The organism is Microbacterium jepli (genome assembly GCF_047237905.1).
Taxonomy (GTDB): domain Bacteria; phylum Actinomycetota; class Actinomycetes; order Actinomycetales; family Microbacteriaceae; genus Microbacterium.
Genome location: NZ_JBDFLW010000003.1, coordinates 57672 through 112571 on the forward strand (window position 1 = coordinate 57672; position 54900 = coordinate 112571).

54 protein-coding genes and 3 tRNA genes (2 of these 57 running past the window's edge) are annotated in these 54900 nt (G+C 71.0%); 24 read left to right on the top strand and 33 right to left on the bottom strand.

Going from position 1 to position 54900, the window contains the following annotated elements:
* The 5 genes from gyrA to ABC304_RS00920 form a co-directional block, all read left to right on the top strand.
* Nucleotides 1-2153: the 3' portion of a DNA gyrase subunit A gene (gene gyrA, locus ABC304_RS00900; protein ID WP_412928446.1), read on the top strand. Its footprint begins 448 nt before the window's first position; 2153 of the gene's 2601 nt are visible here — the last part of the coding sequence; the start codon falls outside the window, past its left edge; it ends in the stop codon at nt 2151-2153.
* Nucleotides 2150-2554, top strand: a complete 405-nt coding sequence (locus ABC304_RS00905) for a DUF3566 domain-containing protein (protein WP_412928447.1) — start codon at nt 2150-2152, stop codon at nt 2552-2554. Before gyrA ends, ABC304_RS00905 begins: the two co-directional genes overlap by 4 nt.
* Before the next feature lie 83 nt (nt 2555-2637).
* Nucleotides 2638-2711: transfer RNA gene (locus tag ABC304_RS00910), tRNA-Ile, on the top strand.
* A gap of 15 nt (nt 2712-2726) precedes the next feature.
* Nucleotides 2727-2799: transfer RNA gene (locus ABC304_RS00915), tRNA-Ala, on the top strand.
* A gap of 109 nt (nt 2800-2908) precedes the next feature.
* Nucleotides 2909-3343, top strand: coding sequence for an NUDIX hydrolase (locus ABC304_RS00920; protein WP_412928448.1), 435 nt, complete (start codon nt 2909-2911; stop codon nt 3341-3343).
* Between the two features lie 3 nt (nt 3344-3346).
* Here the strand turns inward: ABC304_RS00920 and ABC304_RS00925 are convergent, their stop codons facing one another.
* The gene (locus tag ABC304_RS00925) at nt 3347-3766 is read right to left on the bottom strand and encodes an aminoacyl-tRNA deacylase (RefSeq protein ID WP_412929027.1); all 420 of its coding nucleotides are present in this window, start codon (nt 3764-3766) and stop codon (nt 3347-3349) included.
* A 53-nt stretch (nt 3767-3819) separates the two neighbouring features.
* Nucleotides 3820-4404, bottom strand: a complete 585-nt coding sequence (locus ABC304_RS00930; RefSeq protein WP_412928449.1) for a DNA helicase — start codon at nt 4402-4404, stop codon at nt 3820-3822.
* A gap of 93 nt (nt 4405-4497) precedes the next feature.
* On the opposite strand from ABC304_RS00930, the gene ABC304_RS00935 reads away from it, so the two are divergent.
* Nucleotides 4498-5055 (top strand): peptidylprolyl isomerase, encoded by a 558-nt coding sequence (locus tag ABC304_RS00935; protein ID WP_412928450.1) that lies wholly within the window; start codon nt 4498-4500, stop codon nt 5053-5055.
* An 18-nt stretch (nt 5056-5073) separates the two neighbouring features.
* A complete protein-coding gene (locus ABC304_RS00940; RefSeq protein WP_412928451.1) occupies nt 5074-5985 on the top strand; it encodes a rhomboid family intramembrane serine protease in 912 nt (303 codons plus the stop codon).
* 87 nt (nt 5986-6072) lie between these two features.
* Here the strand turns inward: ABC304_RS00940 and ABC304_RS00945 are convergent, their stop codons facing one another.
* Nucleotides 6073-6309: a cell division protein CrgA gene (locus ABC304_RS00945; RefSeq protein ID WP_412928452.1), complete on the bottom strand. Its 237-nt coding sequence runs from the start codon at nt 6307-6309 to the stop codon at nt 6073-6075.
* Nucleotides 6310-6371: 62 nt separating this feature from the next.
* On the opposite strand from ABC304_RS00945, the gene ABC304_RS00950 reads away from it, so the two are divergent.
* From ABC304_RS00950 to ABC304_RS00960, 3 genes are read left to right on the top strand one after another with little or no spacing between them, the layout of a single operon-like run.
* On the top strand, nt 6372-7160 hold the full coding sequence (locus tag ABC304_RS00950) for a class E sortase (protein ID WP_412928453.1): 789 nt from the start codon (nt 6372-6374) through the stop codon (nt 7158-7160).
* Nucleotides 7160-7315 carry a hypothetical protein gene (locus ABC304_RS00955; RefSeq protein ID WP_412928454.1) on the top strand — a complete coding sequence of 52 codons (156 nt, stop codon included), beginning with the start codon at nt 7160-7162 and terminating at the stop codon, nt 7313-7315. Before ABC304_RS00950 ends, ABC304_RS00955 begins: the two co-directional genes overlap by 1 nt.
* A complete protein-coding gene (locus tag ABC304_RS00960) occupies nt 7312-7953 on the top strand; it encodes an anthranilate synthase component II (RefSeq protein WP_412928455.1) in 642 nt (213 codons plus the stop codon). Before ABC304_RS00955 ends, ABC304_RS00960 begins: the two co-directional genes overlap by 4 nt.
* A gap of 15 nt (nt 7954-7968) precedes the next feature.
* Here ABC304_RS00960 and pknB read toward each other — a convergent pair whose 3' ends face one another.
* The 7 genes from pknB to ABC304_RS00995 all read right to left on the bottom strand — a co-directional run bounded on the left by pknB (nt 7969) and on the right by ABC304_RS00995 (nt 16870).
* A complete protein-coding gene (gene pknB / locus ABC304_RS00965; protein ID WP_412928456.1) occupies nt 7969-9687 on the bottom strand; it encodes a Stk1 family PASTA domain-containing Ser/Thr kinase in 1719 nt (572 codons plus the stop codon).
* A 62-nt stretch (nt 9688-9749) separates the two neighbouring features.
* Nucleotides 9750-11498: a serine/threonine-protein kinase gene (locus ABC304_RS00970; RefSeq protein WP_412928457.1), complete on the bottom strand. Its 1749-nt coding sequence runs from the start codon at nt 11496-11498 to the stop codon at nt 9750-9752.
* Complete coding sequence (locus ABC304_RS00975) at nt 11495-12949, bottom strand: peptidoglycan D,D-transpeptidase FtsI family protein (RefSeq protein ID WP_412928458.1); 1455 nt, start codon at nt 12947-12949, stop codon at nt 11495-11497. Before ABC304_RS00975 ends, ABC304_RS00970 begins: the two co-directional genes overlap by 4 nt.
* A 1-nt stretch (nt 12950) precedes the next feature.
* Nucleotides 12951-14336, bottom strand: coding sequence for an FtsW/RodA/SpoVE family cell cycle protein (locus ABC304_RS00980; protein WP_412928459.1), 1386 nt, complete (start codon nt 14334-14336; stop codon nt 12951-12953).
* The gene (locus ABC304_RS00985; protein ID WP_412928460.1) at nt 14336-15574 is read right to left on the bottom strand and encodes a PP2C family protein-serine/threonine phosphatase; all 1239 of its coding nucleotides are present in this window, start codon (nt 15572-15574) and stop codon (nt 14336-14338) included. Before ABC304_RS00985 ends, ABC304_RS00980 begins: the two co-directional genes overlap by 1 nt.
* 16 nt (nt 15575-15590) lie before the next feature.
* Nucleotides 15591-16133, bottom strand: a complete 543-nt coding sequence (locus ABC304_RS00990) for an FHA domain-containing protein FhaB/FipA (RefSeq protein WP_412928461.1) — start codon at nt 16131-16133, stop codon at nt 15591-15593.
* Nucleotides 16130-16870, bottom strand: coding sequence for an FHA domain-containing protein (locus ABC304_RS00995; protein WP_412928462.1), 741 nt, complete (start codon nt 16868-16870; stop codon nt 16130-16132). The genes ABC304_RS00990 and ABC304_RS00995 overlap by 4 nt, the downstream gene beginning before the upstream one ends.
* Before the next feature lie 264 nt (nt 16871-17134).
* On the opposite strand from ABC304_RS00995, the gene ABC304_RS01000 reads away from it, so the two are divergent.
* A tRNA-Leu gene (locus ABC304_RS01000) sits at nt 17135-17221 on the top strand.
* 62 nt (nt 17222-17283) lie between these two features.
* Here ABC304_RS01000 and ABC304_RS01005 read toward each other — a convergent pair.
* From ABC304_RS01005 to pdxH, 3 genes are all read right to left on the bottom strand, one after another.
* Nucleotides 17284-17946, bottom strand: coding sequence for a pentapeptide repeat-containing protein (locus ABC304_RS01005; protein WP_412928463.1), 663 nt, complete (start codon nt 17944-17946; stop codon nt 17284-17286).
* A 16-nt stretch (nt 17947-17962) separates the two neighbouring features.
* Entirely contained in the window at nt 17963-19696 is a 1734-nt protein-coding gene (gene poxB, locus ABC304_RS01010; RefSeq protein ID WP_412928464.1) for a ubiquinone-dependent pyruvate dehydrogenase, read from the bottom strand.
* A gap of 67 nt (nt 19697-19763) precedes the next feature.
* A complete protein-coding gene (gene pdxH / locus ABC304_RS01015) occupies nt 19764-20423 on the bottom strand; it encodes a pyridoxamine 5'-phosphate oxidase (RefSeq protein WP_412928465.1) in 660 nt (219 codons plus the stop codon).
* Nucleotides 20424-20511: 88 nt separating this feature from the next.
* On the opposite strand from pdxH, the gene ABC304_RS01020 reads away from it, so the two are divergent.
* A complete protein-coding gene (locus tag ABC304_RS01020; RefSeq protein WP_412928466.1) occupies nt 20512-21078 on the top strand; it encodes a dihydrofolate reductase family protein in 567 nt (188 codons plus the stop codon).
* 42 nt (nt 21079-21120) lie between these two features.
* Entirely contained in the window at nt 21121-22497 is a 1377-nt protein-coding gene (locus ABC304_RS01025; protein ID WP_412929029.1) for a hypothetical protein, read from the top strand.
* A 386-nt stretch (nt 22498-22883) separates the two neighbouring features.
* On the opposite strand, the gene ABC304_RS01030 is transcribed toward ABC304_RS01025, so the two are convergent.
* The 4 genes from ABC304_RS01030 to ABC304_RS01045 all read right to left on the bottom strand — a co-directional run bounded on the left by ABC304_RS01030 (nt 22884) and on the right by ABC304_RS01045 (nt 25433).
* Entirely contained in the window at nt 22884-23426 is a 543-nt protein-coding gene (locus tag ABC304_RS01030; RefSeq protein WP_412928467.1) for a hypothetical protein, read from the bottom strand.
* Nucleotides 23423-24151 (bottom strand): hypothetical protein, encoded by a 729-nt coding sequence (locus ABC304_RS01035; protein WP_412928468.1) that lies wholly within the window; start codon nt 24149-24151, stop codon nt 23423-23425. Before ABC304_RS01035 ends, ABC304_RS01030 begins: the two co-directional genes overlap by 4 nt.
* Nucleotides 24152-24219: 68 nt before the next feature.
* The gene (locus ABC304_RS01040; RefSeq protein ID WP_412928469.1) at nt 24220-24711 is read right to left on the bottom strand and encodes a GNAT family N-acetyltransferase; all 492 of its coding nucleotides are present in this window, start codon (nt 24709-24711) and stop codon (nt 24220-24222) included.
* A 59-nt stretch (nt 24712-24770) separates the two neighbouring features.
* Entirely contained in the window at nt 24771-25433 is a 663-nt protein-coding gene (locus tag ABC304_RS01045) for a GntR family transcriptional regulator (RefSeq protein WP_412928470.1), read from the bottom strand.
* Nucleotides 25434-25744: 311 nt separating this feature from the next.
* Here ABC304_RS01045 and ABC304_RS01050 point away from each other — a divergent pair, with 311 nt between their 5' ends.
* On the top strand, nt 25745-25951 hold the full coding sequence (locus ABC304_RS01050; protein ID WP_412928471.1) for a cold-shock protein: 207 nt from the start codon (nt 25745-25747) through the stop codon (nt 25949-25951).
* Nucleotides 25952-26058: 107 nt separating this feature from the next.
* Here the strand turns inward: ABC304_RS01050 and ABC304_RS01055 are convergent, their stop codons facing one another.
* The 5 genes from ABC304_RS01055 to ABC304_RS01075 are packed head-to-tail and all read right to left on the bottom strand — an operon-like array spanning nt 26059 to nt 32122.
* Entirely contained in the window at nt 26059-28128 is a 2070-nt protein-coding gene (locus ABC304_RS01055; RefSeq protein ID WP_412928472.1) for a bifunctional lysylphosphatidylglycerol flippase/synthetase MprF, read from the bottom strand.
* A gap of 50 nt (nt 28129-28178) precedes the next feature.
* Nucleotides 28179-29441, bottom strand: a complete 1263-nt coding sequence (locus ABC304_RS01060) for a hypothetical protein (RefSeq protein ID WP_412928473.1) — start codon at nt 29439-29441, stop codon at nt 28179-28181.
* Nucleotides 29434-30117, bottom strand: a complete 684-nt coding sequence (locus tag ABC304_RS01065; protein ID WP_412928474.1) for an HAD hydrolase-like protein — start codon at nt 30115-30117, stop codon at nt 29434-29436. Before ABC304_RS01065 ends, ABC304_RS01060 begins: the two co-directional genes overlap by 8 nt.
* Before the next feature lie 21 nt (nt 30118-30138).
* Nucleotides 30139-30834 (bottom strand): endonuclease NucS, encoded by a 696-nt coding sequence (gene nucS / locus ABC304_RS01070; RefSeq protein WP_412928475.1) that lies wholly within the window; start codon nt 30832-30834, stop codon nt 30139-30141.
* Nucleotides 30835-30892: 58 nt separating this feature from the next.
* Nucleotides 30893-32122 carry an MFS transporter gene (locus ABC304_RS01075; protein ID WP_412928476.1) on the bottom strand — a complete coding sequence of 410 codons (1230 nt, stop codon included), beginning with the start codon at nt 32120-32122 and terminating at the stop codon, nt 30893-30895.
* 58 nt (nt 32123-32180) lie between these two features.
* Here ABC304_RS01075 and ABC304_RS01080 point away from each other — a divergent pair, with 58 nt between their 5' ends.
* From ABC304_RS01080 to ABC304_RS01115, 8 genes are all read left to right on the top strand, one after another.
* Entirely contained in the window at nt 32181-33239 is a 1059-nt protein-coding gene (locus ABC304_RS01080; protein WP_412928477.1) for a LacI family DNA-binding transcriptional regulator, read from the top strand.
* 132 nt (nt 33240-33371) lie between these two features.
* Nucleotides 33372-36293, top strand: a complete 2922-nt coding sequence (locus tag ABC304_RS01085; protein ID WP_412928478.1) for a Na+/H+ antiporter subunit A — start codon at nt 33372-33374, stop codon at nt 36291-36293.
* On the top strand, nt 36293-36838 hold the full coding sequence (locus ABC304_RS01090; RefSeq protein WP_412928479.1) for a Na(+)/H(+) antiporter subunit C: 546 nt from the start codon (nt 36293-36295) through the stop codon (nt 36836-36838). Before ABC304_RS01085 ends, ABC304_RS01090 begins: the two co-directional genes overlap by 1 nt.
* A 2-nt stretch (nt 36839-36840) precedes the next feature.
* Nucleotides 36841-38397, top strand: a complete 1557-nt coding sequence (locus ABC304_RS01095; RefSeq protein WP_412929031.1) for a Na+/H+ antiporter subunit D — start codon at nt 36841-36843, stop codon at nt 38395-38397.
* On the top strand, nt 38394-38972 hold the full coding sequence (locus ABC304_RS01100) for a Na+/H+ antiporter subunit E (protein ID WP_412928480.1): 579 nt from the start codon (nt 38394-38396) through the stop codon (nt 38970-38972). Before ABC304_RS01095 ends, ABC304_RS01100 begins: the two co-directional genes overlap by 4 nt.
* Nucleotides 38969-39238 (top strand): MrpF/PhaF family protein, encoded by a 270-nt coding sequence (locus ABC304_RS01105; protein WP_412928481.1) that lies wholly within the window; start codon nt 38969-38971, stop codon nt 39236-39238. The genes ABC304_RS01100 and ABC304_RS01105 overlap by 4 nt, the downstream gene beginning before the upstream one ends.
* Nucleotides 39235-39639: a monovalent cation/H(+) antiporter subunit G gene (mnhG, locus tag ABC304_RS01110; RefSeq protein WP_412928482.1), complete on the top strand. Its 405-nt coding sequence runs from the start codon at nt 39235-39237 to the stop codon at nt 39637-39639. The genes ABC304_RS01105 and mnhG overlap by 4 nt, the downstream gene beginning before the upstream one ends.
* Nucleotides 39640-39929: 290 nt before the next feature.
* Nucleotides 39930-40679, top strand: a complete 750-nt coding sequence (locus ABC304_RS01115; RefSeq protein WP_412928483.1) for an aggregation-promoting factor C-terminal-like domain-containing protein — start codon at nt 39930-39932, stop codon at nt 40677-40679.
* Between the two features lie 66 nt (nt 40680-40745).
* On the opposite strand, the gene ABC304_RS01120 is transcribed toward ABC304_RS01115, so the two are convergent.
* The 11 genes from ABC304_RS01120 to ABC304_RS01170 form a co-directional block, all read right to left on the bottom strand.
* Nucleotides 40746-42683, bottom strand: coding sequence for a YhgE/Pip family protein (locus ABC304_RS01120; protein ID WP_412928484.1), 1938 nt, complete (start codon nt 42681-42683; stop codon nt 40746-40748).
* Nucleotides 42680-43480: a hypothetical protein gene (locus ABC304_RS01125; protein WP_412928485.1), complete on the bottom strand. Its 801-nt coding sequence runs from the start codon at nt 43478-43480 to the stop codon at nt 42680-42682. Before ABC304_RS01125 ends, ABC304_RS01120 begins: the two co-directional genes overlap by 4 nt.
* Entirely contained in the window at nt 43480-44130 is a 651-nt protein-coding gene (locus ABC304_RS01130) for a TetR/AcrR family transcriptional regulator (RefSeq protein ID WP_412928486.1), read from the bottom strand. The genes ABC304_RS01125 and ABC304_RS01130 overlap by 1 nt, the downstream gene beginning before the upstream one ends.
* Nucleotides 44131-44354: 224 nt before the next feature.
* On the bottom strand, nt 44355-45797 hold the full coding sequence (gene argG / locus ABC304_RS01135; RefSeq protein WP_412928487.1) for an argininosuccinate synthase: 1443 nt from the start codon (nt 45795-45797) through the stop codon (nt 44355-44357).
* 178 nt (nt 45798-45975) lie between these two features.
* Entirely contained in the window at nt 45976-46746 is a 771-nt protein-coding gene (locus tag ABC304_RS01140; protein ID WP_412928488.1) for an ABC transporter ATP-binding protein, read from the bottom strand.
* Nucleotides 46743-47609, bottom strand: coding sequence for an ABC transporter ATP-binding protein (locus ABC304_RS01145; protein WP_412928489.1), 867 nt, complete (start codon nt 47607-47609; stop codon nt 46743-46745). The genes ABC304_RS01140 and ABC304_RS01145 overlap by 4 nt, the downstream gene beginning before the upstream one ends.
* On the bottom strand, nt 47606-48478 hold the full coding sequence (locus tag ABC304_RS01150) for an ABC transporter permease (protein WP_412928490.1): 873 nt from the start codon (nt 48476-48478) through the stop codon (nt 47606-47608). Before ABC304_RS01150 ends, ABC304_RS01145 begins: the two co-directional genes overlap by 4 nt.
* On the bottom strand, nt 48475-49437 hold the full coding sequence (locus tag ABC304_RS01155; RefSeq protein WP_412928491.1) for an ABC transporter permease: 963 nt from the start codon (nt 49435-49437) through the stop codon (nt 48475-48477). Before ABC304_RS01155 ends, ABC304_RS01150 begins: the two co-directional genes overlap by 4 nt.
* 59 nt (nt 49438-49496) lie before the next feature.
* Entirely contained in the window at nt 49497-50999 is a 1503-nt protein-coding gene (locus ABC304_RS01160) for an ABC transporter substrate-binding protein (protein ID WP_412928492.1), read from the bottom strand.
* Nucleotides 51000-51055: 56 nt separating this feature from the next.
* On the bottom strand, nt 51056-51766 hold the full coding sequence (locus ABC304_RS01165; RefSeq protein WP_412928493.1) for a DUF1684 domain-containing protein: 711 nt from the start codon (nt 51764-51766) through the stop codon (nt 51056-51058).
* A gap of 127 nt (nt 51767-51893) precedes the next feature.
* Nucleotides 51894-52625, bottom strand: coding sequence for a Pr6Pr family membrane protein (locus ABC304_RS01170; RefSeq protein ID WP_412928494.1), 732 nt, complete (start codon nt 52623-52625; stop codon nt 51894-51896).
* A gap of 73 nt (nt 52626-52698) precedes the next feature.
* Here ABC304_RS01170 and ABC304_RS01175 point away from each other — a divergent pair, with 73 nt between their 5' ends.
* The gene (locus ABC304_RS01175) at nt 52699-53985 is read left to right on the top strand and encodes an adenylosuccinate synthase (RefSeq protein ID WP_412928495.1); all 1287 of its coding nucleotides are present in this window, start codon (nt 52699-52701) and stop codon (nt 53983-53985) included.
* A protein-coding gene (locus ABC304_RS01180; RefSeq protein ID WP_412928496.1) for a lactonase family protein crosses the window boundary here: on the top strand, nt 53985-54900 show its 5' portion. It continues 374 nt past the right edge of the window; the window shows 916 of its 1290 coding nt (coding positions 1-916); the start codon lies at nt 53985-53987; its stop codon lies beyond the right edge, outside the window. The genes ABC304_RS01175 and ABC304_RS01180 overlap by 1 nt, the downstream gene beginning before the upstream one ends.

Here is a 54900-nt window from a genome sequence, read left to right on the forward strand (position 1 = left end):
ACACGGTCGACTTCCAGGACAACTACGACGGGCAGACGCAGGAGCCCACCGTCCTCCCGGCCCGCTTCCCGAACCTGCTGGTCAACGGATCCGTCGGCATCGCGGTCGGCATGGCCACCAACATCCCGCCGCACAACCTCCGCGAGGTGTCCGCCGGCGCCATGTGGGCGCTCGAGAACCCCGACGCCTCCCGCGAGGAGCTGCTCGAGGCACTGATGGAGCGGATCCCGGGCCCCGACTTCCCGACGGCCGCCCAGATCCTCGGCACCCGGGGCATCAAGGATGCGTATCGCACCGGTCGCGGCTCCATCACGATGCGCGCGGTCGTCAACGTCGAAGAGGTGCAGGGACGCACCTGCCTCGTCATCACCGAGCTGCCGTACCAGGTGAACCCCGACAACGTCGCGGTGAAGATCAGCGACCTCGCGCGCGAGGGCAAGATCACCGGCATCGCCGACATCCGCGACGAGTCGTCGGGTCGCACCGGCCAGCGCCTCGTCGTCGTGCTCAAGCGCGACGCCGTCGCCAAGGTGGTGCTGAACAACCTGTACAAGCACACGCAGCTGCAGGAGAACTTCGGCGCCAACATGCTGGCGATCGTCGACGGCGTGCCGCGCACGCTGCCGCTCGACGGCTTCGTGTCGCACTGGATCGATCACCAGATGAACGTGATCGTCCGCCGCACCCGGTTCCGCCTCGCGCGCGCCGAGCGCCGCATGCACATCCTGCGCGCGTACCTGAAGGCGCTCGACGCCCTCGACGAGGTCATCGCGCTCATCCGCCGGTCGCCCTCGGCCGAGGAGGCCCGCGAGGGCCTGAAGGCCCTGCTCGAGATCGACGACGACCAGGCCCTGGCGATCCTCGACCTGCAGCTGCGCCGCCTCGCGGCCCTCGAGCGCCAGAAGATCATGGACGAGGCGACCGAGCTCGAGGCTCAGATCGCCGAGTTCAAGGCGATCCTGGCCGACCCGTCGCGTCAGCGCACGATCATCCGCGACGAGCTCTCGACGATCGTCGACCGCTTCGGCGACGACCGCCGCACCGAGATCCTCTACGGATACGAAGGCGGCATGACCAACGAAGACCTCATCCCCGAGGAGGAGATGGTCATCACCGTCACGCGCGACGGCTACATCAAGCGCACCCGCAGCGACAACTACCGCCAGCAGCACCGCGGCGGCCGCGGGGTCAAGGGAGCGCAGCTGCGCGCCGACGACGTGGTCGAGCACTTCTTCGTCACCACGACGCACCACTGGCTCCTCTTCTTCACCGACAAGGGCCGCGTCTACCGCTCGAAGGCGTACGAGGTGCCCGAGGCCGGTCGTGACGCGAAGGGCCAGCACGTGGCGAACCTCCTCGCCCTGCAGCCCGACGAGGAGATCGCGCAGATCCTCGACATCCGCGACTACTCCGTGGCCACCTACCTGGTGCTGGCCACCCGCCGCGGGCTCGTGAAGAAGACCCGTCTTCTCGAGTACGACACCAACCGGCAGGGTGGCGTCATCGCCATCAAGCTGCGCCCCGAAGCGGGCGAGGGCGACGACGACGGTGCGGGCGAGGCATCCGATGAGCTCGTCAGCGCGCTGCTCGTCGACGAGGGCGACGACATCCTGCTCATCAGCCGTCAGGGTATGTCGCTGCGGTTCTCGGCGACCGATGAGGCCCTGCGCCCCATGGGCCGGTCGACCTCCGGTGTGCGGGGCATGTCGTTCCGCGAGGACGACAGCCTGCTGTCGGCATCGGTCGCCGCGGACGACGCCTACGTGTTCGTCGTGACCGAGGGCGGCTACGCCAAGCGCACCGCCGTCGACCAGTACCGGGTGCAGGGCCGAGGCGGTCTGGGCATCAAGGTGGCCAAGCTGAACGAGGATCGCGGCGTGCTCGCGGGCGGTCTGATCGTCAGCGAGGACGACGAGGTCTTGGTGGTTCTTGCCAGCGGCAAGGTGGTACGCTCTGCCGTGGCCGAGGTGCCCGCCAAGGGTCGCGACACGATGGGTGTCGTGTTCGCCCGAGCCGGAGGCGATGACAGGATCATCGCGATCGCGCGCAACGGCGAGCGTGGCCTGACCGAGGAGACGGAGGCCGCCGCCGAAGACGCGCAGGCAGCCCCCGACGGCTCCGCAGACAGCCCCGAAGGAAGTACGCACGCATGAGCACGGTAGCCGACAAGCTGGCGAAGAAGTCGTCGCACAAGACCAGCTCCAAGCAGGTCCGACTGCGCCTGGTGTACGTGGACTTCTGGTCCGCCGTGAAGCTGTCGTTCCTGGCGGCCGTCGCGCTGGCGATCGTCACGATCGTGACGTTCTTCCTGGTGTACATGGTCATCCAGACCACCGGCCTGGTCGGCAAGGTCGACGAGTTCTTCAAGAGCTTCTCCGACGGCGGTGTGTCGATCACGCAGTTCATCGGCCTGCCGCAGGTGATGGCCTTCGCGGCGGTCGTCGCGATCCTCAATCTGATCGTCGTGACCGTGCTCGGCGCCGTCATGGCCGGCATCTACAACCTGGCGGTGAAGGTGACCGGCGGACTGCTGGTCGGGTTCACCTCCAACTGACGACGGAGCCCGGCCGATTCGAGAAATCGGGTCGCGTCGGGTAAAGTCTGGGAGGTTGGCGGCGCGCAGCGCCGCAGCGTTTCGGGGCTATAGCTCAGGCGGTTAGAGCGCTTCACTGATAATGAAGAGGTCCCAGGTTCAAGTCCTGGTAGCCCCACACACAGATCCCTCGGGGGCCTTAGCTCAGTTGGTAGAGCGCCTGCTTTGCAAGCAGGATGTCAGGAGTTCGAATCTCCTAGGCTCCACAGTGAGACGGAAGCCGGCCCTCGGGCCGGCTTCGGTCGTTTGCCGGCGTCTCCTAGGCCGCTCCTCCGGCCCGGGCCGTCGTCGGGCCCCTTCGCTAGGGTGAACGGCATGGACATGCGGGTCGCGGCGTATGCGGTCGTCACCGACGACGCAGATCGCGTCCTGCTCGCGCACTGGCACGAGGGCCGCCGCTCGGCCTGGACGATGCCCGGTGGCGGGCTCGAGCCCGGAGAGGACCCGGAGCACGCCGCGCGCCGCGAGGTGCGGGAGGAGACGGGCTACACCGTCGCCCTGGACGCGCTGCTCGGCATCCATTCCCGCGTGATCCCCGCGGGCCGCCGCATCGTGCCGGGCACCACGGGGCCGCTGCACGCGCTGCGGATCGTCTATCGCGCGCACATCACCGGCGGTCATCTGCGCGACGAGACGGACGGCTCCACCGACCGTGCCGAGTGGTTCCCCCTCGACCGCCTCGCGGCTCTGCAGCGCGTCAAACTGGTCGACATCGCGCTGGAGATGGCGGGGCTCAGCGCGGCCGCGTGAGGCTCAGGACGCGGGCTGCGAGATGTCGGCGACCGTCGCGCCGTACGCACGGATCAGGTCGTCCGCGTCGACGAAGAGACTGTGGCCGTGTGCACCGGCGCCCATGGCGATGCGACACCCGACGATCCTCTCGTCGGCGAACACGGGCCAGTCGGTCGAGCTGCCGATGGGCACGATCGTCCCGCGTTCGTAGCCCGTCGCCGCCAGCGCCTTCTCGGGGCTCGGCAGCTGCAGCTTGTTGACCCCGACGACGGCCCGCAGGAGGGGCCACGAGATCGAGCGGTCGCCCGGGATCAGAGCGAACAGGTACGTGTCATCGCTGCGCTTGACGACCAGCGTCTTCACGACGCCAGACGCGTCGACGCCCAGCAGCGCGGCGGCCTCGGGGAGGCTGTCGGCTGCTGGGCGTGCGACGATCTCGATCGTCAATCCTCGAGCGGATGCCGCGGCCCGCACTCGTGCGGTCGCGTCATCGCTCACGCGTCGGGGGCGCGCAGCGGGTCGTCGGCGACCCAGAGCTCGTCGTCGGCGCGCAGCGTCTGCCACGCGGCGTAGGCGACGCCGGCTGCGGCGGCCACACCGAGGAGGATGGCGATGACGCCGCCGGCGCCCATGCCCTTCTTCTTCGGCTCGAGGCGCGAGAGCTGGGCGGAGAGCTTGCGGGTGGCCTGCTTGCCGTACTTGTCGGCGCGCTTGGCGTACTTCTTGCCGTCCGGCAGGGACAGACCCTTGCCCGCGGCGAGACGGGCACGGGTGTCGCCCGCGGCATCCCAGATGGACAGTGCGGAGCCGACGACGGCGCCGGCACCGGGGATGACCTTGTCGGACAGCACGCGGCGCGAGACCTGCGCGCTGCGGTCGATCACGGGCTCGGCGTACTTGCCGTAGGCGCCGCGCACGGTCGGCACGATCTCCTCGCGGCCGTAGTTGCCGAGCTGGCGACCGGCGTCACGCACGGCGTGACCTGCCTGGTCGACGATGACCTGCTGCGACTCCCACAGGTCGTTGAGCTTCGACTGGAGCTTGTGGAGTTCCTTCTTGCGCTTGCGACTCAGGCTCACGGGGGCCCTCCCTCTCAGTAAACAGGTCCCCCCATCTTGCCAGACGGGCCTATCGGCGGGAGGGGTTGCAGAGATGTCTGGAAGAATGTACGTATGCCTCAGCACACAGCAGTCGCCACCCTGCACACGAACCACGGCGACATCGTCGTCAACCTCTTCGGAGACCACGCACCCCGCACGGTGCAGAACTTCATCGGCCTGTCGGACGGAAGCGGCTCCTGGACCCACCCGGGCACCGGCAAGCCGGGCGACGGTCCCCTCTACAAGGACGTCGTCTTCCACCGCATCATCCCCAACTTCATGATCCAGGGCGGCGACCCGCTCGGTCAGGGCATCGGCGGACCCGGCTACAACTTCGACGACGAGATCAACGGCGAGCTGAACTTCAACGCGCCCTACGTGCTCGCCATGGCCAACGCCGGCCTGCGTCGCAACGCCATCACGGGCAAGGCCGAGGGCACCAACGGATCGCAGTTCTTCATCACGACCGACCCGACCCCGTGGCTGCAGGGCAAGCACACGATCTTCGGCGAGGTCGCCGACGACGCCTCGCGCGCCGTCGTGGACGCCATCGCAGCCGTGCCCACCGGTGCCGGCGATCGCCCGATCGAGCCCGTCGTCCTGCAGTCCGTCGACATCGCGCAGGTCTGAGCCGCCCCGCGGCCCTCGATGACGACCGACGAGTTCCGTCGCAACAGCGACAACTTCTGCTACCGGCATCCTGACCGGCAGAGCTTCGTCCTGTGTCAGCGGTGCCTCCGGACGATCTGTCCGGAGTGCCAGACGCAGGCGGCCGTCGGCGTCATCTGCCCGGAGTGCCTGCGCGATCAGCAGCGCGCGCAGACCCCGGCGCAGGCGAAGGCGCAGCGGCGCTGGCAGCGCTCGACCGTGAGTCCCGTCGCCGTGCGCGACGGCCGCCCGGTGATGACCTACGGCATCATCGCGGTGACGGTGGTGCTGTTCATCACGCAGCTGATCCCCAACTCGCCCACACTGCAGCTGTTCGCCTTCAACAGCCTGTTCGTCTTCCCGGGCGGCCCCGCGCCGTTCGAGCCCTGGCGACTGCTCACGGTTCTCGTCACCCACAGCGGGTTCTGGCACGTGGGGCTCAACATGCTCGCGCTGTTCATGATCGGCGGGAGCCTCGAGCCCCTGCTGGGGCGGTGGCGCTTCCTCGCGCTCTACCTCATCAGCGGCCTCGGAGGCTCGGTCGCCGTCGCGCTCCTCGCACCGGCGACGACGGTGGTGGGCGCGTCGGGGGCGATCTTCGGCATGTTCGGCGCCCTGCTGGTGATCGGCCGCCATGTCGGCGCGAACATCACGGGCATCGCGATCGTGATCGGCATCAACCTCGCCATCTCGTTCGTCCCGCTGCTGATCGGACTGTTCGGCGGCGCGGTGTCGGGTCCGCAGATCTCGTGGCAGGCGCACGTCGGCGGACTCGCGGTCGGAGCGCTGATCGGGCTGATCTTCGCCCGCACGAGGTCCGCGGCACGCCGGGGTGTCCAGATCGGCCTGCTGTCGGCGACGACGGTCGGGCTGCTCGCCCTGCTACTCCTGCCGCCCGTCATCTACGGCTGACCCGCCGCTTCTGTCGTTCGTCGAATGACGAGTGGTGCGCTTATCCACAGCTTTGTCCACAGGTGGGGACAAATGACAGCGGTGTAATTACCGCCAGCGCGTGGTCATGAGGAACCCGACGAAGGCGATGCCGAAACCGATCACGAGGTTCCAGGGGCCGATGCCGGGGATCGGGAACAGCATGCCGCTCAGGTAGAACACCAGGACCCAGACGAGTCCGAGCAGCATCAGTCCGATCATGATCGGCTTGAACCAGACGGGGTTGGGTGCCGCTTCACCCTCGCTGGAGCCCGTGAGCGCTTCGTCTCTGCCAGATCGTGCCATGCGCACCATCCTAACCGCCGAGGACAAGGGGCGCCGAGGGCCGTCCTGGCTAGACTCCACTCGTGACAGCAACAGTGGACGGCGGGCCGCGTCGGCGGCGCGATCGGCGGTCACCCCGACGGCGCGTCACCTTCCTCGGCGTGGTCGGCGAGCTGCTCATCACCCTCGGCGTCGTCACGCTCCTCTACGTCAGCTGGCAGCTGTGGATCGGCGACATCCTGATCGGGTCGCAGATGAAGGACGAGGCGCAGTCGCTCTCGCAGCAGTGGGCGCAGGAGCTGGCCGTCCCCCGTCCGTCGTCGACGGGAGAGGCGACGCCGGCGGCACCGCCCGCGACCGCCGACCCTCCCGCGCTGCCCCAGCCCGCAGCGGGTCAGGAGTTCGGCGTCGTGTGGATTCCGCGCTTCGGCCCCGACTTCAGCTTCCGCCTCGCGGGCGGTGTCGACACCGCTGTGACGCTCGACCCGATCGGCATCGGTCACTATCCCGAGACCGCGATGCCGGGGCAGGTGGGCAACTTCGCGGTCGCCGGCCACCGCGGCAGCCACGGCGCCCCCTTCCAGGACCTCCCGTCTCTGCGCATCGGCGACGCCGTCGTCATCGAGACGCAGGAGGGCTGGTTCACCTACCGGTTCCGCAACCTCGCGTACGTCCAGCCGAGCGCGGTCGACGTGCTGCTGCCCGTTCCGCAGGTCTCCGACATCGCCACGGACGGCAGGTACATCACGATGACGACGTGCAGCCCGCGCTACGGCTCCTCGGAGCGTGCCATCGCCTACGGCGTCTTCGAGTCGTTCACGCCGCGCTCCTCGGGTGCGCCCGTCGCCCTGACCGAAGGGGCCACCGCCTGATGTACGCCGCGTTGTGGAGGATCCTGCCCGGCCCGTGGTGGGTGCGGGTGCTGATCCTGCTCGTGCTGGCCGTCGCAGTGCTCTACGGCCTGTTCTTCTACGTCTTCCCCTGGGTGGGCGAGATCGTGAACCCCCAGGAGGTCACGGTCCAGTGACCGCGGCAGCCCCCCGCGTGCTCGTGGTCGACAACCACGACAGCTTCGTCCACACCCTCGTCGGCTACCTGCACGAGCTCGGAGCAGGCACCGACCTCGTCGAGGCGGACGCGATCGATCCCGAGGGGACGGATGCTGCGCTGCGCCCCTACGGCGCGGTGCTGGTGTCGCCGGGTCCGGGCACGCCGGCCCGGGCGGGCGCGTCGGTGCAGGTCGTGCGCGCGGCGGCGAGCCGCGGCATCCCGCTCCTGGGCGTCTGCCTCGGACACCAGGCGCTCGCCGAGGCGTTCGGCGCCACGGTCGCCCACGCGCCGGAGCTCATGCATGGGATGACCTCGCCGGTGCGCCACGACGACGACGCGCTCTACGCGGGTCTGCCCGACCCGTTCACCGCGACCCGCTACCACTCGCTGGCGGTGGTGCCCGAGACCGTGCCCGACGACCTCGTGGTGACGGCGCGAACGGCCGACGGCGTGATCATGGGCCTCCGTCACCGTGAGCTGCCGCTGCAGGGCGTGCAGTTCCACCCCGAGAGCGTGCTCACCGAGGGCGGCTACCGGCTCCTCGGCAACTGGCTGGAGGGCGTGGGCGTGGCGGGGGCCGCCGAGCGGGGTGCGACGCTCCGTCCGCACCGCTGAGCCGGTGCGCGCCGGTCAGGCCCCGACGCAGTAGGTGAGGGTGATGGTCGATCGGATCGGCGCCTCGCCGGGCGCGATCGACTGCGTGGCGACGATGGGCGCGTCCGCGGAGCCCTTGCAGTTCGGGTCCTCCGCGACCTCGACGGTGAGACCGAGCTCGGCCGACTCGAGCTGGCGCTTGGCCGCATCCAGTGTGTAGCCGGTGACGTCGGGGAGCACGACGCGGCCGGTCGCGACCACCAGGTTCACGACGGTGCCCTTGGCGACCTCCGTGCCGGCCTGCTGATCCGCCGCCAGGACGGTGCCGGCCGCGGTGTCGGGGTCGTTGCGCGGGGTGATCGCACCGAGCACGAGACCGGAGTTCTCGAGAGCACCCTTCGCCGCGTCCTGCGAGAGACCGACGATCGTGGGGATGACGCTGGTCTCGCGGCCGCGGGACACGAGCACCCGCACCTCCTGCTGAGGGCTGAGCGAGGAGCCGGCGGCGGGATCGGTCGAGATCACGTTGCCCGCGGGCACGTCCGGGTCGGGCTGATCCTCGCGGGTCGCGAGGAGGTCCTCCGCGGCCAAAGCCTCGTTCGCCCGCTCATAGGTCATGCCGGACACGTCGGGCACGATGCGCGCGTTGGCGGGAACGCCCCCGGCCGGCCGGATCGTGACGACCCAGAACAGCACCGACACCAGCAGCACGGCCAGGATGGCCACGCCCGCCCAGATCCACGCGACCGGAGGGCCGGTCTGCGTGCGCTTCATGGTCGTGTCGGTGCTCAGCTGGCGCAGGGAGCGCGCGGTCTCGGCGGCCTGCCGCGGGTTCGGGCCGTACAGCTCGCTCGTGAGCGCGCCGAGCTGACGCTTCGACGGCACGCGGCCGTCGATGGTCGCGTCCAGCGCCTCACGGAAGGTCGCAGCATCCTGGTATCGCTGGAACGGATCCTTCGCGAGCGCGCGCAGGGCGACCGCGTCGAGGCCCCGCGACACGGTCGAGACGACCTCGGACGGCGAGACCGGGGCCTCGCTGACGTGCTGATAGGCGACGGCGACGGGCGACTCGCCGCGGAACGGCGGCCGGCCGGCGAGCAGCTCGTAGAGGACGACGCCTGTGGAGTACAGGTCGGCGCGCGCGTCGACCGGCTCGCCCTTGGCCTGCTCGGGCGAGAAGTAGGCGGCGGTGCCGATGATCGCGGTGGTCTCGGCGACGGTCGAGGAGGAGTCGGAGACGGCGCGGGCGATGCCGAAGTCCATCACCTTCACCTGCCCGGCGTCGGTGACCATGACGTTGCCGGGCTTGATGTCGCGATGCACGACGCCCGCGCGGTGGGAGTACTCGAGAGCCTCGAGGATGCCGTCGACGTAGCGGACGGTGTCGTCGACCGGCACGGGCCCCGCGGCGATGATGTCCTTGAGGAGACGCCCGTGGACGAGCTCCATCACGATGTAGGGGATCGGGCGAGCGATGCCGTCGGGGCCGACCTCGCTGTCCTCGCCGGCGTCGTAGACGCGGACGATCGTGGGGTGCGCCATGCGGGAGGCGGCCTGGGCCTCGAGGCGGAACCGCGTGCGGAACGAGTTGTCGTTCGCGAGGTCGTGCTTGAGGATCTTGATGGCCACCTGGCGGCCGAGCGTGAGGTCGTAGCCGCGGTACACGGTGGCCATGCCGCCGCGTCCGATGACCTCGTCGACGCGGTAGCGACCCGAAAGCACGCGCGGCTCAGCTGTCACGGTTTCCCCCTGCATGGAACAGCTCTCAGCCTAACCGACGGCCCACCCGGCCCCCTACGGGACCGGGTGGTGCAGGGTCAGGGTGTGGGTGCCGCCGACGGCGTGGTGGGGGTGGCCGCGGTGATCGTCCGCTCGGCGTTCGGCGATGCGTCGGTCACGCGGTCGCCGCCCGTGCCGCCGGTGCAGGTCACGGTGTACGTGACGATCAGCGCCTGGTTCTCGACGTTGCTCACGACGATCTCACCGGACCGGTCGTTGGTGCCGAACGCGGCCTCGGACGAGCCGTTCACGGCGAACGTGCCGTTGGTGACGCGGAAGTTGTAGGAGCTGACGGTGCCGGTGCCGGAGGGGCACTGGTAGCCGTTCCAGGTGACCTGGACCGTGGAGCCCGCCACGACCTTGTCGGGCAGCGCGGCCGCCGTCGGCGGCGTGAGGGGCACCTGGTCCTGGTAGAACGTGAGCTTCAGCTCGCGGTCCTTCGGGACGTTGCCCTGCGGCTCGATCGAGTAGACGGTGTTGACGGCCTCGGCGTTGGGCGCGGCGTCCCCGCCGGCGCAGGTGACGGTCGCCATGCCGGCCTGCAGCGCCGTCGCGCGCGCATCCTCGCAGGACTTGCCCATGAGGTTCAGCGCGGTGATGTCGACCGTGTTGGAGGTCTGCGTCGGGGTCGGCGACGGCGTGCTCGGCTTGGGCGTGGGAGCAGCGCTCGTCGGTGCCGCGCTCGTCGGTGCGGCGTCGGGCTGCTGGTTGGAGATGAGCGCGAACACCGTGCCGCCGATGACCAGCAGCAGCAGCACGATGAGGGCGATCAGCGGCCACGTCCACGGGCTGCGCTTCTTCCTCTGCGGCTCTTCTTCTACGGGGAGGAGCGCCGGAGCCGGCGCGCCGGCCGGCAGCAGGCGCGTCGCCTCGGAGGTCGCGGCGGGCGACAGCAGCCTCGTCACGTCGTCGGGAGTGGTCGCTCCCGCGCCCGCGATGGCCGGGATCGCCGCGGCGGCCGCCGCCACGTCGCCGCGGCGCAGTGCGGAAGCCGCGCGGGCGACGGCGGCGGAGGACGACGGACGGTCCTCCGGCTTCTTGGCGATCATCGCCATGACGAGGTTCTGCACCGGTGCGGCGACCGTCGGCGGCAGCGGCGGGGGCTGCTCGTTGATCTGCGCCATGGCGATCGCGACCTGCGACTCGCCGGTGAAGGGGCGCTTGCCCGCGAGGCACTCGTACGCGACGATGCCGAGCGAGTAGGTGTCGGTCGCCGGCGACGCGGGGTGACCCGAGGCCTGCTCGGGCGAGAGGTACTGGACGGTGCCCATGACCTGGCCTGTGGCCGTCAGCGGCACCTGGTCGGCGATGCGCGCGATGCCGAAGTCGGTGATCTTCACGCGGCCGTCGGGGGTGATCAGCAGATTGCCCGGTTTGATGTCGCGGTGCACGAGGCCCGCGGCGTGGGCGGCCTGCAGAGCGGCCGCCGTCTGGGCGACGATGTCGAGCGTCTTGTCGGTCGACAGCGAGCCGTCGCGCTCGATGATCGTCGAGAGTGCCTCGCCGGGCACGAGCTCCATCACGAGGAACGCCGAGCCGGCCTCCTCGCCGTAGTCGAAGACGCTGGCGATGCCCTCGTGGTTCACGAGCGCGGCGTGTCGGGCCTCGGCGCGGAAGCGCTCGAGGAAGCCCGGGTCGCCCATGTACTCGTCTTTGAGGATCTTGATGGCGACCGTGCGGCCGATGACGTGGTCGGTGGCCTCCCACACCTCGCCCATACCGCCGATGGCGATCCTCGAGTCGAGCTCGTAGCGTCCGCCGAAAGTCACTCCCTGTGTCGGTCTCATCGTCCCAGCACCGCCTCCATGACCTTCTTCGCGATGGGCGCCGCGATCTCATCGCCGCTGCCCGATTGGTTCTGCCCGCCGCCGTTCTCCACGACCACAGCGACGGCCACCTGCGGATCCTCCGCCGGGGCGAACCCGGTGAACCACAGACTGTAGGGCCTGTCGCCGTTCTCGGCGGTGCCCGTCTTACCGGCGACGTCGACGCCGTCTATTCTTGCATTCGACGCCGCGCCGTCACTGACATTGGCCACCATCATGGCGACCATCTGCGACGCGAGATCCTCGTCGAGCGCTCGCCCGAACTCGGAGTCGTCGAACGTCTGCTGCACCGAGAGGTCGGGTGCGATCACCCTGTCCACCATGCGGGGGTTCATGACGACTCCTTGGTTGGCGATTCCCGCGGACACCATCACCATCTGCAGCGGTGTCGCGGTGACCTGGCCCTGACCGAATCCGGAGAGCGCCGTCTGCGGATCGTCCAGCGACGCCGGATAGCTCGACGGGGTCGAGGTGAGCGGCAGCGTGAACGACGTGTTGAACCCGTACTTCTGGGCCTCGTCGCGGATGGCCTTGTCGCCCAGGGCGACGGCCAGCTCGGCCATCGGGATGTTGCAGCTGAGCCGCAGCGCGTCGGCGATCGTCACGGTGTCACCGGGGCCACAGGTGCCGCCCGAGGCGTTGCTGACGGTGCTGTTCGACTGCGGCAGCTGGTAGATGCCGGGGTTGGGCAGCGTCGACTGGGGCGTGTAATCGCCGGAGGCGAGCGCCGCCGAGGCGACGACGAGCTTGAACGTCGACCCCGGAGGATTCAGATCTCCGCCGATCGCCCGGTTGAACAGCGGATGCGACAGGTCGTCCTCGAGCTCCTGATACGTCGCGTTCACCTGGTCGGCGCTGTGCGTCGCGAGGGCGTTGGTGTCGTAGCTCGGGGTCGTGACCATCGCCAGGATCCGGCCGGTCGACGGCTCGATGGCCACGACCGCGCCCTGCAGGTCGCCGAGCGCGTCGAAGGCGGCCTGCTGGACGTTCGCGTCGAGGGTCAGCTCGACGTTCGAGCCGCGCGGCGGCTGACCCGTGAACAGGCGCTCGACGCGCGTGAGGAACTGCGCGCCGCCCGTCCCCGACAGGACCCCGTTCAGAGCGAGCTCGATGCCGCTGGCGGAGCCGAGCGCCGGGTTCGTGAAGCCGGTGACCGGCGCCCAGACCGCGGGGTTCTCGTAGACGCGCTGCCAGCTGTAGATGTCGTCAGAGGGGACGGATGAGGCGATGGCGGCGCCGCTGGCCACGATCGAGCCGCGCTGGACCTGGTAGCTGTCGTAGAGCGCGCGCTTGTTCGCGGGGTTCTGCTGGAGCGCATCGGCCTGCACGACCTGGATCACGCTCGTCGAGGCGAAGAGGGCGACGAACATGAGCAGCATCACGATGCTGAGGCGTCGGAGTTCCTTCGTCATGTCAGCCGATCACCACCCGGGGACGGCTGCGCACGACGTCGGAGATGCGCAGGAGGAAGGCCACGATGATCCAGTTGGCCACGAGCGACGAGCCGCCGGCGGCCAGGAACGGCGTCGTCAGTCCGGTCAGGGGGATGAGGCGCGTGACGCCCCCGACCATGATGAACACCTGCAGGGCGATGGTGAACGACAGCCCCGTCGCCAGAAGCTTGCCGAAGTCGTCCTGGCCGGCGAGGCCGATGCGGATGCCGCGGCTCGCGAAGACCATGTACAGGCAGAGGATCGCGAAGACGCCGATCAGCCCGATCTCCTCGCCGAGGGCGGGAAGGATGTAGTCGCTCTCCGCCACCGGCGTGAGGTAGGGCCGGCCCTGGCCGAGCCCGGTGCCGATGAGGCCGCCCTGGGCGAGACCGAAGATGCCCTGCACGAGCTGGTAGCTCGGTCCGTCCATGCGGTCGGGGTTGAACGCGTCCAGCCAGTTGTCGAAGCGCGCCCCGACGTAGGGCAGCACCCGCGAGGCGAGGAAGGCCCCGGCGGCGGCGAGCACGACGCCGATCACGACCCAGCTGGTCTTGCCGGTCGCGACGTAGAGCATCGCGACGAACATGCCGAAGATGAGCAGGCCGGTGCCCAGGTCGCGCTGCAGCACGATGATGCCCAGGGACACGAGCCACAGCACGAGGAGCGGGCCGAGCTCGCGCGCGCGCGGCCAGGTCATGCCGAGGAAGCGCGTGCCGACGGACGACAGGCTCTCGCGCGTGCGCACGAGGTATCCGGCGAAGAAGATGGCCAGCGCGATCTTGGCGAGCTCGCCGGGCTGGAACGAGAAGAAGCCGAGCGACACCCACACGTCGGCGTTGGCGTCGGTGCCGAGGCCCGGCACGAAGGGCAGGAGGAGGAGCCCGACGCCGATGAAGCCCGACACGTAGGTGTAGCGGAACAGCACGCGGTAGTTGCGCATCGCGACCACGACGATGATCGCGGCGACCACGGCGATGCCGGCCCAGGCCAGCTGCCGCGTGGAGAACGCGTTCCACCCGTGACGCCCGCCCGCGACATCCAATCGGTAGATCATCGCGATGCCGAGGCCGGTCAGCAGCGTCGCGATGGGGACGACGAACGAGTCGGCGTCGCGCGCCCGCAGACGCAGCACGATGTGCAGGGCGATGACCAGCGCGGCCAGGCCGCCGCAGTAGATGAGGAACTTCGGGTCGATGACACCGGCGGCGCCGAGCTGCACCAGGGCGACCGCCCCGGCGGTGACGACGAGGGCGAACACGAGCAGGCCGAGTTCGCGGTTGCGCTGCGTCTGCGGACCGCGGATGCGGCGCAGCGCGCGGACGACGGCGGTGTCGGCCGACACCTGTCCGGTCGAGGTTGCGGTCATCACTGTCCTCCTGAAGCGGTGTCGCGGAGGCGGTCGACGATGCTCCGCGCATCGTCGAGGGACTGTGCGGTGATCGTGCCCTCCACGGTGCCGCGGGTGAAGGACGGCAGGTCCTCGAGTTGGATGCCCGTGTCCTCGTAGACCGAGGACAGCACGATCGGGCCGATGTTCTGCTGAACGCCGCGGTAGATCGCGACGGTGCCGCGGTCGTCCCCGACGAAGAACCGGGTCTGGGTCCACTGGTAGGCGACGACCAGCCCGCCGATGAGGAGCGCGATGACGACGACGAGGCCGACGATCCACCCGATCCGCCGGCGACGCGCGCGGCGGCGGTCCTCCTCGATGAGCTCCTCGAGGAACTCGGCGGCCGGCTCGAAGTGCGTCGGCTCGTTGGCGGCCTGCCGGTTCGGGTGCAGCCAGTTGCCGCGTCCCGAGCGGGCGGCCGGCACCTCGACGCCCGTGGGGTTGGAGGCGGAGCCCACGATCGTGGGCGTGCCCGAGAAGAGCGGATGCTGCCCCCCGACGTCGACGATGACGATGGTGACGTTGTCGGGGGCACCGGCGTCCAGAGCCTGCCGCAGCAGCGTGTCGGCGGTGCGGCCGGGTGCGAGACCCTGCGCCAGCGCCTTGGCGGTGTGCGGGTCGTCGACGACGCCGGACAGTCCGTCGGAGCACAGCAGCCAGCGGTCGCCGGGCTGCGTCGGCATGATGAACGTGTCGACCTCGGGGTCGGGGTCCATGTCGCCGAGCACCCGCATCAGCACAGAGCGGCGCGGGTGATAGCGCGCCTCCTCCGGCGTGATGCGGCCGGAGTCGACGAGGCGCTGCACGAAGGTGTGGTCGGTGGTGATCTGCGTGAGCGCGTCGTCGCGGTAGAGGTAGACGCGGGAATCGCCGATGTGGGCGAGCACCGCGAAGCCGTCGACCATGATGAGGGCGCTGACCGTCGTGCCCATGCCCGCGAGCTCGGGACGCACCGCCACGGTGTCGATGAGCTCGGTCGCGACGTCGCCGATCGCGTCCCTCAGCGCCGATTCGGCCTCGGCGGTGGAGCTGTACGTGACGTCCAGGCTCTGGAGGCGCCCGATGGCGATGGAGGAGGCGACATCGCCGCCGGCGTGACCGCCCATGCCGTCGGCGACGGCGAACAGGTTCGATCCGGAGTACCCGGAGTCCTGGTTGTTGGAGCGCACCTTGCCGGTGTGCGAGATCGCGGCGCTCGAGCCCTGGAAGACCATGAGGAGGAGGTCGCTGCTACTTCCGCAGCTCGAAGGTCGTGGCGCCGACCTTGATCGGCGCGCCGACGGTCACCGGGACGGGCGAGGCGACGCGGGCGCCGTCGTGCCAGGTGCCGTTCGTGGAGTCGAGGTCCTGCACCATCCACTGGTCGCCCCACAGCACGAGGCGCGCGTGGTGGCTCGAGGTGTAGTCGTCGCGGATGACCAGGCCCGACTCGCTCGAGCGTCCGATCGTGAGCGGCTCGGTGCCCAGCGGCAGCTCGAGCCCCGCCTTCGGTCCGCTGGTGATGACGATGCGCGAGACGGTCGAGGTCGTCGCCATGCCGCCCTTCGCCTCGGCCCGCGGCGCCTTCGCCGCAGGGGCAACGGGGGCCACCGGTGCGGTGGCGCCGGCGCCCTTCGCGGGGGCGGCGGCGGGAGCAGCGGCGGCGGGCTCCGGCATCCGTCGCACCTTCACACCGAACAGGTCGGCGCGGAGCGAGTAGACGACGGCGAAGACGAAGGCCCAGAGCACCACGAGGAATCCGATGCGCAGGAGGAGGAGGGTGAGTTCGCTCATGCCCGGAACCCTCCGTCGCGCATGTCGTAGGCGCGGGTGGCGTCGGCGGGCGATGTCGTCGGCCGCGGCGGCGTCGCCTGGGCGATCACACGGAAGACGATGTCGGTGCGGCCGATGGTGACGATCGAATCGGGCTCGAGCGGAGCCTCGGTCACCTTGCGGCCGTTGAGCTGCGTGCCGTTGGTGGAGTTCATGTCGCGCACCATGGCGCGCTCGCCGTCCCACAGGATCTCGACGTGACGGCGGCTCGTGCCGGGGTCGGGGATCGTGATGTCCGCATCGCTGCCGCGGCCGATGACGGTGCGCGATGCGGTGAGCGGATGCCGCCTGCCGTCGATGTCGACGACGCCGCGCCACGCGACACGTCCTTGCGCGGTCTCGGACTCGACCCGCAGCGTGCCGGTCGAGAGCGCGTCGTCGCGGGTGAGGGCGATGCTGACGGGGCCGGCGAAGGAGTAGCCCTGTGCACGGGCGTGCTTCTGGACCAGCGCGTCGAGCTCGTCGCCGAGCGCCGGGCCGATGGTGCGCATCTTCTCGTCGTCGGCGGGCGAGAGACGCACCGTGAAGGTGTTGGGCGCGAGGATGCGGTCGCGACTGACGACGGCGGCCTTCTTGTCGAGCTCGCTGCGCAGCGCGGAGGCGATCTCGACCGGCTGGATGCCGCTGCGGAAGGTCTTCGCGAACGCGCTATTGACGGCGCGCTCGAGTCCCTTCTCGAAGCTGTCAAGTAGTCCCACGGGGCTCCTCAGGCAGGCGAAACAGTGCGGTGGTGCTGATCATCCCCGCTGTGCGGCCGTTCGTCGGGCCCACATCGGTTCGAGCGCTCAGGGGTCTGGGCGTCCTGTGCAGTGTAGCCAGGCCCACGGGGACTTTCCTGGAGGCGGTCGCTCTGCCGGCTGCCCGGGCTCGCGGCATCCGGCGGGCATCGCTCGCGTCGAGAGCGCGCGGAGCGCGTGATATCCTCGGGAAGTTGAGTTCGGCGGTGCCCGCATCACCGACTCGCGCGAGTGGCGGAATAGGCAGACGCGCTGGCTTCAGGTGCCAGTGTCCGAAAGGACGTGGGGGTTCAACTCCCCCCTCGCGCACCACCGTGAAAGGCCCCCGGAGACCGGGGGCCTTTCGCATGTCCGGCTGCGGCCCCGTCGGCGTCTCAATCGCTGACGTCGATGCCGCGGTCGGCGGCGAGCAGCGGCGCGAGCTGGGCCAGCTGCGACGAGGAGATGGTCGCTCCGCGCAGGGAGTTCGATCCCGAGATGTCGCTCAGGTCCGCTCCGCGCAGATCGACGTGCTGAAGGGTCGACTGCTCCACGAGGAGGCGCCCGATCCGCGTGGCCGTCGCGGCGAAGCGAGTGATCTTCGTCTGCCCGACGTCGAGCTCGTCGATGATGCAGTCGGTGAAGGCGACGTTCTGGAGGCTGGATCCGCGCAGATTGACGAACCCGAGGCGGCAGTTCCGGAAGTGCACCCCGTTCCACGACGACTCGTATGCCTCGATCGACCCGGACCGGGAGGCGCCGACCTCCACGTCACGCCAGGTTCCGCGGGCCGTGGTCCAGATCGGCGCGTCGACGCCGGCCATCGCCAGCTCGGAGAGGTGCGCGTAGCCCAGGCTCAGCGTCGAGGCACGCAGCCCGCTGATGCGGCAGGCGGTCAGCTCGGCGCTCTCGAGGTCCACCGCGTCGAGCGTCATGTCGGTGAACGACACGCCTTCGAGGGCCGCGCGCGGGCGGAGATCGTCGCCGCGCCCCGGGGCGAGATCGTTTAAGACGAGCGCGTCGAAAGACGGCGCCATGAGGGCGGGACGCTGCGGCATGGGACTCCTGGATGCGCTAGTTGAACAGCCGACGCCAGACGTTCGTGTCGGCCAGGTCGAGGAGCTCGTCCCCGCGGCCGGAGAAGACGGTCCGCAGCGCGTACAGAGCGAAGCCCTTCGCCTGCGCCACGGTGATCGACGGGGGGATGGTCAGCTCCTGACGGGCGACGACGACGTCCACGAGCGCCGGCCCCGGCTCGTCGAACGCGCGCTTCAGCGTGGCGGCCAGATCGCTCGCCTTCTCCACGCGGAAGCCCGCGATCCCCGATGCCTGCGCGATGGCCGCGAAGTCGGTCTCCACCAGATCGGTGCCGTAGGTCACGGTGCCGGCGGCCTTCATCTCCAGCTCGACGAAGTTCAGAGACGAGTTGTTGAAGACGACGACCTTCACGGGCAGGTCGTTCTGACGGATCGAGAGGAGCTCGCCCATCAGCATCGAGATCCCGCCGTCGCCGGCCAGGGCGATCACCTGACGATCCGGCGCGGCGGCCTGCGCGCCGAGAGCCTGGGGCACGGCGTTGGCCATCGACCCGTGGCTGAAGGAGCCGATGAGCCGTCGATCGGGGGTCATCCGCAGATAGCGCGCCGCCCACATCACGGGGGAGCCGACATCCGCGGTGTAGATCGCGTCCTCCGTGGAGAGCTCGTCGACGAGCTTCGCGACGTACTGCGGGTGGATCGGCGCCCTGCCGTCGTCGTTCGCCAGCTCGTCGAGCTGATGCCGCGTGGAGCGGTAGTGCTTCAGGCTGTCGGCGAGATGCGCATTCGAACGCCCCCCGCGCACGAGGGGCGCCAGCGCACGGGCGGTCTCGCCGACGTCGCCGACCAAACCGAGGTCGATCGGCGTGCGACGGCCGAGCTGCTCGCCGCGGACGTCGACCTGGATGATCGTCGCATTCTCGGGGTAGAACTCGCGGTACGGGAAGTCGGAGCCGAGGATGAGCAGCGCATCGCAGCGCTCCATCGCCCGGTAGCCCGACGCGAAGCCCAGCAGGCCGGTCATCCCGACGTCGAAGGGGTTGTCGTACTCGATGTGCTCCTTGCCGCGGAAGGCGTGGACGATCGGCGCCTGCAGGGCCTCGGCGAGGGCCATCACCTCATCGTGCGAACCGGCCACACCGGCTCCCGCGAGGATCGTGACCCTGCCGGCGTCATTCAGCAGACCGGCCGCGGCGGCGAGTTCGTCCTCGCTCGGGAGGATGCGCGGGCGGGTCGCCCGGATCGGAGCCGACGGCCGGCGTTTCGGGGCGTCGCGGTGGAAGATGTCGCCGGGCACCACGACGACGGCCACCCCGTTCCTCTCGACGGCGGTGCGCGTCGCGGTCTCGAGAACCCAGGGGAGCTGCGCGGGGTCGCTGACCAGCTCGACGTAGTCGCTGCACTCGCGGAACAGCTCCTGCGGATGGGTCTCCTGGAAGTAGCTGCTCCCGATCTCCGCGCTCGGGATGTGCGAGGCGATGGCCAGCACCGGCACGCGGCTCCGCTGCGCGTCGAAGAGGCCGTTGATGAAGTGCAGGTTGCCCGGACCGCAGCTGCCGGCGACGACCGCGAGCTCGCCGGTGACGTGCGCCTCGCCCGCGGCCGCGAACGCCGCGGCCTCCTCGTGGCGGACGTGTCTCCACTCGAGCTCGCCGGAGCGGCGGATCGCGTCGGTGAAGCCGTTCAGCGAGTCGCCGGGCAGTCCCCAGACGCGGGTCACCCCTGCGCGCACCAGAGTGTGGACGAAGAGATCTGCGACATTCTGACCCATGCGACCACCGTACGTCCGACAGGCGGTGGGTTCCCTCGACGGATGTCGAGTTCCCGGACGCCGCGGCTCAGGGCTGCAGGCGCTCCAGGCTCCACGGCTCATCCGAGCCGGGTGTGCGGGAGAAGATGAGCCGGTCGTGCAGCCGCGACGTGCGGCCCTGCCAGAACTCGACGCGGAACGGCCGCACGCGGAAGCCGCCCCACCGTTCGGGCCGCGGTACGTCCGAGCCCTCGGGATACCGCTCCTCGAGCTGCGCCACGCGTTCCTCCAGGTCCACCCGGGAGGCGATGGGGCGGGACTGCTCGCTCGCCGTGCCCGCCACCCGGGAGCCGTGCGGGCGCGAGTACCAGTACGCGTCGGACTCGGCGTCATCGACGGGCGCGACCTCGCCCGTCACGATCACCTGGCGATGGAGGCGGTACCAGGGGAAGAGCAGCGTGGCGATCGGGTGCGCGGCCAGGGCACGGCCCTTCCGCGAGGACTGGTCGGTGTAGAAGACGAAGCCCGTCTCGTCCACGCCCCGCAGCAGCACGGTGCGGCTGGAGGGGACGCCGTCCTCGCCGATCGTGCCGAGGACCATGGCGTTCGGCTCGTAGACGTCGCGATCGGCCGCCTCGACGAGCCATGCCTCGAACTGGACGACGGGATCGGCCGCGACGTCGGCCTCCTCGAGGCGCTCCGCGCCGTAGTCGGTGTGACGGGAGAGAGCGTCGCGGGGATCGGTCACACGATGACCCTAGACCGCTCCTGCGCGGCCGGGCCCGCCGCCGCTAGCCTGGTGCGCGGCAGACGGAGAACAGCAGAGGAGAAGCGTCATGCGGCAGCTCATCGTGACGGGGTTCATGTCGACGGACGGCGTCATGCAGGGACCCGGCGGCGACGAGGGGTGGCGCAACGACGGCTGGACGTTCAAGGCCGTCGACTTCGACCCCAGCGCGTACGAGATCAAAGGCCGCGAGCAGGAGGAGGCGACGGCGCTGCTGCTCGGGCGCCGCAGCTACGAGCTCTTCGCTCCCGTGTGGCCGGGGATGGTCGACGACTTCGCCGGCTACAACGCGATGCCGCGCTACGTGGTCTCGCGCACGCTGGAGACCGACGACGACCGCTGGCCGGCGACCGTGCTGCGCTCGCTGGACGACGTCCGCGCGCTCAAGGAGACCGAGGGCGGCCCCATCCTCGTGCAGGGCAGCGCGGAGCTCGGTGCCGCGCTCGCCGACGCCGACCTCGTCGACCGCTACCACCTCCTGGTCTTCCCCGTGCTGCTGGGCGCCGGCAAGCGCTTCTTCAGCACTGCGGACCGCGACTGGGTCAAGCTCTCCCTGGTGGAGCACGCGGTGTACTCGAACGGCGTCCAGAAGCAGGTGTTCGACGTCATCCGCTGACCCCGACGGACAGCTGATCGCTACGGTGGTGCCGTGCGGACGATGATCGCGATGGCCGGTCGGCTGCTGCTCGCGCACTGGCCCGCCCTCCTCGCGTGGTACCTCGCCGGCACCCTCGGCCGCTATCTCGGCATCCAGCTCGCCGGCTACGTGGGCGGGTACACGGCGCTCGGCGGCATCCTGCTCCTTCCCCTCGCGATCCTCGCGAAGCTGGTGAGCCTCGTCGCGATGTTCCTGGTGCTGAGAGACGGGATGCCGCGGCTCGGCGTCATCGCACCGCCGCCCGCCGACGGGCGGGCGCGTCGTGAAGCCTTCCGTGACGCGCTGCTGTCGGCCACGCTGCCCTTCATCGCCGTCTACGCCGTGCTCGGCTTCCTCATCGAGGACGTCTCCTCGTATCTGAGCGTCGCGCTGGCGGTGAAGACCGATCGCCTTGCAGCGGGGATCTTCACCGAGGCGGCGGTGGACACGTCGGGCGCGGTCGATCAGCTGACGTGGGAGCCGTGGACCATCGCCGTCGTCGCCCTGGCCTTCGCCGGCCGCTGGGCGTGGAAGCGCTGGCAGGCGCGGCTGCCGCGGTGGACGTCGATCGGCGCGACCTACCTCGAGGGACTGTGGGTGTTCCTCTCGGTCTACTTCATCGGCGAGGCACTGGGGCAGGTGTCGGCGTGGGTCGACTCCCGGCAGGCGATCGCGTGGCTCGGCGAGGCTCGTGCGTGGGTGGGCGGGTGGTTCGCCCCGCTCGGCTGGACCTGGGATGCGGTGCTCTGGCTGATCGGTCAAACCGGGGTGGTGCTGCTGGTGCCGCTCGCGTGGCTCACCATCGCCGGCGTCGTCTACGGGCAGGCCGTCGTGCCCCAGGGCGTGCGCCTGCGCGGCGAGCTGGTCACCCCGGCGCGCAGTCGCTATTCCAGCGTGCCGGCACGCCTGCGTCGTCGCCTCACCGACATCGGGGCGGGGATGGGCGCCCGGTTCCGTCCGATCTGGCGGGCCGTCGTGCTCATGTGGCGCGGCGGTCCCGTGCTCATCGGCGGCTACGTGCTGCTGTACGTCATCCTTCTGCTCGCCGGGCAGGTGCTGCGCATCGGCGTCACGCGCGCGGTCGGCCCTCAGGATTTCGAGACGTTCTGGCTCGTGGCCGGGACACCGCTGCTCCTCATCGTGCCGCTCGTCGTCGAGCCCCTGCGCACGGTGCTGATCGCCAGCGCCTACGACTCCACGATCGGAGCGCTCATCGGCGCTCCCGTGGTCGAGTCGGGGCACGAGGCGTCAGGGCGCGGCGACCTCGGGCACGATGACGGCGAGTCGCAGGAAGCCCGGCAGCTGGTCCGCGAGCGTGAAATCGAGGCCGAGCGTTCCGCCGACGCCGTCGGGCAGGAGGTAGGGGACCTCGATGGTGAACGGAGCGGTCGAGTCTGACGGGCACACCGTCGGATTCCGGTAGTCCCAGTCGACCTCGCCGAGCGCGTCCTGCCAGCGGCGCTGCATGCCGTCGAGCTCGCGCAGCGCGGGCACGTCGCACCCGAGGATCTCCCCGTGCGGATCGACCGGCACCTCCACGACCAGGAGGCGGCCGTCGGCGGGCAGCTCGTCGTCCGGGCCGGGCGCCTGTGAGCGCACCACGGCCGGCCCCCACGTCCCTCCGGCGTAGTCGGCGGTGTCGCCCGCCGAGACGGTCGTCGCGAACACGGGCTGCGCCTGATTCATCTGCCACCACTCGACACCCGAGATGGTGAGCGCCGTGAGTGGCAGCAGCACGGCGGTCGCCTCCAGCGCGACCGCGTTTCGACGCCACCATGCCCGCATCATCGCGCCCACTCCGTCCGCCGCAGCTCCACGTCGGGGCTGCGGTCGAGTTCGGCCAGATCCACCGGGACGCGCACGACCGAGTCGAGCCTCGTCTCCTCCGTGAGGCCGAGCTCGATGACCCCCGAGCGCTCGGTGACGCCGGCCGGAACCTCGAAGGCGATGCTGCCCGACCTCGGCAGGCCGACGCTCAGGCCCGTCCGGAAGACGGAGGTCGGCCGTTCGCTCGCACGGTACCGGACGCCGTCGACGATGAGGTCGGCGTGCCCCAGGAGCGAGCCCTGCTCGTCGAGCAGCGCCTGCGCCGTGACATCCACGACCACCCACGTGCTCTCGGCGCTCCAGCCGTCCGCCTCGGCGCGGTCACCGAGGCGCACGTCGGTCACAGAGGCCTCGAAGGCGCGCCCGGAGACGCTGTCGCCGATGGCGCCCGACACGTCGAACGGGGTCACCGCCGCGTCGTCGGACGGCGTGATCTGGATGACGGCCCAGGCTGCGACGAGCAGCGCGAGACCGATCGTCCACACCAGCCACGGCCTCATCCGTCGCCTCCGTCATCGGCCGAGTCGTCGGCATCCGCTCCCGCACAAACGTCCGCGACGTCGACCGTCAGCCGGGCGGCGGCCACGGGGCTGTCCCACCACTGCCCGTAGGTGACCAGCTGCCCGGTGCTGAGGCTCATGTCGCGGAGCGTGACGTGGAGCTCGTCGCCGTCGGACAGGGTGTTGTCGTCCACCGCCCAGGCCAGGACGAGCTCAGCGGGCACGCCGGGCTGCAGGTAAGGGGAGTTCGTCGCGTCATCCAGCCGGGCGACGGCGTCCGCCGGCATGTCGCCCAGCTCGTCGATGCGGACGGAGCCGATGACACCGTCCCTGCCGCTCGGTCCGCCTGAGGCGCTGAGGGCTCGGTCCCACTCGTTCTCGGCGGTGAGGACGACCGCCAGCACGCGCTGACCCGCCTCGGTGTACACCCCCGCGTCGCTCAGCTCGTCGATGAGCACCGCGCGCTCGACGGTGAGGGAGAACTGGTCGTTGCGGTGCGTGTCGCCGGCGCGCAGCTCGGGCAGGGGAGGAGCGGCCACCGCCGAGAGGCCGCCGAAGGCCGCCGTCACTCCGAGGAAGCAGGCGGTGAGGATGCCGGCGAACCAGCCGGTGGGCACGCGATCGGCCCAGGCGACGAGCCGTGTCCGAACGCCCGCCGGACGGCGGCCCGATGTGCCGGAGCCCTCGTCCGCCGGACCGGCGGGGGCAGGGGGCGGGACGCTCACGGCCACATCCTAGAGGCGCCGGCGACGGGGCGAACGAGCGACGACGTGCCCGGGGGCGAGGGCGTGGCTCAGTTGCCGTCGAGCGTCGGGAGCAGGGCGAAGACGATCTCCTCGACGTTCCTCCCCACGCCGGGGGCGTAGGCGTCGTTGCGCGAGATCTCGGCGAACCCCGCGCGCCGGAGGGCGGCGACGGAGGCGGCGTTGTCCGCCGCCGAGCGGGCGTAGAGCGGGCGCTCCGGCTCGAGCGCGATGAGGAGCTCGATCACGGCCGTGGCCACGCCGCGGCCCCACGCGTGACGCGCGATCCAGTACGTGATCTCCCTGTCGCCGTCGACGGAGAAGGTGCCCGCCGTCCCGGCGAACCCTCCGTCCTCGGTGACCACCTGCACCCGCGCCGAGGGGTCGGCCCGGTTTCGTGCCATCCAAGCGTCGAAGCTCTCCCGGTCGTCCGGGTCCTTTGCCGTGAAGGCCGCACGCGCGATGCCCTCCGGGTCGCGCATCATCTCGAACACGGCGTCGAGGTCGTCGTCGTCGATGTCGCGCAGTTCGATGTGGCCCACGTGCCCACGCTACCGATGGTCTGCGACGGGTAGAACCCGTGTCTCCGGTCGGGCGGTGGTCAGGATGCCGGATCCGGCACGTCCGCGCGGACGTACATGCTCAGCAGCACCTGCTCCGCCGTGACGGCGTCGCGGATCTTCACCGCGTCGCGCAATTCTGCGAAGCGGTCCGCGAGGGCGGGGGTCGCAGCATCCGGACTCTTCTGCTGGAGGTTGCGCTGCAGAGTGAGTCCCGCCTCGCGCATCACGCCGGCGAAAAGGGCGTTGCGGGAGGCTCGGATGACCTGCTGGTAGAAGACGACCTGCGCGCCGAGCGTGGACATCGCGTCACCGGAGCGCGCCGCCACCTCGAGCGCCTCCGCCAAGGTGACGAGCGAGCCGTGCGTCTCCTCGTCGCAGCGCGCGAGGGCGAGGTGCAGCGCGTCGCCCACGATGAGCGCCATGAACTCGCGGGTCTCGTCGTACGCCGTCGCGGGGGGCGCTGTCACGCGCGTCCAGCGGTTGGCGGAGACCTCCACGAGCCCCATCCGCTCCAGTCGCTGCAGCGCCTCGCGGATCGGCGTGCGGGAGACGCCGAGCATCTGCGCGAGCTCGACGTCGCGCAGCCGGTCGCCGGGACGGAGCTTGCCCTCGAGGATCGCCTTTCCGAGCACGCGGAAGACCTCGTCGCCCAAGACTGCGCCTCGGGTGTCGAGCGGTTCGAAGGGAGTGTCCATGCTCATCGGCGTGGGAATTCTATGGCGCGAGCTGATGGATACCCGTGAGGGGGCGCGCGGTACACCGATATATCACTAGAATCGTGCCGTCGCGCTCAACGCGACTCATCCGGGGGGATACATCGGCGCCCGGGTCCGCGCGCTCTGCCGGGCCCGGGCGTCGACTTCATCGGGCCTCGTCAGTGCAGCTCGTCCGCGTTGCCCGTCGTGCAACGGTTTCGTCACATCGGCCGCCGGACCGTGCGCTCGGCGAGCAGGGTCATTAGCGTGTAGGTCACCCGCGCGCCAGGTGCGGGTACTCAGCAGAACGGCACGGAATGAGCACGCAGGGCACGGTCAAGTGGTTCAACTCGGAGAAGGGCTTCGGCTTCATCGCTCCCGATGACGGCAGCGCGGACGTCTTCGCCCACTACAGCGCCATCGCGGCGAGCGGCTACCGCTCGCTCGAGGAGAATCAGCGCGTGGAGTTCGACGTCGCACAGGGCCCCAAGGGCCTGCAGGCGGAGAACATCCGCCCCGTCTGAACCACGCGAGCGGCGGTGCCAGGACCTCGTCCCGGCACCGCCGCTTCTTCGTGCCCGCGCGGATTCCGTACCCGTGCGGGGCTCGAGCGAGGTGCTCCGGCCCGGGCTCAGCCCTTGCCGCGCACCAGCTCCAGGCCGGCGCCGGCGAACTGCCGCACGGTCGCGTCGGGCAGGAACGCGCGGGTGAGCGCGGCGCCGATCGGGATGAGATCGCCTTCGTCGTGGAAGAGCAGGTACATCGTCTCGAAGCGCGGATTGAACTTCATCTTGAATTTGTGGAGCGACTGGAAGCCGTAGACGGGCTCGAGCGACTCGGCGAGCTTGTCGCTCAGCTCGGCGATCATGCCGGCCCCCGGCGGGTACTCGTGGGCGAGCGGCGCGCCGGAGAGCGACATGATCTTGGCGCCCTCCTCCGAGAACTGGCGCGCGGAAGCGCCGAGCAGGTACTCCATCACTGGACCAAATCCGCCCTCCCGCCGGCGCATCAGGTCGAGGGTCCAGCCGTGCACGGCGCCGTCGGGACCGTAGACGGGCAGCCAGGACAGGAATCCGTCGACGTCGCCGCTCGGGGAGATGGCCAGTGCGAGCCGCACCTCCGGATCCTCCGCCTCGGTCAGCGTGCCCAGCGTGAATCCCATCTCCGGCAGGCCCTTGTCACCGACCCACATCTCGGAGATGGCGCGCAGCTGCTGCCGGATGCCCCACGTCTCGTCCTTGAGGTGCGTGAGACGGAACGTCATCTCCTCGCGGCCCGCGCGGTTGAGGGAGGAGCGGACGGAATTCCACTGCTTCCCGGTGAACTGCACCGGCAGGTCGACGATCGTGTCGTCCGCGACGACGATGCTGCGCCAGATCGGCGGGACGGCATCCCGCGTCTCCTCGCTGGCGCTGAAGAAGCAGGGGGTCAGCCCGGCGGCCTCCGTCATGGAGATGAACTCCGTCACCGACTGCGCGCGGGTGCCGGCGGGACCGAGAGGGTCGGCCAGGGCGACAGCGACGCCGGCCCGGCGCTGGTAGACCACGATGCCGTCCGTCGTGCGCACGTACTCGTTGTTCTCCCACGTCGACATCCACGACAGGGTGCCACCGCCGTGCGCGTGGAGCATCTCCTTCACCTCGTCGACGGTGGGGGGGCTCTGCGCGCCCAGCTTGGACCTGCGTCGCGCGGTGAAGGCGTGCCGGATGCGCAGGAGGTAGACGAACATCAGGAACCACAGCACCGTCGACCCGGCGGTGAGGCTCGGATCACCGTCGATGACCACCTCGGTGCCGTCGTGGCCGAGAAGCAGCACCGCGGCGATGACCAGGCCCCCGGTGAGGAGGTTGAAGCTCGCCAGGATGATCGAGACGATCCACGCCCACCGGCGGCCGCGAAACAGCCCGTTCGCAACGATGAGGATGATGGCGGCGTCGATGGCGATGTCGACCCACGAGCCCTCCCCCGGGTCGGAGTATCCGAACGGCCCCTCCGTCGGCACGAGCAGCACGATGATCTGCGTGGCTCCGAGGGCGAGCATGACCGTGAAGGCCGTCACGCGCTGCTCGCGCACCGTCGAGCGCTGCACCCGCAGCGATCGGTCGACGCTGAGCACCAGCAGCGCGGCCAGAACGTGCTCGACGTCGGCGACGGAGCCCCAGTAGAGGAGAGCGACGAAGAGGAACGCGAGGAACACCACCCACGCGCGCAGCCGCCACGGCGCGACGAACAGTCCGATCGCCGCGGCGAGGCAGGCCATGGTGCCGCCCGACGGCCCCACATCGAGCACCGCGGCCTGCAGCTGCGCCCACGGCCACGGGAGGAACGCCCCCAGCCAGAGCAGGAGCGCGGCGGCGAAGATCGCGAAGAGCTGGCCGATGCCGAAGTAGGCCAGCGCGACCCGTGAGCCGCGCTTGAACTCCAGGAACGCCATGCCGACGAAGCCGAGCACGGTCAGGATGTAGACCCACGGGAGGTTGACGAAGAACGTTCCGGTGATCGGGGTCCAGAAGCGTCCCTCCTCCAGTGCCGGCAGCCCGTAGGCCACCTGGGGGAAGAGGTCGCTGTCCTGGAAGGGCGACCACAGGCCGCCCCAGATCACGCCGGCCAGGAGCATGGCGGCGATGAGCGCGAGGGTCGCCGGGATGCGGGACACGACACGCAGGACCGGAGGACGAGGGCGCGACACGGTGTCGGTCATGGTCACACGATAGCGCTGGGCATCTCCGGCGACACGGGAGTCAGGTCCCGTCAGCCGCGGCGGTCGTAGGCGGCGAGATCGTGGGCGAACTCCGCGGCGCGCAGCGCCCGCCGGGCGGCGTCGAGAGCCTCGACCGGGTCCTGCGCCTGCCGGGCGGCGGCGAGCTCGGCCTGCGCGGTGCCCAGGCGCATCCGGGCGTCGGCGCCGGCGCGCGCGTGGGAGACGGCGCCCTCTGCGCGTGCCACGGCGTTGCGCGCGGCCGCGAGCGTGCCGGGGAGCGCCGTGCGGGCGCCGCGGAGGCGCTGCTGCGCCGTGCGCGCGTCGCCCAGCGCCATGTCGAGGCGGTCGCGGGCGCGGACGATGCCGTCGATCGTCGCCGTGGGCCGGCGGGCGGCTGCGGGCTCGAGGGCGGTGGCCGCGGCATCCACCTCCCGCACCTCGGCGGCGAGCCGGTCGGCGGCGTCGGGTTCGAGCGACGTGCGCAGCGCCTCGGCCTGGCGCAGCGCCGTCCGCAGCACGTCGAGTTCGCCGGTGACGGCGAGGGCGGCCTGAGTCACGAGCCGGTGGCGCTCCTCCACGGCCCGCGCCTCGGACTGCGCCTGCCGCAGCGCGCGCTCGGCCTCGGTCAGGTCGGGCAGGGCGGTGACCGTGGGGTCGCCGGCCTTGCGTCGCGCGCGCTCGAGGTGCGACGCCGCGTCGTCGGCATGGGCGAGCGCTGCGCGGGCGGATGCCGCGGCATCCGTCCACTCGGACTCGTCGAAGCGCGACCGCAGCTCGTCCACGAGCGCGCGGAGATCGCCGGTGCTGCCGCGCAGGTCGTCGAGACGGACGGATGCCGCGGCCACCCGATCGGCCGCCGACACGTTGCCGCGCACCCACTCGGCGTGCTCCGCCGCGGCGCGGTCGAGCACCGCCCGCGCCTCATCGACGCGCGACCGGATGCGCCGCGACGTGCGCGCGATCTGGTCGGGATGGGGTGCAGGCTCGGCCGAGACGGCTCGGTAGTCCTCGAAGGCCTTGTCGCGCACGTGCTGGGCGGTCATGCGCGCGCGGCGGAGGGACTGCGGGGCATCGCCTCCGTAGAGGGCGCCCGACAGCCCGACCTCGAGGTCGGCCTCCTCGATCGCGTCGTCGAGAGCGACCAGGGCGGCGCCTGCTCCCGCCCGCTCGCCCTCGGCGGCGGCCCGCGCCCGCGGACTGCGGCGCGCCCGGCGCAGCACCACGACGAGCACGGCGATCAGCAGTGCGGCGACGGCGAAGACGATGACGGCCGGAACGATCCAGCCGAGCGCGTCGGCCGGCGCGTCAGGCATCCTCGTCCGGGATGAGCAGGAGCCGGCGGAGCTCGTCGATCGAATCGACGGCCGCCTGCGCGCCGTCCGCCTCGTGGGGCCAGCTGAAACCCCAGCGCACGAAGATCACGGGCACGCCGTGCGCGGCGCCGCCCTCGACGTCATGGTGCCGGTCGCCGATCAGCACGGGGCGGCTGACGTCGATGCCCTGCGCCTCCAGGCGCCGCAGCGCCTCCGCGACGATGTCCGCCTTCTCGCTCAGGCGCCTCTCGTCGATCGACGCGCCGACGATGACGGCCAGATGCGGGGCGAGCTCGAAGTGCTCCATCAGCGCCTGCACCTGGATCTCGGGCTTGCTGCTGGCCGTGGCCTGCGGCACGCCCGCCGCGTACAGGTCGGCGACCAGGTCGGCGATGCCCGGATAGAGGCGCGCGCCGGTGGTGTAGCCGTCGTCGCGGCCCACCTCCCGGTAGACGGCGACGGCCTCGGTCGCCTGCTCCGGCGTCATGCCGAGCTGCTTCTGGAACGTCTCGTACATGGGCGGCCCGATCCAGTGGACGAGCTCGGCGCGCGCCACCGGCGGATGGCCGAGGCGCTCCATCGTGATGCCGAGCCGGCGGAGGATGCCGTCGGAGGCATCCACCATCGTGCCGTCGACGTCCCAGAGCATGCAGGACCAGGGGGAGTGCGACGCCATGCCCCTACGCTACCCGTCCGCTCAGAACAGCCGGGGGGCGCCCGAGGCGACGCCCTTCATCTCGTCGTAGTCCAGGGTGACGCAGCGGATGCCGCGGTCCGCCGCCAGCACACGGGCCTGGGGTTTGATCTCCTGTGCTGCGAAGACGCCGGTGACCGGGGCGAGATGCGGGTCGCGGCCCAGCAGCTCGAGGTAGCGCGTGAGCTGCTCGACGCCGTCGATGTCGCCGCGCCGCTTCACCTCGACCGCGATCGTGCCGCCCGCGGGGTCGCGCAGGAGCAGATCGACGGGTCCGATGGCGGTCGGGAACTCGCGGCGGACGAGCGTGAGGCCCTCGCCGATGGTGTCGACCTGCTCGGCGAGGAGGCGCTGAAGGTCGGCCTCCACGCCGTCCTTCTGCAGGCCGGGATCGATGCCCAGCTCGTGCGAGGAGTCGTGCAGCAGCTCGTAGATGCGCACGAGGAGCGAGTCGCCGGTCTTCGCGTGGGTCACGCGCCAGACCTCCTGCACGCCGGCGGCGACGTTGTCGTCGTCGGGCGTCTCGACGGTGAGCGTGCACGGCGGGCTCATCCAGTTGAGCGGCTTGTACGAGCCGCCGTCCGAGTGCACGAGAAGACTGCCGTCGCCCTTGTGGACGAGGAGGCGCGTGGCCAGGGGGAGGTGCGCATTCAGGCGACCGGCGTAATCCACGGAGCAGCGGGCGATGACAAGACGCACCCGACGAGCCTACCCGCGGCGGACGGGCGGCATCGCGGCGGGAGGGGGTCGCGGTCGCTCAGTGCGCGGCGTGCCCCGCGCCGACCTTCGATCCGGCGATCGGCTTGGCCGCACCCGACGCCAGGCCCGACATCACGATGAGGCCGACGATGATCCACAGGGTGGGCAGGATGCCGATCGAGTGACTGATCCAGCCGAGCAGCGGCGGCCCGCAGAGGAACGCCAGGTAGCCGATCGTGGCGGCGGCCGAGACCGAGGCGGCGGCCTTCGTCGGGTCGTCGGCGGCGGCGGACATGCCGAGAGGGAAGCCGAGCGAGGCCCCCGCGCCCCACAGCGCGACACCGATGAAGGCGACCGGAAGCGACGGGGCCAGGATGAACAGCACGAGGCCGACGGCGGCCGCGATCGCGAGTGCGCGGAGGGTCCAGACGCGGCCGATGCGGTCCACCAGCGGGCCGCCGAGGATGCGGAAGACGGTCATCGCCACCGAGAACACCGTGAGCGCGACCGCTCCGACGGCCTCGGTCTCAGCGTGCCCGTCGACCATCGCGATCGTCAGCCAGTCGTTGGCACTGCCCTCGGCGAAGGCCATGCCGAGCATGATGATGCCGATCGCGTAGGTGCGCGGATCGCGCCAGACGACGAGCGACTGCCGCAGGCGCTCGCCCCGAGTGGGCGCGGCGGCCTCGTCGGTCGGCGCCGCGTCGTGGACGGGAACGGCGCGCAGGGCGAGCAGGCCGGTGACGATCACGGCCACACCCACGGCGCCCAGGTGCACGCCGACGCCGACGCCGCCGGCGGCCATCGCGATGCCGACGCCGGCACCGGCGACCGTGCCGAGGCTGAAGAAGGCGTGGAAGAGCGGCATCAGCGTGCGGCCGAAGGCCTGCTCGACGGCGGCCGCTTCGACGTTCATCATGACGTCGGTCGAGCTCATGCCGAGCCCCATCAGCGCCAGCCCCACCGCGGCGACCGGGTAGGACTGGGCCACCTGCACGCCGAGCCCCGCCACGATGACGCCCGCCGCGAACGTCAGGATGGTGAAGAACATGCCCCGACGGGCACCCCAGCGCACGACGATGATGTTGGCCAAGGACAGGCCGACGAGCGACGTCGCACCGGAGACGAACAGCAGCACGCCGACCTCGAAGTCGTTGATGCCGAGGTCGACCTTGACGGCCGGAAGGCGTGCCGCCCAGGACGCGAAGCCGAGGCCGGTGGCGAAGAAGATCGCGAAGATCGCGGTCCGCCAGGCGACGAGCTGGGGCCGGGTGAGGACGGAGGTCATCGCATCAGGCTACCGAATCGATTCGACGGGCGGAAACCCGGCGGGCTACCATCCTGAGGTGAGCACTCGCAGAGCCACCATCGCCGACGTCGCGCGCGCGGCTGGCGTCTCGCCCTCGACCGCCTCGGTGGTCTTCAGCGGCAAGACGCCCGTCTCCGAGGCGACGAGTCTGCGGGTGCGTGAGGCCGCCGAGGCGCTCGGCTACAGCGGCCCCGACCCTCGCGCCGCATCGCTGCGCCGCGGTCGCTCGGGCATCGTCGGCGTCGTGCTCGAGGAGCATCTCGGCGCGGCCTTCCTCGATCCGGTGACGCGGCTCACGATGGACGGCCTCGCCGAGGCCGTCGCCCCGCTGGGGGCGGGACTGCTGCTCCTCCGCGACGGGCTGGGCGGGGCATCCGCCGGCTCCGCGCCCACCCTCACGACGGCGCCCGTCGACGCGGCCGTGCTGATGGGCTGCAGCGGCTCGCTGCGGGAGTCGCTCGCGGCGGTCCTCGCGAGAGGGCTCCCGGTCGTGGTGCTGGAGGGGGACGCCGGCGACGACGTGCCGCAGATCCGGCTCGACAGCCGCGAGGCCCAGCGTCAGGCGGCCAGTCACGTGAAGGGCCTCGGACACACGCGGGTCGCCATCCTCACCCTGCCGACCACGGTCGAGCGCCGGCGCGGATGGCTCGACGCCGCGGACGCGGAGCGCATCACGGTGGACGTCACCCGCGACCGCCTGGCCGGGGCGCGCGACGTGTTCCCCGGCGCCCCCGCGTACGCGTCGGCGGGCAGCTCGATCGACGAGGGACTCCGCGCCGGCCGGGAGATGCTCGCCATGGCTGACCGCCCCACCGCCGTGCTCGCGCAGAGCGACGTGCTCGCGGCCGGGATCATCCGCGCCGCAGAGGAGGCGGCGCTGCGGGTGCCGGAGGACCTCAGCGTCACGGGCTTCGACGGCGTCGTCGTCGACGGACTCGCGCCCTACGAGCTGACGACGCTCGTGCAGCCGGCCACCGACAAGGGCCGCGCGGCCGGTGAAGCGGTCGCGGCCATGCTCGAGGGCCGGGTGGCGGCATCCATCCACTTCACCTGCCGGTTCCGCGAGGGCAACACCACCGGTCCGGCACCCGTCTGATTCCGTTCCGGCGCCGGTGAGCCGGATCCACCCGGCGGATCCGCAGGTCGCCCGCCCGTAGAATGGACGTCAGACCCCGATCGCCCGTGCAGCGCTTCCCCTCCGCTGCCGACGACCTTGAGGAGGCCGCGGATGCTGGCACTCCTCGGCGCGTTCGCGGTCATCCCGATCCTGCTGCCGTGGCTGGTGTCCCGCATCGGCGCCCGGGCGTTCTACGTCGCCGCGGCGCTGCCGGTCATCGCCTTCGCGCACACCGTCTGGCTCGCGCCGCAGGTGCAGTCGGGTGATGTGCCGTTCGAGGCATACGACTGGATCCCGGCGCTGGGCATCCAGCTCTCGATGCGCATGGACACCCTCGCCTGGGTGATGGCACTGATCGTGACCGGGGTCGGCGCGCTCGTGATGATCTACTGCCGCTGGTACTTCCGCGGCAAGAGCGACGGAGTCGGGCAGTTCTCCGCGGTGCTGCTCGCGTTCGCCGGCGCGATGTACGGACTCGTGCTCACCGACGACCTGGTCGTGCTCGTGATGTTCTGGGAGATCACGAGCATCCTGTCGTACCTGCTGATCGGGTTCTACAACCGACGGGCGGCGAGCCGCCGCGCCGCGCTCCAGGCGCTGCTCGTGACCACCCTCGGCGGGCTCGTCATGCTCATCGGCGTCGTGCTCCTCGTGGTCGAGGCCGGCACGAGCAGCCTGTCGACGATCCTCGCGCAGGCGCCGAGCGGGCCGATCGTCGATGCGGCGCTGATCCTCCTGCTCGTCGGAGCGCTGAGCAAGTCGGCCATCTTCCCCTTCCACTTCTGGCTGCCCGGTGCGATGGCCGCGCCCACACCGGTGAGCGCGTACCTCCATGCCGCGGCCATGGTGAAGGCCGGCATCTACCTCATCGCCCGCCTCGCCCCGATCTTCGCCCTCGCGGCGCCGTGGCGACCGATCGTCATCTCGCTCGGTGTGTTCACCATGATCCTGGGCGGGCTGCAGGCGCTCCGCGAGGCCGACCTCAAGCGCATCCTCGCGTTCGGCACCGTGAGCCAGCTCGGCATGCTGACCGTCGTGATCGGCTACGGCACCCGCGACGCGGCGCTCGCCGGTCTCGCCCTGCTGATCGGTCACGCCCTGTTCAAGTCGGCGCTGTTCCTGGTAGTCGGCGTCATCGACCGGCAGCTGTCCACGCGCGACATCAACGAGCTGAACGGACTCGGCCGGCAGGCGCCGGTGATGGCGGTCTTCTCCTTCATCGCCGTGGCGAGCATGGCCGGGATCATCCCGACGATCGGCTTCGTCGCCAAGGAGGGCGCGCTCACCGCGCTCCTCGAGGAGGCGGCCGGCGGCTCGGCGTGGGGTCTGGTGGCGCTCCTCGGCATCGTCCTGGGCTCGGTGCTGACCATGGCCTACGGCGCGCGGTTCCTCTGGGGCGCGTTCTGGACGAAGAAGGACAGCGGCATCGCCCGCACGGAGTGGCCCGACCCGCCCATCGGCTTCCTCGCCGCGCCGGTGCTGCTGTCGGGGCTGTCGATCGTCGCGGGCATCGCCGCGCCCGCCATCGACGACGCGCTCACCCCCTATGCCGACACCGCGCCGACCTCGACGCCGGGTGTGCCCGCGCCGGACCACCCGTACTACCTCGCCCTCTGGCACGGCCTCGAGCCGGCGCTCTTCATCTCGCTCGGCACCGTCGGACTGGGTCTCGTCGTCTTCCTCCTCACCCGCGGCTGGACCGCGCGCGCACGGGTGCTGCCCTTCACCGCGAACGAGGTCTACAACCTCGTGCTCCGCGGCATCGCGCGCCTGTCCGTGCTCACCACGAGCCTCACGCAGCGCGGATCGCTCGCGGTCTACGTCGGCACGATCTTCGTCGTGTTCGTCGCCGCCGAAGCCACGGCCCTCATCGCGGGCGGCGGCTGCGAGGCCCGGCTCACGCTCTTCCAGACGCCGATGCAGCTCGTGGCCGCGCCGCTCATGATCATCGCGGGGGTCATCGCCGTGCGGGCGCGCAAGCGCTACACCGGGGTCGTGCTGGTCTCGGTGACCGGCCTCGGCATGGTGACGCTCTTCGCGACGAGCGGCGCGCCCGACCTCGCCGTCACGCAGGTGCTCGTCGAGACGGTCACGCTGGTGGCCTTCGCGCTGGTGCTGCGGCGCATCCCCGCGCGCCTCGGCGAGCACAACGCCTCCGTGCTGCCCGTCCTCCGCGCCGTCATCGCCGCCGCGGTCGGGGTCACCATGGCCGCGATCGCGATCATCGCGACGTCGTCACGGGTCGCGACGCCCATCTCCGAGCGCTTCCCCGAACTCGCCTACGAACTCGGCCACGGCCGCAACGTCGTGAACGTCGCCCTCGTCGACCTCCGCGGGTGGGACACGATGGGCGAGCTGTCGGTGCTCATCCTCGCCGCGACGGGCGTGGCATCCCTCGTCTTCGTCACGCACCGCGCCGACACCCTGTCGGACTTCACCGCCCCGCTGCCGCGTACGCGCACCCGGCGTCCGCTCGTCGAGACCGCCGAGGGCGTGAAGCCCCGCACCGACGGCAGCCAGCGCCAGGCGTGGCTCGTCGGCGGACAGCGCGTGAAGCCCGAGAACCGCTCCATCCTGCTCGAGGTGATCGTGCGGGTGCTGTTCCACTCGATCATCGTCGTGTCGCTCTATCTGCTCTTCGCCGGCCACAACCTCCCCGGCGGCGGCTTCGCCGGCGGTCTGGTCGCGGGCATGGCGCTGGTCATGCGCTACGTCGCCGGCGGCCGCTACGAGCTCGGCGCCGCCGCGCCCGCCGACGCGGGCCGCCTCCTCGGCATCGGCGTGAGCCTCGCCGTCGCCTGCGCCGTCGTGCCGCTGCTCTTCGGCGCCGCGCCCCTCACCAGCACCTTCTTCGAAGCCGACCTGCCCGTCATCGGCCACATCGAGTTCGTGACCTCCACGATCTTCGACGTCGGCGTGTACCTCGTGGTGATCGGCCTCGTGCTCGACGTGCTGCGCAGCCTCGGCGCCGAGGTCGACCGCCAGGCGCAGGCCCAGACGGCGGCCGGACTCCGCCCGGGGGTGAGTGCCTGATGGATGCCTCGCTCGTCCTTATCGTCGTGATGGGCGTCCTCTTCGCCTGCGGCGTCTACGCGATGCTCGAGCGCAGCCTCACCCGCGTGCTCATCGGCTTCCTCCTGCTCGGCAACGCCGCGAACCTGCTGCTGCTGATCGTCATGGGCAGGCCCGGGCTCGCCGCGTTCTACGGCGACGGCGACCCGGAGCAGCTGTCCGATCCGCTCCCGCAGGCCCTCACGCTGACCGCCATCGTCATCACCTTCGCCGTCTCCGCGTTCCTGCTGGCGCTGATCTACCGCTCATGGCAGCTCGGACAGGCCGACACCGTCGAGGACGACGCCGAGGACATCGCGGTGCGCCGCCGCGGCGTCGAGGACGAAGACGACATGGACGACGAGTCCGAGACCGAGTCCGACGACGCCACGACCGACTTCGTGGGCATGGAGACCTCCCCCATCACCATCATCGGCAGCCGCGAGTTCTCTGGACTCCGCGACGACGCGCCCACCGACAGCCCGGCCGCCCGGCAGGCCGACCGCCCCGAGGGAGGCGCGCGATGAGCATGAGCGCCCTCGTCCCGCTGCTGGTCACCCTTCCCCTGGTCGGCGCGGCGATCGCGCTCATCGCCGGACGCCACCGCCGCACGCAGGTGTTCGTCTCCACGATCACGCTGACGCTCGTGCTCATCGTCGCGTCGGTGCTGCTGTACGCCGTCGATGCGGGCGGCCAGCCCATCGCGGTGTCGGTCGGCGGCTGGCCGATCCCGTTCGGCATCGTGCTGTACGTCGACCGTCTGGCGGCGCTGCTGGTCGTGGTCTCCAGCGTCGTGCTGCTCGCGGTCCTGCTGTTCTCGGTCGGTCAGGGCGCGGCCGACGGCGACGACGACACCCCCGTGTCGATCTTCCACCCGTCGTATCTGATCCTGTCGGCGGGTATCTTCAACGCCTTCATCGCGGGCGACCTGTTCAACCTCTACGTCGGGTTCGAGATCCTGCTCGTCGCCTCGTACGTGCTCATCACGCTCGGCAGCACCGAGTCCCGCATCCGCACCGGCGTCGTCTACATCGTCGTCTCGCTGGTGTCGTCGATCCTGTTCCTCGCGGCGATCGCGATGATCTACGGCGCGCTCGGCACCGTGAACATGGTGCAGCTGTCGGAGCGCATGACCGAGCTGCCGCAGCAGACGCAGCTCGTGCTGCACCTCATGCTGCTGCTGGCCTTCAGCATCAAGGCGGCGGTCTTCCCGCTATCGTTCTGGCTGCCCGACTCGTACCCGACAGCGCCGGCTCCGGTGACGGCGGTCTTCGCCGGACTCCTGACCAAGGTCGGCGTCTACGCGATGATCCGCACCGAGACCGAAATCTTCCGCGACAACGACGTCAACACGCTGCTGCTGATCGTCGCCCTGGCAACGATGGTCGTCGGGGTGCTGGGCGCGCTCGCGCAGGCGGAGCTGAAGCGCATCCTCTCCTTCACGCTGGTCAGCCACATCGGCTACATGGTGTTCGGGCTGGCGGTGGCGACCCCGGCGGCGATCGGGGCGACGATCTACTACATGGTCCACCACATCGTGGTGCAAACGACCCTGTTCCTCGCCGTGGGCCTCATCGAGCGCCGCGCCGGGTCGACGTCGATCCTGAAGGTGAAGGGGCTGATGCGCGCGGCACCCGTCATCGCGGTGCTGTACTTCATCCCGGCCATCAACCTCGGCGGCCTCCCGCCCTTCTCCGGGTTCATCGGCAAGTTCGCCCTGTTCGACGCGGCGGCCGAGGTCGGCACCCCCCTGATGATCGTCCTCATCGTCGGCGGCATCGTCACGTCGCTGCTCACGCTCTACGCCCTCATGCGCGCGTGGAACCTGTCGTTCTGGCGCGAGGAGGACGACTCGGCCGAGACCGAGTCGCGCATCTCCTACCTCGACGGGTCGGACGGCGCCGCCGTGCAGACCGAGCGCCGCGTCATCCCGCGCATCATGACGGCCGCCACCTCGGGGATGGTCGTCGTGACGGTCGCGCTCACCTTCTTCGCCGGCCCGCTCTACGCCGTGTGCGAGCGCATCGGCGCCTCCCTGCTCGAGCCCGTCTCGCTCGTGCAGCTCGAGAAGGAGGCCGGCCAGTGACGCCGCAGGTCTCCGGCGCCCGCCTGCTGTGGCGCCAGCTCCCCTTCCTCCTCTGGCTCGTCGCCCTGTGGATGCTGCTCTGGGGCCAGTTCACGATCGTCGCCCTCGTGACGGGACTCGTCGTGGCGGTCTTCGTGACGCGTGTGTTCCGGCTGCCGCCCGTGGAGCTCTCCGGGCGCGTGAACCTCTGGTACGGCCTCGTCTTCGTGCTGTCGTTCCTGTGGGCGCTCGTGCGCGGTTCGCTGACGGTCGCATGGCAGGTGCTGAACCCGAGGTCCTACCCCGGCACGGCCATCATCGCCGTGCCGCTGCAGACCGACGACGACCTGATCATGGCCCACGTCGCCGTGACGGCGTCGCTGATCCCCGGCTCGCTGATCGTCGAGAGCGACCGCGACCGCCGCATCCTGTATCTGCACGTCATCGGCGTGAAGGACCGGGAGGCCGTCGAGGAGCAGCGCCGCAGCGTGCGCCGCTGGGAGAGCCGCATCGTGCTCGCGGTCGGGTCGAAGGCGCAGGTCGGGCAGCTCGAGAAGGATCCGCAGCTGCACCGTCCGTCGGGGGGAGCGTCGTGAACATCCTGCTCGTGATCGTCTACGTCGTCTTCGCGGTGGCGGCGCTGCTGACGCTGTGGCGCATCGTCCGCGGTCCGTCGATCCTCGATCGCGCTGTCGCCTCCGACGTGCTGCTCACCGAGGTGCTCTGCCTGCTCGGGGCCGAGATGGCGATCAACCACCACACGCGATCTCTTCCGGTGATGCTCGTCATCGCCGCCGTGGGCGTCTTCGGCTCGATCTCGATCGCCCGGTTCGTGGCGAGGAAGGACGACGCCAAGCGATGAACGCCTTTTCCTTCGTGACAGCGGATGCCGCGGCCCCCGGTGTGCTCGACGCCGGGCTGGATCTGGTGTCGCTGCTGCTCATCCTCGCCGGTGCCCTCCTCTGCCTCACGGCGGCGATCGGGCTCCTGCGCTTCCGTGACGTGCCGACCCGCCTGCACGCGGCGACCAAGCCGCAGGTGCTCGGACTCATCCTCATCTGCCTCGCGATCGCGCTGTCGCTGCGGTCGTGGCCGGTCGTCGCGTTCCTCGTGCCGGTGGTGCTGATCCAGCTCGCCACGGCGCCGCTGTCGGCGCACATGGTCGGGCGGCAGGCCTACCGCAACGGCACCGTGGCGGAGCGCGACCTCGTCGTCGACGAGCTCGCCGAGTCGCGCGAGACGCCCCCCGCCGCCGGCGGCTGACCCGCCTCCCGGGCCGATCGGCCGACAGCGGTCGGCCGATCTGCGCGATCGTCGCGCGACGTCCATATGCATGCAATCGCAAGGACTCGTGGAGGACACGCCCAGAAACGGCACCTAACGTGAACGGGTCCGCCGCAGCATCCCGATGCGGGGGACGCCCTGCCCGCTCTCTCCCGAGGAGTGGTCGCCTCCCTGGCGGCCGTGGTGCGGGGCTGCCAGCCTGACGGCCGCGCCTCCGCGCGCACTCCTTCCTCGGAGCAGCCTCAGGGAAGCCCGATCATTGGAGCCCCGTGCGCCTACGCACTTCCGCGCGCGCGAAGAGATTCGCCATCCCCACCGCCGTCGCCCTCGCCGTCATCGTCGGTGTCGCCGTCCCCGCCGTCTCGGCCGTCGCCGCGGTCAGCGCCCCGCAGGCCGCGGTCGTGGCTTCGCCGCAGCGCCCCGTCGACCAGGACGCCGCGTTCTACACGACGACGGCCCGGGCGGTGAAGCAGTCGGCGGAGGGCAAGGTCGACACCTCCCTGCTCGACACGCAGCTGGCCAACCTGAGCGATCCGTCGTCCCTGCCCGAATCGTCGGTCACCGCGCTCACGCGCCTGGTGCGCGAGTCGTCGTCGGAGGTCGTCAGCCAGGTCGCCGCCGTCAACGCGCAGCTCGCGGCCGAGGCACAGGCCGCCGCGGAGGCGCAGGCGGCTGCCGAAGCGGCCGCGCAGGCCGCCGCGATCGCCAACTCGCCCGACGGCGCCCGCGCCACCGGTGCGTCGATGGCCGCGTCGCAGTACGGCTGGGGCGCCGATCAGTTCTCGTGCCTCGACTCCCTGTGGACCAAGGAGTCGAACTGGAACTACCAGGCCTACAACGCCGACGGCGGGGCCACCGGCATCCCGCAGGCACTCCCCGGCGACAAGATGGCGTCCGCCGGCTCCGACTGGCAGACCAGCGCCGCGACCCAGATCGCGTGGGGTCTCGGCTACATCTCCGCGGTGTACGGCACGCCGTGCGCCGCGTGGGGCCATTCGCAGTCCGTCAACTGGTACTGAGCGCGAGAAGGGCCGCGGTCATCCCGAGGGATGCCGCGGCCCTTCCGTGTGCGCCCGACCTGCGGATCAGCCGATCAGGCTGGGCTGCAGATCGCGGAGGGTGCGTCGTCGCGTCATGCGCGACACCCCGACCACGGTGAACACCAGTGCCCCCAGCATCCATGTCAGGAGCACGGCGAGATCGCCGCTCACCCGGCTGAGGTCGCCTCCGTACATGACCTGCCGCATGGCGTCGACGACGAAGCCCATCGGCAGTACGTGGTGGAGTGCCGCCAGCGGCGCGGGCAGGGTCTGCCAGGGGAACGTCCCGCCGGCGGTCACCAGCTGCAGCACCATGAGCACGAGTCCGAGGAACTGACCCACCGAACCCAGCCAGACGTTCAGCGCCAGGATGATCGCCGCATATGTGAACGACGCCAGCACCAGGATGCCCAGGGTCGCGAGCGGGTTCGCGAACGAGAAGCCGAGCGCGAGGGCGAGCACGCCGAACAGTCCGAGCATCTGCAGCCCGCCGAAGAGGGCGGGCGTCGCCCAGCCCGCGAGGGTCACGCGCAGCGCGGAGTGCAGCGCCGTGACGGCGCGGCGCGACACCGGCTTCACGATGAGGAACAGCGCGTAGATGCCGATCCAGCCGGCCAGCGCCGCGAAGAAGGGCGCGAGCCCTGCGCCGTAGTTCTGCGCCGGCGCGAGCGTCGCCGCGTCGACCGACACGGGCGCGGCCAGCGTCGAGGCCTGCTGCTGGCGGGTCGCGGCGTCGGTGTCGGGGAGCTGGTCGACGCCGCTCTGCAGGCCGTCGCGCAGCGTCGTCGCGCCGTCTGCGAGCTGCCCGAGTCCGCCGTCGAGCCCGGAGATGCCGTCGCGGAGGGCCGCCGCGCCGTCGGCCGCCGAGGCCGCGCCGTCGCGCAGGGAGGCGCTGCCGGAGGCGAGCTGCGCGCTGCCGGAGGAGACCTGCGCGCTGCCGCCCGCCACCTGCCGGGCTCCGTTCGCCACCTGCTGCGCGCCGTCGTTCAGCTGATCGACCTGACCCACGGCGGCTTGCACGCGGTCGTCGACCGCCGTCACGCGCTCGCCGATGGGGTCGAGCCGCGCGAGGATCTCGTCGATCACGGCGGGGTCCACTCCGCGGTCGGCCAGGCGCTGCGCGATGTCGGCGCGCACCTGCGGCACGAGCGAGGTGACCTCGGTGGCGGCGGAGCCCACGCGCTGGGCGATGTCGTCGATGCGCGCGGTGCCGTCGGCGACCTGCGCGCTCCCGTCGGCGACCTGCGCGGCACCGTCGGCGACCTGCGCCGCGCCGCTCGAGACCTGGGCGGCCCCGTCGGCGAGGGTCGTGGCGCCGTCGCGGAGCTGCGCCGTGCCGTCGGCGAGCTGCGACGAGCCGGCGACGAGCTGCGACGACCCGACGCGGGCGGAGGCGAGCCCGTCGACGAGCTGTCCGGCGCCGGTCGTGGCGTCGGTCAGCTGCACCCGGATGGTGTTGAGCGCGTCGAGCAGCGTGAGACCCGCCTCGGCGACGACCTTCTCCGTCACCGTCGAGCGGATGCGCTCGACGGTCTGGGTGCCGATCGTGGTGGCGAGGTAGTTGTTGGCGTCGTTGGTGCGCAGGTGGAGGGTGGCCGGGCGCGGGTCGTCGGTCGAGATCGAGGCGATCGCGGTGGTGAAGTCGGCGGGGATCTCGACGGAGAAGTCGTAGACGCCGTCATCGAGCCCGGATGCCGCGGCCGCAGCATCCACGACGTGCCAGTCGAAGGAGCCGCTGGTGGTGAGCTGGTCGGCCACCTCGTCGCCGAGGTTGCGGTCGGCGCCGTTGAGCGTCGCCCCGGTGTCTTCGACCACGAGGGCGACGGGCACCTGGGAGAGGCGTCCGTACGGGTCCTGGTTGGCCCAGAGGTAGAGGCCGCCGTAGACGATCGGCACGGCGAGGAGCGCGATCAGGGCGATCACCGACATGCGCGTGGCGGTCAGGCGGCGGAACTCCGCCGCGATCATCGCGGGAACCTTCATGAGCGGTTCTCCTCGTCGGTGGTGTCGGGTGCTGCGTCTGCGTCTGCGTCTGCGTCTGCGTCGGCGGGTGCGTCTGCGTCTGCGGGTGACGGTTCGGCGCCCATGAGGGTCGCGCCGCCGCTCTGCGCGAAGGCGGCCTGTCGCTCCGACACCTCGCCGAGCGCCTCGGCCACGAAGGCCTCGCTGGCGGCGATGTCGTCGATCGCGGTCTGGTGGTCGATGGCCCACTCCGACGCGCGGCCCGCGATCACGAGCACCGCGGCGCCGCGATCGGCGTAGTCGTGCAGCAGACGCCACCACGCCAGCGGTGCGCCGCCGTGGCGGTCGGGGGCGACGACGACGAGGCCGTCGACACCCGGGCGGAGGAGGGCGAGCTCGCACAGCATCCGGAGTCTGTCCTCGGGTGAGACGTCTGCGAGGGGAGTGGAGGCGAGGTCGCGCAGACCCTGGTCGGCGAGCCACGCGCGTGCGGCGAAGGGGTCGGCGCGGCGGCCGGCGAACATGAGCTCCTCGCCGACGAGCCCGGCCACCGAGACATTGGGTGCCGGCTCGCTGACGGTGGGCGCGTCGACGAGGGCGACGCGACGACGGATGCCGCGGCTGTCGGCCTTCCCGTCGAGGGCCACGGTGCCGCTGTCGGGCCGCATGCGGCCGGAGGCGAGGAGGCCCAGGACGGTCGGGCGCTGCTCGGTCTCGGCGACGGCGAGCGTCACCGTGCCGGAGGAGTAGGCGAGGGACGTCTCGGGGAGCGCGTCGCCGCGGCGGCCCTTCGAGACGCGGTCGAGGGAGACGCGCATCAGTCGGCGTCCTCGGTCGGTGCGCTCGCCGGAGCGGCGAGGAGGTCGGGGTGGGCGGCGAGGAGCTCGACGCTCTCCCGCCAGGACAGTCCGGCGATCGACAGGGTCGAGCGGACCGCGAGCGACTGCGCTTCGGGAGACGAAGCATCCACGCGCATGATCACGGTGCGCGCCGCCTCCTCGACGAGCCGGGCGAGCGTGGGCGCCGCGACGTCGGTGCGGAGCGTGCCGTCGTCCTGCCCGCGCCGCACGACCTCGATGACCGCGCGACGCAGAGGGGCGAGGGCGTCGGCCGTCTCCTGCACATGGGCGTCGTCCAACGCGATGGCGGCGATCACCTGCACGTGCGCGGCCTCGGCCCACAGCTGCGCGGCGAGCCGGGCCAGGGCGACCCGGGCATCGCTGTCCTGCACGCGGACGGCGATCGCGTTGAAGCGCTGGGCTCCGGCGGCGATCAGGTCGCGCACCAGCGCGTCGCGATCGGCGAAGTGGCCGTACAGCGCGCGCCGCGAGAGGCCGGCCGTGCGCGCGATCGCGTCGACGGAGGCCCGCGGGTCGCCGGCGATCGTCTCGGTGGCGGCGGCGAGGATGCCGGCGCGGTTCTGCACGGCGTCGCGCCGCGGCCGTCGCTCGGATGAAGTCGTAGTCACGCCGTCGAGTGTACTCTAAAGTGCACAGGCGTGTGCACTTTAGAGCGGGCAGACAACTGCTTCGAGATGCCACCACGCTCGGAGGTGCCTGAAATCAGGGATGTCACCAGAAGCAGGCCGGATGCCGCAGCATCCCCTGATTCTCATGACATCCCTGATTCTCGCGACAACCGGTGAGCCCGGCCCGTCCGGCTACGGCGACCCGAGCCCCGGGCCGCTGCGGATCAGTCGGTGCCGGAGTCGAAGGCCGAACCCTCGGAGGCCTCGTCGACGGCGTCGGCCAGACGTTCGCGCTCGGACGAGTAGCCAGACGCGTGCTCGATGATGTCGTCCGCGCCGCCCTGCTGCAGCTCGCCGACGAGCTCGCCCGTGGCGCCGCCGATGAGGCCGAGTCCGGCGTACTGCTCCAGGCGCGAGCGCGAGTCGGCGATGTCGAGGTTGCGCATCGTGAGCTGGCCGATGCGGTCGACCGGTCCGAAGGCGGCGTCGCCGACGCGCTCCATCGAGAGCTTCTCGGGGCCGTACGACATGTGCGGGGCGACGGTGTCGAGGATCGTGTAGTCCTCGCCGCGGCGCAGGCGCAGCGTGACCGTGCCCGTGATCGTCGATCCGACCCACTTCTGGATCGACTCGCGCAGCATGAGCGACTGCGGCTCGAGCCAGCGGCCCTCGTACATGAGGCGGCCGAGGCGGCGGCCCTGCTCGTGGTAGGTCGCGAGGGTGTCCTCGTTGAGGATGCCGTTGACCAGGCGCTCGTAGGCGATGAACAGCAGCGCCATGCCCGGCGCCTCGTAGATGCCGCGCGACTTCGCTTCGATGATGCGGTTCTCGATCTGGTCGCTCATGCCGAGGCCGTGGCGGCCGCCGATGCGGTTCGCCTCGAAGACGAGCGCGACCGGGTCGGGGTACTCGACGCCGTTGAGCGCGACCGGACGGCCGCCGTCGAAGGTGACGGTGACGTCCTCGGTCGCGATCTCGACCGCGGGATCCCAGAACCGCACGCCCATGATCGGCTCGACGGTCTCGAGCGAGACGTCGAGGTGCTCGAGGGTCTTCGCCTCGTGGGTGGCGCCCCAGATGTTGGCGTCGGTGGAGTACGCCTTCTCGGCGGAGTCGCGGTACGGGAACCCGTGCGCGACGAGCCACTCGCTCATCTCCTTGCGGCCGCCGAGCTCGGTGACGAAGTCGGCGTCGAGCCACGGCTTGTAGATGCGCAGCGCGGGGTTGGCGAGCAGGCCGTAGCGGTAGAACCGCTCGATGTCGTTGCCCTTGTAGGTGGAGCCGTCGCCCCAGATGTCGACGCCGTCCTCCTTCATCGCGCGCACGAGCAGCGTGCCGGTGACGGCGCGGCCCAGCGGCGTGGTGTTGAAGTAGGTGCGTCCGCCCGAGCGGATGTGGAACGCGCCGCAGGCGAGCGCCCCGAAGCCCTCCTCGACCAGCGCGCGCTTGGCGTCGACGATGCGCGCGACCTCGGCGCCGTACTCCAGCGCGCGGTTCGGGATCGCGGCGATGTCGTCCTCGTCGGGCTGGCCCAGGTCGCCGGTGTAGGTGCAGGGCACGGCGCCCCTGTCGCGCATCCAGGCGACGGCCACGGAGGTGTCGAGGCCCCCCGAGAAGGCGATGCCGACGCGCTCGCCGACGGGCAGGGACTGCAGGACCTTGGACATGCTCCGAGTTTAGCCAAGCGGCCGCGGCGCCCCCGTCCCGTGACGCCCGGCCCGCGCTGCACCTGCCCCCTCCCCGGATAAACGCGATTCCTGCGCAGAAACACGGCGTCGCGGCGTTTCCGGGCCGCGATCGCGTTTATCCGGGGCACGAAGTGCGGGTCCCGAAGCCCGCGGGCCGTCAGCGCGGCAGGCGGGGGACGGCGGCGACGAGGGCGCGCGCGTAGTCGGTCACCGGAGACGACAGGATGCCGCGGGTCGGCCCCTCCTCCACGACGCGACCGTCGCGCAGCACCACGGTGCGCTCGCAGACCGCCGCGACGGCGCCCAGGTCGTGCGAGACCATGACGATCGCCAGGCCCTGCTCGGCGCGCAGGCGGGCGAGCAGATCGATCACCTGCACGCGGGTCGTGACGTCCAGCGCGCTGACCGGCTCATCGGCCAGGAGCACCCGCGGGCGAGAGACGATCGCGCGGGCGATCGCGATGCGCTGGCGCTGGCCGCCGGAGAACTCGTGGGGGTACCGGTCGCGCACGTCGACGGGCAGCCCGACCGAGGTCAGCGCCTCGGCGACCCGGGCGCGGGCGTCCTCTCCGCGCGCGAGGCGGAGCGCGCGCAGCGGCTCCGCGACGGTCTGCTCGATGCGCAGGCGCGGGTCGAGCGAGGAGTACGGATCCTGGAACACCGGCTGCACGCTGGCGCGGAAGCGGCGCATCGCCGCGCGATCGCGTACGCGCAGCGGCGAACCGTCGAAGAGCACCTCGCCGCGAGACGGCACGTCGAGCCCCAGCAGCAGGCGCAGGATCGTCGACTTGCCCGCCCCGGACTCGCCGACCAGGCCGACGGCGCCGCGCTCCTCGACCGCGACCGAGACGCCCTGCAGCACCGGGCGCGAGCCGTAGGAGAAGTCCGCGTTCCGCAGCTCGAGGATCGGTGGTCGCTGCGCGCTCATGCGGCACCTCCGTCCGACCCGTGACCCGCGGCATCCGGATCGGGCACAGCACCCGTGGCATCCGAATCGGCACCCGCGGCATCCGGATCCAGCGCATCGTCGAGGGCACGGGCGCTCGCGACGAGGGCGGCGGTGTACGGATGCTGCGGCGCCCGCAGCACGTCGCCCACCGGTCCGCTCTCCACGACGCGGCCGCCGCGCAGCACCGCGATGCGCTCCGTCATGCGCGAGACGACCGCGAGGTCGTGGCTGACGAACAGGAGTGCCATGCCGCGATCGGCCACGAGGCGCTCGAGGAGAGTGAGCACCGCATCCTGCACCGTCACGTCGAGGGCCGTCGTCGGCTCGTCGGCGATGAGCAGGCGCGGCCGGGCGGCGAGGGCCATCGCGATGGCCACGCGCTGGCGCTGGCCGCCGGAGAGCTCGTGCGGATAGGCCCGGGCGACGCGCGGGTCGGTCAGGACGACCTCGGCGAGGGCCTCGCGGACGGCGTCGCGCAACGCCGCCCCCCGGAGCCCGAGGTGGCGCCGCAGCGGCTCGGCGATCTGCGCCCCGACGCGCATCAGCGGGTCGAGGGCGGTGAGCGGCTCCTGGAACACGACCTGCGCGACCGGTCCGCGCAGCGGGCGCAGCGCGCGGTCGCCCGCACCGACCACCTCGTGGGTGTCGAGCAGCACCGAACCGGAGACCCGCAGCGCGTCGGGCAGCAGTCCGACGGCGGCGAGGGAGGTCAGCGACTTGCCCGAACCGGATTCGCCGATCAGGCCGACGCGCTCGCCGGCACCGACCGAGAGCGAGACGTCGTCGACGAGCACCGTGCCGGCGGCGCGGACGGTGAGGCCGGAGATCTCGAGCAGGCTCATCGCGCCCTCCGCCTCGTCGGGTCGGTCAGGTCGCGAAGGCCGTCGGCGAGGAAGTTGACGCCGAGCACGAGCACGATGACGGCGATGCCGGGGGCGATCGCGCCGACCGGGGCGGTCAGCACGGTGCCCTGCGCCTCCTGCAGCAGGCGGCCCCATGAGGCGTTGGGCGGCGGGGCGCCGAGACCGAGGTACGACAGGCTCGCCTCGGCCAGCACGGCGACCCCGAACTGCAGCGCCAGGCTCACCATAAGCGTGGGCGCGATGTTCGGCAGCACGTGGTCGCGGACGACGGCCCACGTGCTCGCGCCGCTCGTGCGCGCGGCCGTCACGAACTGCTCCTGGAGCACACGTCGCGCGAGGATGCGGCTGAGGCGCGCGACGACCGCCGACATCGCCAGGCCGATCGCGAGGATCGCCGACCACAGCGACGGTCCCTGCACGGCGACGACGAGCATCGCCAGCAGCAGCACGGGGAAGGCGATGACCACGTCGAGCGCGGCCGAGAGCGTGTCATCGAGCCAGGGGCGGGCGAGGGCGGTGAGCACGCCGATGAGCGTGCCCAGGACGCCGGAGATCAGCACCGCCCCGAGGCCCACCACGAGCGCGATCCGGGCGCCCACCATCAGCTGCGACAGGAGGTCGCGTCCGAGGCGGTCGGTGCCGAGCAGGTGCGTGGCGCTCGGGGGCGACAGTCGTCCGCCGCCGAGCTCCGACAGCGGGTAGGGAAGCCAGACGAGCGAGACGAGGGCGATCACCACGATGAGCGCCGTGAGCGCGATGCCCAGCACGAGCGTCGGCCGACGGCGCCGGGTGCGGCGACCGGGGGCCGCGGCATCCTCGATGTACTCGGGCGTGACGACCTCGCTCATCGGTTGCCCGAGACGCTCGTGCGCAGGCGCGGATCGACGAGGCGCTGCACGATGTCGGCGGCGAAGCCGACGAGCAGCACGAAGAGGGTGCTCACGACCAGCACGCCCTGGATGTTCGCGAAGTCGTGCTGCTGGATGCCCGTGAGCAGCATGCTCCCGAGCCCGGGCAGGGTGAAGACGCTCTCGACGACCACGGCGCCCAGCAGCGTGGTCGATAGCTCGATGCCGAGCACGGCGATGACGGGCACGGCGCCGTTGCGCACGCCGTGGCGCAGCAGCGCCTCGGTGCGGCCGGCTCCGCCCGCTCGCGCGGTGCGCAGATAGTCGCTGCCGAGCACGTCGAGCGTGGCCGAGCGCACGTAGCGGCTCAGCGACGCGCTCATCACGATCGCGATGGTGATGACGGGAAGGGTGAGGGAGCGCAGCGCGTCGGCGGGGTCGCGCCAGTCGCGGCGGGGGAAGCCGCCGGAGGGGAGGAGGCCGAGCTGCAGGGCGAAGATCCACACCAGCACCACGCCGACCCAGAACACCGGCACGGCGACGCCGAGTTGCGAGAAGCCCGACAGCGCCACGCCGTACCAGCGGTCGCTCTTCACGGCGGCGGTGATGCCGACGACGAGCGAGACCAGGAGCGCGAGGCCGAAGGCGAGCAGGGTGAGCGGGATGGTGATGGCCATGCGCGCGCCGATCTCCTCGCCCACGGACCGCCCGCTGATGAACGAGTCGCCGAGGTCGAAGCGCACGAGCTGCCCCGCCCACGTGGCGAACTGCTGCAGCAGCGGCTGATCGGATCCGACCTGCGCGCGCGCGGCGGCGATCTGCTCGGGCGTCGCGTCGACGGACAGCAGCGCGTTCGCGGGGTCGCCGGGCAGCAGCCGCAGCAGCACGAAGATGACGATCAGCGCCACCGCGAGCGAGAGCACGAGGAAGGCCGACCGGCGCAGGAGATAAGAGGGCATGGGATCCGAAATGCAGGATGCCGCGGCCGCGAGGTGCGGCCGCGGCATCCCGCGTTCACTCAGGACAGGACGATGTCGTAGACGTAGAACTGCGAGTTCAGGCCGTTGACGGGGTAGCCGCTGAGGTCGCTGGAGGCGACCACGATCTGAGGGTAGAGGTAGAGCCAGGCGCTCGCCGCGTCGGCGGCGATCTGCTCGTTCACCTTGCGCAGCAGCTCGGTCTGCTCGTCGGTGGACGCGGCCTGCTCGGCCTCGCTCACCCATTGCGTCACCTGCGGGTTGTCGTAGCCCCAGTAGAAGTCGGGGTTTCCGTACCAGACGACGTCGCGGTCGTTGACGTGCTCCTGGAGCGTGGCGGTGAAGTCGCGCTCCTGGAAGACCTTCGTGTACCACTCGTCGGCGCTGATCGTGTTGATCTCGACGGTGATGCCGACCTCGGCGAGCTGCGACTGGAGGAACTCCGCCACGGCGGGGTGCGGGTCGTAGCTCGGGGTGTCGAGCGTGAAGGTGAACCCGTCGGCGTAGCCGGCCTCGGTGAGCAGCTGCTTCGCGAGGGCGGGGTCGTAGGGGTTCACATCGGTGAGGTCCTCGTACCAGGGGTCGGTCGGCGGCACCATCGAGCCGATGAGCGTGCCGTAGTCGCCCCAGATCGAGGAGAGCAGCTGCTTCCGGTCGATCGCGGAGTAGACGGCCTTGCGCACCTGCGTGTTGTCGAACGGCGCCACGCGGTCGTTGAAGGCGAGGAGCTCCTTGGTCGTGGAGGTGCCCTCGCTGACCGTGTACGCGTCGTCGTTCTCGAACTGGGTCAGGGCGTCGGGGCTCTGGATGCTGGTGATGATGTCGATCTCGCCGGTGCGCAGCGCGTTGGCCTCGGCCGTGGCATCGGTGAAGTACGTGAAGACGACCTCGGCGTTCTTCGCCGCCTCGCCCCAGTAGCCGTCGAACCGCGTGAGGGTCAGGGTGCTGCCCTGGCGCCACTCGTCGAGCGTGTAGGGCCCGGTGCCGTCCTCCTTCGCGGTCAGGTCGCCGGCGTCGGTGTTGACGATCCAGACGTAGCTGAGGTTGTAGAGGAACGAGATCGAGCGATCGGCCAGCGTGAAGACCACGGTGCGGTCATCGGGCGTCGCGATGTCGGCGATCTTGCCGAAGCTCGACTTGCGGGCCGACTTGGAATCCTCGGCCGTGACGGCCTCGACGCTGTTCTTCACATCGGCGGAGGTGAGGGCCTTCCCGGAGTGGAAGGTGACGCCCTCGCGGAGCGTGATCGTGTAGGTGAGGCCGTCGTCGCTGACCTCGGAGCCCTCGGCGAGCAGCGGCTCGACCTGTCCGTCGTCGGTGAGCTTGAAGAGGCCCTCGTAGACGTTGCCGTTGAACGCCTCGGTGATGCCCTGGCCACCGCCCTGCGTGTTGCTCAGGTTCTGCGGCTCGTAGAGCGAGCCGACGGCGATGGTCGCGTCGCTGCTGTCGCCCGACGTCGAGGCGCTGTCGCCGCCGGCGGCGCAGCCGGCGAGCACGAGTGCTGCGGCGACGACCGTCGTCAGGGCGATGAGGGGTCTTTTCATGGGCATGCTCCAGGTGCTGATGCGCGGGGGTGCTGTGGTGTGGGGGATGCCGCGGCTCAGGCCGCGTAGATGTCGAAGCCGTCGCGGAACACGACGTTCTTCTCGCCCGCGCGCACCGGGAAGGCGAAGCGGTTGGAGGCCGGGGGCAGCGGGCAGTTGTACTGCGCGGAGAAGCCGCAGGGCGGGACGAACGCGCGGTTGAAGTCGAGCGTGACCGGGATCGGACCGTCGGGGGAGGCCGCGGCATCCGTCTCGACGAAGAGGAAGCGTCCGGAGCCGTACGTCTCGACGCCGTTGGTCTCGTCGCCGAAGACGAGGAGGAGCGTGCCGCCGTCGTCGAAGGCCGCCAGCGTGACGTCCTGGCCCTGGATCGTCGCGTGGATGTCTCCGGGGACGACGAGCTCGCGCGTGCCGCCGTTGTCGCGGATGTGCTCGAACGGCACCGTGCGGCCGACCGAGACGGGCGTGAACTCGCCGAAGACGACCCACTCCGGGTCGTAGGGGTAGGCGTCGATGCGGTCGAAGGCGCGGATGGCGGGGGCGTCGGCGTCCCAGAAGCGCAGGCCCTGCTCGGGCGCGCCGGTGTCGAGGTGCGTGCGCGTGAGCGGCGTCACCTGCACCGTGGGGCCTGCCGCGGCGCGGGCGGCGTCGATGTCGGGGAGGTCGCCGGTCCAGCGCGTCTCCACGAGGGAGAGGTTGCCGGTCGCGGACGTCACCGCGCGGGTGCGGTCCTGCAGCCAGGAGGCGTGGTCGTCGGATGCGGGCATGGTGGGACCATTCTCGTTTTCGCGGGGGAGGGCGACGCAATCGGGCGTCATGAAGGGCAATACCGGGCGACGTCCGGGTATTCCCGACCCGGCCCACCCCCCGCGCGCGTCCAGGCCGCGGGGAGGGTCAGGCGGTGACGCGCGCCCCCGTGCGACGCCGCCACCCGACGACGATCGAGCCCACGACGATGAAGGCGATCGAGATGAGGATCACGTAGATGACGACCGAGCCCCAGCCGCCCGGGTTGTTCGGGTTCAGGAACGGGTACGGGTACCAGAAGGGCTGGTCGTTGGCCGGGTTCGTGATGAGCGGTCCGCGGAGCAGCGTGTAGACCACCCAGACGATCGGGAACACGATGATCGCCAGCACGCGCGACCAGGGGAGCGAGCGGCGGGCAGGGCCGAGGAAGACGTCGGCGAGGAGGAACAGCGGGCCGATGAGGTGCATCGTCTCGTTCGACCACGGGATCGGCTCGCTGCCCTGCGGCAGCGTGATGCTGCGCAGCAGGGTGTTGTAGACGAGGCCGGTGATGATCATGTACGTCGAGACGCACGCGATCGCGGTCGCCAGCCCCGCCGGCTCGACCAGTCGCGTCCCGTCGCCCTCGAACGCGTCCGCACCGGGCCGGCGGCGGACGAACCACACGACCGAGATCAGCAGCACGACCGCCGCGAGCACGTTCGAGAGGATCGTGAAGAAGCTGAAGAAGTTCGTGACGATCGTGAGCATGTCCTTGCCGTCGGCCGCGGCGGTGGCCAGCGACTTGCCGAGCTGCGCGAACACGGCGGCGAGGATCACGACGGCCATCACCGCGCGGAGCGCGGTCCAGAGACGGGCCCAGGCGAGGGTGCGGGTCATGCGCTCACCATATCTGCCTCGCTCGCGGCCTCGGTAGGATGGGGTGTACCGTCCGCGACACGGGGGAGCACCCATGCCAGGCATCGTCATCGTCGGAGTGCAATGGGGGGACGAGGGCAAGGGCAAGGCCACCGATCTCCTCGGTGAGCGCACCGACTGGGTCGTCAAGTTCAACGGCGGCAACAACGCCGGTCACACGGTGGTGATCGGCGACGAGAAGTACGCCCTGCACCTGCTGCCGTCCGGCATCCTGTCGCCCGGGGTCAACCCGGTCATCGGGAACGGCGTGGTGATCGACCCGGAGGTGCTCTTCGCCGAGCTCGAAGCGCTCAACGCCCGCGGCGTCGACACCAGCCGGCTGAAGGTGAGCGCGAACGCGCACCTCATCACCCAGTACCACCGCACCCTCGACAAGGTGACGGAGCGCTTCCTCGGGAAGCGCATGATCGGCACCACCGGCCGGGGGATCGGTCCGGCGTACGCCGACAAGATCAACCGCGTCGGCATCCGCGTGCAGGACATCTTCGACGAGAACATCCTGCGCCAGAAGGTCGAGGGCGCCCTCGACCAGAAGAACCACCTGCTGGTGAAGGTCTTCAACCGCCGCGCGATCGCGGTCGACGAGATCGTCGACGACCTCCTGTCGTATGTCGAGCGCCTCCGGCCGATGGTGTGCGACACCGGGCTTCTCCTGAGCGGCGCACTGGACGCCGGCGAGGTCGTCGTCTTCGAGGGCGGTCAGGCCACGATGCTCGACATCGACCACGGCACGTACCCCTTCGTGACGAGCTCGTCGGCGACGGCGGGCGGGGCCTCCACCGGCTCGGGTATCGGACCCAACCGCCTCGACCGCATCGTCGGCATCGTGAAGGCCTACACGACGCGCGTCGGCTCCGGACCGTTCCCGACCGAGCTGTTCGACGCGAACGGCGACTTCCTGCGCTCGCGGGGGTTCGAGTTCGGCACGACGACCGGCCGCCCGCGCCGTGTCGGCTGGTACGACGCCCCGATCACGCGCTACGCGACCCGGATCAACGGCATCACCGATCTCGTGCTGACCAAGCTCGACATCCTCACGGGTCTAGACGAGATCCCCGTCTGCGTCGCCTACGACGTCGACGGCGTGCGCTACGACGAGGTGCCGGTCAACCAGTCCGACTTCCACCACGCGACGCCGATCCTGGTGAACCTCCCCGGCTGGAAGGAGGACATCTCCACGGCCCGCATGTTCGAGGACCTCCCGAAGGCGGCCCAGGACTACGTGCTGACGCTCGAGGAGATGAGCGGCACCCGCATCTCGGTCATCGGCGTCGGCGCGGCACGCGACGCGGTGGTCGTGCGCCACGACCTCCTGGACTGATGAGGTTCTGGCTCGGCTCGTACACGTCGGACTCCGGCGGCCGTGCCACCGGCATCGGCGCGCTCCGGGCGGGCGAGCCCGACGTCGCGTCGGCCGGCGGCCCGCTGTCCTTCGTCGGGACCGCGGCCGCGGCAGCGTCCCCGTCGTGGCTGGCGCAGCATCCGACCCTCGACGTCGTCTACGCGACGCTCGAGCACCGCGGGCAGGTGGCGGCGTTCCGCCGGACGGGCCTCGACTCCTTCGCGCCGCTGGGCACGCCGGTCGACGCGGGCGAGGCGGTCTGCCACGCGGCCGTGGCGCCCGACGGCCACACGCTCGTGGCCAGCTGCTGGGGTGACGGGCGCGTGGTGCGGATGAGTCTGGATGCTGCGGGCACGCCCTCCACGCCGGTGATCGCCGCGGCGGCCGCCGATCCGTTCGCGGGTCCGGTCGATCCGTTCGCCACCACGGGCGACGGAGCGTCGGGGGAGTCGTTCGCGGGCACGGAAGGTGCGGCCATGGCCGCCGGCCTGTTCACCGTCCCGGGCATGGGGGTCGGTCCGTCCGCCCTCGATGCGGAGCTCGCCGCGGCATCCCGTGCCCTGCGAGCGGCGGCGGGCGACGAGTACGCGCACCTCGTGCCCGAGTACGACCTCGCCGAGGACGCGGTGGCCGAGGCGGCGCCGCCGGTCGCCGAGGGGGTGCCGGAGCGGGTGTCGCGCGCGCATGCGGCGGTGCACCTCCCAGACGGGCGCGTCGCCACGACCGACCTGGGCTTCGACCTGGTGCGGTTCTGGCGGATCGGCTCGACCGGCATCCGTGCCGACGGCGAGGTCGTGCTGCCGCGGGGATCCGGTCCCCGGCACATGGTGCTGCACCCCAGCGGTCATCTGCACGTGCTCGCGGAGTACTCGCGCGAGGTGTTCACCCTCGCGA

Bases quoted from the DNA above. Each gene is read 5' to 3' on its own strand.
- pknB (WP_412928456.1), bottom strand. From the start codon at position 9,687: ATGCAGGGGGAAACCGTGACAGCTGAGCCGCGCGTGCTTTCGGGTCGC.
- ABC304_RS00990 (WP_412928461.1), bottom strand. From the start codon at position 16,133: ATGAGCGAACTCACCCTCCTCCTCCTGCGCATCGGATTCCTCGTGGTG.
- ABC304_RS01085 (WP_412928478.1), top strand. From the start codon at position 33,372: ATGCTGGCACTCCTCGGCGCGTTCGCGGTCATCCCGATCCTGCTGCCG.
- ABC304_RS00975 (WP_412928458.1), bottom strand. From the start codon at position 12,949: ATGACGAAGGAACTCCGACGCCTCAGCATCGTGATGCTGCTCATGTTC.
- ABC304_RS01095 (WP_412929031.1), top strand. From the start codon at position 36,841: ATGAGCGCCCTCGTCCCGCTGCTGGTCACCCTTCCCCTGGTCGGCGCG.
- mnhG (WP_412928482.1), top strand. From the start codon at position 39,235: ATGAACGCCTTTTCCTTCGTGACAGCGGATGCCGCGGCCCCCGGTGTG.
- ABC304_RS01020 (WP_412928466.1), top strand. From the start codon at position 20,512: ATGCGGCAGCTCATCGTGACGGGGTTCATGTCGACGGACGGCGTCATG.
- ABC304_RS01150 (WP_412928490.1), bottom strand. From the start codon at position 48,478: ATGAGCGAGGTCGTCACGCCCGAGTACATCGAGGATGCCGCGGCCCCC.
- ABC304_RS01045 (WP_412928470.1), bottom strand. From the start codon at position 25,433: ATGAGCATGGACACTCCCTTCGAACCGCTCGACACCCGAGGCGCAGTC.
- ABC304_RS01125 (WP_412928485.1), bottom strand. From the start codon at position 43,480: ATGCGCGTCTCCCTCGACCGCGTCTCGAAGGGCCGCCGCGGCGACGCG.
- ABC304_RS01090 (WP_412928479.1), top strand. From the start codon at position 36,293: ATGGATGCCTCGCTCGTCCTTATCGTCGTGATGGGCGTCCTCTTCGCC.
- ABC304_RS01175 (WP_412928495.1), top strand. From the start codon at position 52,699: ATGCCAGGCATCGTCATCGTCGGAGTGCAATGGGGGGACGAGGGCAAG.
- ABC304_RS01060 (WP_412928473.1), bottom strand. From the start codon at position 29,441: ATGCCTGACGCGCCGGCCGACGCGCTCGGCTGGATCGTTCCGGCCGTC.
- argG (WP_412928487.1), bottom strand. From the start codon at position 45,797: ATGTCCAAGGTCCTGCAGTCCCTGCCCGTCGGCGAGCGCGTCGGCATC.
- ABC304_RS01055 (WP_412928472.1), bottom strand. From the start codon at position 28,128: ATGACCGACACCGTGTCGCGCCCTCGTCCTCCGGTCCTGCGTGTCGTG.
- ABC304_RS00955 (WP_412928454.1), top strand. From the start codon at position 7,160: ATGTACGCCGCGTTGTGGAGGATCCTGCCCGGCCCGTGGTGGGTGCGG.
- ABC304_RS01030 (WP_412928467.1), bottom strand. From the start codon at position 23,426: ATGAGGCCGTGGCTGGTGTGGACGATCGGTCTCGCGCTGCTCGTCGCA.
- ABC304_RS00985 (WP_412928460.1), bottom strand. From the start codon at position 15,574: ATGGTCTTCCAGGGCTCGAGCGCCGCGATCTCGCACACCGGCAAGGTG.
- ABC304_RS01005 (WP_412928463.1), bottom strand. From the start codon at position 17,946: ATGCCGCAGCGTCCCGCCCTCATGGCGCCGTCTTTCGACGCGCTCGTC.
- ABC304_RS01050 (WP_412928471.1), top strand. From the start codon at position 25,745: ATGAGCACGCAGGGCACGGTCAAGTGGTTCAACTCGGAGAAGGGCTTC.
- ABC304_RS00935 (WP_412928450.1), top strand. From the start codon at position 4,498: ATGCCTCAGCACACAGCAGTCGCCACCCTGCACACGAACCACGGCGAC.
- ABC304_RS01160 (WP_412928492.1), bottom strand. From the start codon at position 50,999: ATGAAAAGACCCCTCATCGCCCTGACGACGGTCGTCGCCGCAGCACTC.
- ABC304_RS01075 (WP_412928476.1), bottom strand. From the start codon at position 32,122: ATGACCTCCGTCCTCACCCGGCCCCAGCTCGTCGCCTGGCGGACCGCG.
- ABC304_RS01025 (WP_412929029.1), top strand. From the start codon at position 21,121: ATGATCGCGATGGCCGGTCGGCTGCTGCTCGCGCACTGGCCCGCCCTC.
- ABC304_RS01170 (WP_412928494.1), bottom strand. From the start codon at position 52,625: ATGACCCGCACCCTCGCCTGGGCCCGTCTCTGGACCGCGCTCCGCGCG.
- ABC304_RS01065 (WP_412928474.1), bottom strand. From the start codon at position 30,117: ATGGCGTCGCACTCCCCCTGGTCCTGCATGCTCTGGGACGTCGACGGC.
- ABC304_RS01120 (WP_412928484.1), bottom strand. From the start codon at position 42,683: ATGAAGGTTCCCGCGATGATCGCGGCGGAGTTCCGCCGCCTGACCGCC.
- ABC304_RS00980 (WP_412928459.1), bottom strand. From the start codon at position 14,336: ATGACCGCAACCTCGACCGGACAGGTGTCGGCCGACACCGCCGTCGTC.
- ABC304_RS00940 (WP_412928451.1), top strand. From the start codon at position 5,074: ATGACGACCGACGAGTTCCGTCGCAACAGCGACAACTTCTGCTACCGG.
- ABC304_RS00920 (WP_412928448.1), top strand. From the start codon at position 2,909: ATGGACATGCGGGTCGCGGCGTATGCGGTCGTCACCGACGACGCAGAT.
- ABC304_RS00905 (WP_412928447.1), top strand. From the start codon at position 2,150: ATGAGCACGGTAGCCGACAAGCTGGCGAAGAAGTCGTCGCACAAGACC.
- ABC304_RS01140 (WP_412928488.1), bottom strand. From the start codon at position 46,746: ATGAGCGCGCAGCGACCACCGATCCTCGAGCTGCGGAACGCGGACTTC.
- ABC304_RS00945 (WP_412928452.1), bottom strand. From the start codon at position 6,309: ATGGCACGATCTGGCAGAGACGAAGCGCTCACGGGCTCCAGCGAGGGT.
- ABC304_RS00970 (WP_412928457.1), bottom strand. From the start codon at position 11,498: ATGAGACCGACACAGGGAGTGACTTTCGGCGGACGCTACGAGCTCGAC.
- ABC304_RS01165 (WP_412928493.1), bottom strand. From the start codon at position 51,766: ATGCCCGCATCCGACGACCACGCCTCCTGGCTGCAGGACCGCACCCGC.
- ABC304_RS01155 (WP_412928491.1), bottom strand. From the start codon at position 49,437: ATGCCCTCTTATCTCCTGCGCCGGTCGGCCTTCCTCGTGCTCTCGCTC.
- ABC304_RS01145 (WP_412928489.1), bottom strand. From the start codon at position 47,609: ATGAGCCTGCTCGAGATCTCCGGCCTCACCGTCCGCGCCGCCGGCACG.
- poxB (WP_412928464.1), bottom strand. From the start codon at position 19,696: ATGGGTCAGAATGTCGCAGATCTCTTCGTCCACACTCTGGTGCGCGCA.